Below are 56,808 nucleotides of genomic sequence, written 5' to 3' on the forward strand. Positions count from 1 at the left end.
GCGGGGGGCGGGTGGGGGGGGGGGGGGGGGCCCCCCCCGCGGGGCGGCCGCGGCCCCCCCCCCCGCCGCCCCCCGGGCCGTGGGTCAGCGGCCGTGTGCGTAGGGTGCCGTCATGCCTCCTCGGGCTTTCGTCGATTCCGCCGCCCGGGCGGCCGCGCTGGCGGCCAGGGCGAGAAGGAGGGCGATGACGCCGGTGATGACGTTGTTGACGATCGTCTTCGTGGTGCTGGCGTTGCCCGCCACCACCCACGGCGCGATGATCGTCCACACTCCCAGGGCGCAGGCTCCCCACGCCATGCTGTGCGTACGTTCGTAGGCTCGGCCGAAGCCCCCGCTCATCAGGAGGGCGTAGGCGAGGCCGACCAGGAGGTTGGTGACGGCGAGTGTGGACAGGCCGTTGAAACCGGTGATCCACGGTGACGCCGCCAGGTAGATGCCGGTCAGGAAGGCCAGCGTCCCGACGGCCTGCCCCTGCGGGGTGCTGGTCGCGCGCTCGGCCAGCTCTTGCCGCTGGCGCATTTCGAGGATGTCGGGGTGCGTCTCCATGGACGGCCGGGGAGAAGTGGTCATTGCCTTCACCTCGAGAACGAGTGATGGTTCCTCGGACCATTCCGGGTACCCATTCGGCGCAGTGGAATCGGGTCCGAAGGGACCGCGGCGACAGCCTCCCGCCGGCCGGGCCGTCTATTCTAGGTAGACCTACCTACCTACCTGGTTTGGACAGCGATGAGCGAGAGAGACGTGGGCACGCCGGGGAGCGGGAGGCGGCGTCCGGCGCGGGAGCGGTTGCTGGAGGCGGCTGCCCGCCGCTTCTACGCCGACGGGGTGGCGGCGACCGGCATCGACACGATCACCGCCGAGGCCGGGGTCGCGAAGATGAGCCTGTACAACAACTTCTCCTCCAAGGCCGACCTCGTCCGGGCCTACCTCGACGCCCGGCACCTGGAGTGGCTCGGCCTGTACCGGGCCCGGCTGGAGCACGCCCGGGGTCCGCGCGACCGGGCGCTGGCGGTCTTCGACGCGTACGCCGACCACGCGGCCTTCGCCTACGAGCACGGCTTCCGCGGCTGTGGCCTCCTCAACGCCGCCGCCGAACTGCCGGCCGGGGACGAGGGCCGGGCCGTGGTGCGCGCCCACAAGGAGGAGGTCGAGCGGCTGCTCGCCGGTCACCTGGAGGAACTGCTGCCCGGCCGCCCCGACGAGGCGCGTGCGACGGCCGAGCACCTCGCCTTCCTCCTGGAGGGCGCGACGGCCCGGGCCGGGCTGGAGGGTGACGGCGAACGCCTCCAGCACGCCCGCTCGCTCGCGGCGGCCCTGCTGGACCGGCTGTGAGGGGCGGTGACCGCGGCCGGTCCGCGGGCACGGGAGCCCTGTGCGTGCTGGCCGCCTCCCTGCTGTGGGGGACGACGGGCACGGCCGCCACCTTCGCCCCGGACGTGGGCCCGCTCGCCATCGGTGCCGTCGCCATGGGCCTGGGCGGGCTCCTCCAGGCCCTCGCCGCCGCACGGCAGATCAGCCGCCACGCCGCCCGGCTGCGTGACCGGCGCGGCACGGTACTGCTCGGCGCCGCCTCGGTGGCGGTGTATCCCCTGGCCTTCTACAGCTCCATGCGCCTGGCCGGCGTCGCGGTGGGCACTGTGGTGACGATCGGCGCCGCCCCGCTGGCCTCGGCCCTGATCGAGCGCGTCGTGGACGCCCGGCGGCTCACCCGCCGCTGGACGCTCGCGGCCGGCCTCGGCCTGCTCGGCACCGTCCTGCTGTGCACGGCCGAAGCCGCCCACGCCGCCGACGGCACGGGGCCGGGGTCCGTGGCCGGCACCCTGGCCGGCGTCGGTCTCGGACTCGTCGCCGCCGCGACCTACGCCCTGTACTCCTGGGCCGCACACCGTCTCATCACCGGTGGAACACCGTCCCGCGCGGCGATGGGCGGCGTCTTCGGACTGGGCGGCCTGCTCCTCCTGCCCGTCCTGGTGGTCACCGGCGCCCCGCTCATCGCTTCCTGGTCCGACGCGGCCGTCGGCGCCTACATGGCGCTGGTGCCCATGTTCGCCGGCTACGTGCTGTTCGGCCGGGGCCTCGCCCACGTGCCCGCCAGCACCGCCACCACCCTGTCCCTGCTCGAACCGGCCGTCGCCGCCGTACTCGCCGTCCTGGTCGTCGGCGAACGTCTTCCCGTCACCGGCTGGGCGGGCATCGCCCTCGTCATCGCCTGCCTCGCCGTCCTCACCATCCCCCGACGCCCGCGACGGCGGCTGCCGGACCCCGCGGTCCACAACGGCCGGACCGGCGTGACCGGACTGGCCGCCCGGACCGATTGAGGACGCCGGTCAGTCGCCCGGGACCGGCCCCGGCCGCGCCCGGTCCGGCGTCGGCGGAGGCGTGCTGAGCCGCTTCTCGAACCAGTGGTGGGCGTACGGCTCGTCGTTGAAGGCGGGGACCTCCTGGAAACCCTGGGAGTGGTACAGGCTGATCGCGGCGGTGAGCGCCTCGTTGGTGTCCAGGCGAAGCACGTCGCGGCCGTGCTGGACGGCCCGGGCCTCCAGTTCGGTCAGGAACCGGCGGCCGAGCCCGAGGCCGCGGGCGTGCGGAGCGACCCACATGCGTTTGATCTCGGCGGGTGCGCCGGACGGCAGCTTGAGACCGGCACAGCCGACCGGCTCGCCGCGCAGCCGGGCGATGAGGAACAGGCCGCGGGGCGGACGGAGTTCGCCGGCGTCGGGCAGCAGACTCCGCGCTGGGTCGAAGCCGGTCTCGAAGCGCTCCTGCAACTCGGTGAAGTAGGCACGAAGACAGCGCTCGGCGTCGGGGTGGTCCGGGGCGACGGTGTCAAGCGTGACCGTCGCGGCGGTCAGCAACCGGTCGACCTCGGCCATGGCCGCGACCAGCCGGGCGCGCTGGGCGTCGTTGAGCGGCTCCAGCAGGGAACCGGCCAGCTCGTCGCTGCGGCGGTCGAGCAGGGCGCGCTCGGCCCGGCCCGCTTCGGTGAGCCGGACCGTGCGCACCCGCCGGTCCTCCGGCTGCGGTTCCACGGTGACCAGACCGGCCGTCTCCAGGGAGCGCAGCAGCCGGCTGACGTAGCCGGAGTCGAGACCGAGACGCTCGCGCAGCCGGCGCACGTCCCGGCCCCGCTCACCGGTCTCCCACAGCAGCCGGGCCTCGCCGATCGGCCGGTCACGGCCCAGGTAGCGGTCGTGCAGTACCCCCACGCGTGCGGTCACGGTGCGGTTGAACCGCCGGACCTGCTCGATCTGCGTCTCCTCCATTCTCTGACTCTAGTCAGAGAATGGAGCGCGGCGCCAGCACGGAACCCCGGTCAGCGCGTGGCGAGGAGTTCCAGCGTGTCGATCACACGGTTGGAGAAGCCCCACTCGTTGTCGTACCAGGCGACCACCTTGACGTGGCGGCCGTCGACGCGGGTGAGGGCCGCGTCGAAGATCGACGAGGCGGGGTTGCCCGTGATGTCGGACGACACGAGCGGGTCCTCGGAGTACTCGAGGACACCGGCGAGCCGGCCCTGCGCGGCAGCACGGTACGCGTCCAGCACGTCCTCGCGGGTCACGTCACGGGCGACGGTGGTGTTGAGTTCGACGATCGAGCCGACCGGCACGGGCACGCGGATCGAGTCGCCCGACAGCTTGCCGTCCAGACCGGGCAGCACGAGGCCGATCGCCTTCGCGGCGCCCGTCGTGGTGGGCACGATGTTGACAGCGGCGGCACGGGCACGGCGGGCGTCGCGGTGCGGACCGTCCTGCAGATTCTGCTCCTGCGTGTAGGCGTGCACCGTGGTCATGAAGCCGTGCTCGATGCCGGCGAGCTCGTCCAGCACCGCGGCGAGCGGCGCCAGCGCGTTGGTCGTGCACGAGGCGTTCGAGACGACCGTGTGCGCGGCCGGGTCGTACGCCTCGGTGTTGACCCCGTACGCGAGCGTGACGTCGGCGCCGTCCGACGGCGCGCTGACGAGGACCTTCTTCGCTCCCGCCGCCAGGTGGGCGCGGGCGTCCCGGGCCGACGTGAAGCGGCCGGTCGCCTCCAGCACGAGGTCGACGCCGAGCTCGGCCCACGGCAGCCGCGCCGGCTCCCGCTCGGCGAGAACCGTGATGCGCCGGCCGTCGACGACAAGGGCGTTGCCGTCTACGGTCACCGGACGGCCGAGCCGTCCGGCCGTCGAGTCGTAGGCGAGGAGCCGGGCGAGGGTGACCGGCTCGGTGAGGTCGTTGACGGCGACGATCTCGAGGTCACTGCCGCGTTCCAGCATCGCGCGCAGCACATTGCGCCCGATGCGGCCGAATCCGTTGATGGCGATGCGAGTCATGTGAGGTGTCCCTTCGGTTCGTCACCAGCCTCGCGTGCCTGATCAGGCCGTGGCCCTGGCGTGAGCGCCATGGTTCGAAAGGATCGCGCCAGGGCGCCGGGCGGCGGGCTACTCGCCCCGGGTGAAGGTGCGCCGGTACTCGCTGGGAGTGGTGCCGAGGATGCGCTGGAAGTGCATCCGCAGATTCGCACCGGTGCCGAGACCGACGTCGCCCGCGATCTGCTCGACGCTGCGCTCCGAACGCTCGAGCAGCTCACGGGCCAGGTCGATACGGGCACGCATGACCCACTGCATCGGCGTGTACCCGGTGTCCTCGACGAAGCGCCGCGAGAACGTGCGCGGTGAGACCGCCGCGTGCTGGGCGAGGGCTTCGAGGCCGAGGGGCTCGCCGAGCCGGTGCAGGGCCCATTCGCGGGTCGCGGCGAACCGTTCACCCAGCGGTTCGGGCACACTGCGCGGCACGTACTGCGCCTGGCCGCCGCTGCGGTAGGGGGCGGCGACCAGGCGCCGGGCCGCGTGGTTCGACGCGGCCACCCCGAGGTCGCCGCGCAGGATGTGCAGGCACAGGTCGATGCCCGAGGCGGCGCCGGCCGACGTCAGCACACTGCCCTCGTCGACGAACAGGACGTTCTCGTCGACCCGGACGAGCGGATACCGCTGCGCGAGTGCCCGCGAGTAATGCCAGTGCGTCGTGGCGCGCCTGCCGTCGAGCAGGCCCGTGCGGGCGAGCGCGAAGGCGCCGGTCGAGATGGCGGCCAGCCGTGCGCCTCGGTCATGCGCGGCGATCAGCGCGTCGACGACGGCCTGCGGGGGGTCGTCGCGGTCCGGGAACCGGTAGCCGGGGACGAAGACGACGTCGGCCCATTCCAGTGTGTCGAGGCCGTGGGCGACGTGGTACGCCAGCCCGTCGCCCCCGGTGACCAGCCCGGACGCCGCGCCGCACACCCGCACCTCGTACGGCATGCTCGCCCGGGTCGTGAACACCTGCGCGGGAATGCCGACATCGAGCGGCTTCGCACCTTCGAGCACGAGGACGGCCACGCGACGCAGCGGGGAGGACGGCACGGGAGACAGGGTACGAGGGCCCGGCCGGTGTGCTGACCGGACGGGGGAAGAAGGCCGGGGCCGCGACCGTGGACCGGCTCATCCGCGGGGGCATCAGGTGCGCAGGGCCTCGGCTGCGTCCGGGGCGGCCGCCCTGGCGAGGAGTTCGGCCCGTCCGATGGCGTCGGCGCGCGTCGACGGCACCGTGCAGGCGTGGGCGCCGGCGACCGCGCCGTACCGCGCGCAGCGCTGCGGGTCCGCGCCGCCCAGCCAGCCGAGCAGGAAGCCGGAGGCGAAGGCGTCGCCCGCGCCGTTGGAGTCCACGACCGGAGCGGGGGGCGTGACGGCGGGTACGTGGGTGAGCTCGTCGTCGACGAGCAGGTGCGCGCCCTCGGCCCCGGCGGTGGCCACGACGATCCGGGCCCGTCCGCGCGCGGCGATGTCCCGCATGGTGCGCTCCGGGTCGGCCAGGGCGGTGGTGGACAGGAAGACCAGGTCCGCGGCGAGGGCGAAGGCCTCGTGGTAGGGGTTGACGCCGTCCCAGTTGTGCAGGTCCGTCGAGATGGTCACCTCGGACTCGCGCAGTACCGGCAGCGCGTACGCGCACGGGTGGGTGATCACCACGTGGGCGTGCCGGCTGGCGGCGGCCAGGGTGCGTACGGTGTCCTCGGGCAGCCGGTCGGATTCCTGGCTGCGGGTGTCGTCGTACAGGGACAGCCGCCGCCCGTCCGGGCCGACCAGGTTGACCGCGCGCTTGGTGCCCGCGGCGGAGGGCACCTCGGTGAGCGGGATGCCCCGGTCCCGGTGCAGCGCGCGCACCAGGTCGCCCTCGGGGTCGGCGCCGACCAGGTCGATGTGGTGGGTGCGCAGGCCCAGGGCGCTCACGCCGAGCGCGACGAAGTCCCCGCTCTGGCCGGCCCGGGTCACGATGCCCGGCCGGATCATGTAGCTGTCGGCGTAGGGGAGCGGCAGCTCCGGGACGTGGACGACGGTGTCCACCCCCGCGCCGCCCAGGACGAGGACATCGGTCTCGTGGGTCATGGCAGTCGGCCCGTTCCTCTCGCTTCGAGGTGGTGAGTCAAGCAGCCGTCCGCACGGCAGGCAAGAAGATGCTGAATCTTTCTGCAAATCTGCGCAAGCAGGTGTTCGGAGAGGAGCCGCCGGGGCGCGGTGGCCCACGACAGGGCGACGAGGAACGTCGTGCGGTGGCAGAGTGGCTGCATGTGCGGTCGATACGTGTCCACCCGTAGTCCGCAGGACCTGATCCGGCACTTCCACGTCAGCGACTGGCGTGCCGAGGAGCGGCTCGCGCCGAGCTGGAACGTCGCCCCGACCGATGACGTGTGGGCCGTTCTCGAGCGCGCACCGCGCGGTGGCGACGAGGCCGGTCCGGTGGGGCGGGAATTGCTGCCGCTGCGCTGGGGCCTGGTGCCGTCGTGGGCCGCGGACGCCGGGATCGGCGCGCGGCTGATCAACGCGCGGGTGGAGACCGTGCACGAGAAGCCGGCCTTCCGCCGCGCGTTCCTCAGGCACCGCTGTCTGCTGCCGGCGGACGGCTTCTACGAGTGGCAGCGGGCCAGGGACCCGGCCACGGGCCGGATCCGCAAGCAGCCGTACTTCATCCACCCCGAGGACGACCGGATCATGGCGCTCGCCGGGCTGTACGCGTACTGGCGCGACCCGGCGGTCGAGCGGGACGACGACCCCGCCGCCTGGCTGATGACGTGCACCATCATCACCACGGGGGCGACGGACGCGGCCGGGCGTGTCCACCCGCGCATGCCGCTCGCACTGGGCGAGGCCGACTACGACGCCTGGCTCGACTCCGGCAGCCAGGACCCCGACGAACTGCGCGCCCTGCTCACACAGCCCGCAGGGGGCCACCTTCACGCGCGCCCGGTATCCACGGCCGTCAACGACGTGCGCACCGACGGGCCCCAGCTCGTCGACGAGATCGACACGCCGCTGACGCTCGGGAGCTGAGGCGGCCGCTCAGTCCGTGCTGCGCAGCGCGACCCAGGTCGCGCGCCCCACGACGCCGTCCGCGTCCAGTCCCTTGTCGCTCTGGAATCCGCGCACCGCGGACTCGGTGCCGGCACCGAACTCGCCGTCGACGCCGTCCGTCACGTCATATCCCCGCTTCGTCAGCATGCACTGCACCTGCGACACGCGTTTCCCGCTGTCTCCCGCGCGGGTGCGTCCGTTGCCGTAGTAGAACGTGCAATCGGAGATCCAGGCCGGAGTCGAGGGTTCCGGACGGGGGCCGGCCGAGGAGGGGGCGGCCTCCGTGCCGGCCGGGGAACTCGGGTGGGCGGCGGAGGCGGAGGCGGAGGGACCGTTGGGCCTCGGTTCGCCGGCGGAGCCGGAGGCAGCGGGCCGCGGGGCACGTACGTCGCCGCCGGGCGCGCCGTCCGCGTCCTCGCCCGACGCCGCTGGGGAGGAGGTGGCGTCCGTGCCGTGGGAGGCCGGCCGGGAACCGCCCTGCCCGGGCAGGGCGCCGAACGCGGTGCTTGAACCGGTCCCGGGGGAGGAGCCGCTCGCGGCGGCGTCCTGGCGGGTGAGCAGGAATCCCCCCACCGCCACCGCCACCGCCACCGCGCAGAGCACCGCACCGACCGCGACGGCCAGCCGCGTCTTCCGCGCCCGCCCGTGGATTGCGACCGCGGCTGACCGCTCGCACGGAGCGACGGCCGACAGACCTTCGCCCGGCTCCTGCGGTTCTGCCGGACTCGGCGCAGCGGGCCGGAGCACCGGCGCCGCCGCGGCCGGTGGTGCCGCCGCCGGCCGCTCGTCCGTGGGCCGGGAACGGGCCGCTGCGCCGACAGGGAGGTCCCGCAGCGTCTCGTACGCCTCCTGCCGGGCCAGCAGCTCGCCCCGGAGCGGTTCGGGCCAGCCGTCCGTCGCTGCGTACGCTCCGGCCGCGTCGATCAGCTCCCGAGGGGTGGGCCGCCGCTCCGGTTCCTTGGCCAGACAACGGGACAGCAGGGAACCGAGCGCCGGATCCGCTCCCGCTATCGCGCTGAGCAGCTCCGGATCGGGCTCCTCGAACGCCACCCGGTGCATCACGTCCACGCCCGTGCCGTCACCGAACGGGGCGTGTCCCGTGGCCGCGTAGACCAGCGCCCCGGCCGTGGAGAACACGTCCGACGCCGTGTCGCACCGGCCCTCCCTCAGGTGTTCCGGCGACATGTAGGCCGGAGTTCCCACCCGGTTGCCCGTGCCGGTGATCGCGCTCGCGTCCGCGGCTTTGGAGATACCGAAGTCGATCACATGCACGCCCCGGAGGGACAGCAGCACGTTGGACGGTTTGAGGTCCCGGTGCACGATCCCGGCCGCGGAGAGATCGGCAAGCGCCTGTCCCAGCTGTGCCACCAGGCGCCACACCGCGGGCGTCTCCAGGGCACCGCCCCCACGCACGGCCTCCGCCAGGTCGAGGCCCGGGAGATATTCGGTCGCCATCCACAGCAGCTCGTCCTGGAAGCCCGTGCCGCATAACCTCGCGGTGTGCGGCGTACGGACCCGGGCGTGCACCGATGCCTCGCGCTCGAACCGGCGCCGGAACCTGGCGTCCTCGGCGTACTCCGGTCTGATCACCTTGACCGCGACCGGACCGGACCCGCCGGTCGCCGGGCGTGCCAGGTAGACCCGTCCCATGCCTCCGCTGCCGAGCAGGCCCAGCGGCGCATAGGGCCCGACGCGCCTCGGGTCGCCGGGCCCCAGGGGCGAGGCACCGGCCTGCCGCAGCGCGGCGGCCTGGTTCGCCGGCGATTCCGGTGGCACCGGCGGCTGTTCCGACAACGGACCCCCCGAAGTATTTTTCGACGTACGTCAGTTCGTTTCCAACAGGGGCGAGGTTAACGCAGCGGAGACGAACGTTCACGGCATCGGCGACTTCCGCCCGGGGGCCAGCTGACGGTACGGCGCTCCGGCCAGCGCCGTACCGGTGTTCGCACGGCCTCCTCGTCTTCGACGGCATGGGCGCCGGACGCGCCCGCGGCACCGAGGACCAGCTCACCGTCGGTGACCAGAACACCACCGGCCCACGGGACGAAGTCGCTGCCCCGGCGATCCGGCTGGTCATAGGCATGCCGCCATCGGCACGCCGCAGGACGATCACCTCTCTGCCTCGGAGGGCGGCGGCGCGGGCAGCGGCTGTTCGGCCCAGATGGTCTTGCCGGTGGAGGTCTGGCGGCTGCCCCAGCGCTCGCAGACATGGGCGACGAGCAGCAGACCGCGCCCGCCCTCGTCGAAGACGCGGGCGCGCCGCAGGTGCGGCGCGGTGCTGCTGCCGTCGGAGACCTCGCAGATCAGCGTCGAGTCGCGGATGAGCCGCAGGACGATGGGGCTGTCGCCGTACCGGACGGCGTTGGTGACCAGTTCGCTGACGACCAGTTCGGTGGTGAACGCCGTCTCCGTCAGCCCCCAGGCCGCCAGCTGTTCGCCCGCCATCTTGCGGGCACCGGCCACGGCCGCGGGATCCTGCGGCAGCTGCCAGGTGCGCACCTTCGTGGCGTCGAAGGCGGACGTCCGGGCCAGCATCAGGACGATGTCGTCGGCGGGACGGTCGGTCAGTACGGTGCCCAGCACCTCGTCACAGGTCTCGTCCAGCGGTCCCGGCGGGCCGCTCAGCGACCGGCGCAGCAGGCTGAGACCCACCTCGATGTCGTGGTCGGCGGCCTCGACCAGGCCGTCGGTGTACAAGGCCAGCAGGCTGCCCTCCTCCAGGTCCACCTCCGCGGCTTCGAACGGCAGGCCGCCGAGGCCGAGGGGCGGTCCGGCCGGCAGGTCCACGAATCCGACGCCGCCGCCGGGGGTGACCAGCGCGGGCGGCGGATGCCCGGCACGGGCCATGGTGCAGCGGTGGGAGACGGGGTCGTACACGGCGTACAGGCAGGTCGCCCCGACCTCCCCGGACGCGTCCTCCGCCCGGCCGCGTGCTTCCGGACCCTCCTCCCGGTCGAGCCTGATGACGAGGTCGTCGAGCTGGGTGAGCAGTTCGTCGGGGGCGAGGTCGACGTCCGCGAGGGTCCGTACGGCGGTCCTCAGGCGGCCCATCGTGGCCGAGGCGTGGATCCCGTGGCCCACCACGTCGCCCACGACCAGGGCGACCCGGGCGCCGGACAGCGGAATCACGTCGAACCAGTCACCGCCGACGTCCGCGCCGGAGCCGGCCGGCAGATAGCGGTAGGCCACTTCCATCGCCGTCAGACCCGGCGGTCGCTCGGGAAGGAGGCTGCGCTGGAGCGCCAGCGCCGTGCGGCGTTCCCGGGTGTACCGGCGGGCGTTGTCCACACTCACCGCGGCCCTGGCGGCGATCTCCTCCGCCAGCAGCAGGTCGTCCTCGCTGAAGGCCTCCGCCGTCCGGTGCCGCATGAGGTGCACCAGCCCCAGGGTCACCCCACGGGCGCGGAGCGGCACCATCATCAACGAGTGGATCTTGTACTTGGCCATCTTCTCGGCGCGAGGGGGAGAGGACCTGATCCACTCACGCAGTCCCGGATCCCCCGGCACGGGCCGGGTGCCCCGGCCGGCGACGAGTGCCCGCATCGGTGGCGTCCCCACCGGGTAGAACGTCGTGGCGCCCGAGGCCACCACCGACTCCGGGCAGCCCTCCAGGACGGACCGTTGCGCCGTGCGGCGTACGGTGACCGGCTCGTCCAGCGGCACCGGTTCCGGCTCGTCGCCGAGGGCGACGGACTCCAGCAGGTCCACGGTGACGAAGTCCGCGAACCCCGCCACGGCCACCTCGGCCAGTTCCTCCGCCGTCCGGATCACGTCGAGGGTGCTGCCGATGCGGAGGCTGGCGTCGTTGAGGACCGCCAGCCGGCGGCGGGCCCAGTACTGCTCCGTGGTGTCGAACACGGCCGCGGACATCCCCAGGACGGAGCCGCTCTCGTCCTTCAGCGGTGACAGAGAAATCGACCAGGCATGTCGTCGCGTCTCACCGGGAGCCGTGACGTGCGCCTCGTGGAAGATCATCTCCCCGGTGCGCAGGACGTCCCGCTGGAGGCGGTCGAACTCGTCGAACGGCGGCCTGGGCTCCAGCTCCCACAGGGTCAGCCCCCGCATGTCCTCCAGCGGCCTGCCCATCACCCGGTCCATGGCCTCGTTGGCGGACACCAACCGGGCCTCGCGGTCGTAGACGGCCACCGCTATGGGGAGCTGCGCCAGCGCCAGGTCCCACAGGGCCGCCGCCGGCCCGGCCGGGCCGGCCACTTCAACCGGCGCGCAACCGGTCACGAGCCAGAGCCGTTCGCGGCCCGCGTCCAGCATCGGGGTGCCCTGCAGCCGCACCACGACACGCCACCCGTCCCGGTGCCTGAGCGCGACCTCGCCGGCACACCGGCGCCCGTCGGCCACCTGACGCCGCGCGGCCTCGGGGAGGGCGGCGTCGAGCAGACCGGCGGCGGGTCGGCCCACGATCTCGCCGGGTTCGTATCCCAGCAGTCGCCGGGCTCCGGCGCTCCACACCATGACCGCCCCGTCGGCCTGGACCACGACCGCCAGGTCCTCTGGTACGTGCTCCTCCACCGTGCCTCCGGGTCCGCGGTCCCCGCACGGGGACGCCACGGACTTCCGGGTACCCCCTTTCGCCGTCCCGCCGCAGGGCCGGGTGGTACGCGGACTTCGCCGGGTACCCGGTGCCCGTCAGGCGGACAGGCGAAGGAGCGGTGCACATGGCGAGGACGACGGAGCCGCGAACGGAACACGAGGACCCGGCCGGACGTCTGCGCCGCGCGGCAGCGGACGTCTACGGCTGGGAGCGTCTTCTGCCGGAGCAGCTCACGGCCATGGAGTGGGTCCTGCGCGGCCACGACACCCTCGTCGTCATGCCGACCGGTTCCGGCAAGTCGGCCGTCTACCAGGTCCCGGCACTGCTGCTCTCCGGCCCCACCGTGGTCGTTTCTCCACTGATCGCCCTGCAGCGGGACCAGATCGCCGGCCTGCCCGAGGGCGACCGGGCACCCGGGGCCGTCGCGATCAACTCGGACCTGAGCGGTGCCGAGACCGAGGCCGCCTGGGACGCGGTACGCGAGGGCCGGGCCCGTTTCGTCTACCTGTCACCGGAGCAACTGGCCCGAGACGATGTCCTGGACCGGCTGGCCGAGGCGCGCCCGGACCTGTTCGTGGTGGACGAAGCCCAGTGCATTACCTCCTGGGGGCACGACTTCCGCCCCGACTACCTGCGCCTTGAGCAGGCCGCACAGCGGGTGGGCAGACCACCGGTCCTGGCCCTGACCGCGACCGCCGCCCCACCGGTGCGCCGGGAGATCACGGAGCGGCTCGGCATGCGCCGGCCCCGGCTGATGGTCACCGGTTTCGACCGGCCGAACATCAGGCTGGAGGTGCGCCGCTTCCTCGGGGAGAGCGAACGTCGGCGGGCTGTCGTCGAGCGGGCCGCCGCCGAACCCAAGCCGGGCATCGTCTACGCGGCGACCCGCAAGGACAGCGAGGACTACGCGGGCGAACTGGCCTCTCTCGGGCTGGCCGCCGAGGCCTACCACGCCGGACGGCGCGCCGCCGAACGCGCCCGCGTCCACGAGGCCTTCCTGGCCGGTGAGACCGACGTCATCGTGGCGACCTCGGCGTTCGGCATGGGCATCGACAAGGACGACGTGCGGTTCGTCGTCCACGCTTCGCTGCCCGGCTCCCTGGACGCCTACTACCAGGAGATAGGCCGCTGCGGCAGGGACGGGCGTCCCGCTCTCGCCGTGCTGCACTACCGGGCCGAGGACACCGGGATGCAGACGTACTTCGCGAGCCGGACCACGGGCGAAGAGGCCCTGTCCCAGGTGACCTGGGCCCTCCACGACCACCGCGCGGGCGCCGCCGGCCTGGACGAGCTGCACCACGACACGGGTCTGTCCAGGAAACGGGTCACCGCGGCGGTCAACCTCCTGGAGGAGGCCGGTGCCGTCGCCGCGGCGGAGAGCGGCGGGGTGCGCCCCACCGAAGGCGTGTCACCCGCCCGGGCGGTACAGCGGGCGGAGGGGGCGGCCGAGGCCCACCGCCGCACCGAACGATCACGGGTGGACATGGCACGGGCGTACGCCGAGACGACCGGCTGCCGACGGCACTTCCTGCTCGGTTACTTCGGAGAAGCCTACGAAGCCCCGTGCGGGAACTGTGACACCTGCGAGAAGGCGGCCGGCCGGCCGGACCACGACGCCGCAGACACCGAGCGGTTCGCGCACCCTCCCGCCCGCTACCCGACCGGAACCGAGGTCCGGCACGAGCAGTGGGGCGACGGCACGGTCCTGAGCGGGGAACCGGACCGCATCAGCGTACTGTTCGACCGGGTCGGGTACCGGACCCTCTCCCTTCAAGCCCTGGCTCAGCGCCATGACCTGCTCACGGTGCTGCGCCGCCCCGGTGAGGACCGGCCGGCCCCCTGACGGCCGTCAGCCGGCCCGCATCATCACCCACGAGGAGGACGCCGATGTGCCGCCTGTTCGGCCTGAGCAGCGCACCACAGCGTACGCACGCCACCTTCTGGCTACTGGACGCCCCCGACAGCCTCGACGACCAGAGCCACCGCGACCCCGACGGCACCGGCCTGGGCTACTTCACCGCCGACGGCTCCCCGCACGTCGACAAGGCCCCGATCGCCGCCTACCGCGACCGCGCCTTCGCCCAGGACGCCCGGCAGGTCGCGTCGGAGACCTTCCTCGCCCATCTGCGCTTCGCCTCCACCGGCAGCCTGGACGCCCGTAACACCCATCCCTTCGAGCAGGACGGGCGGCTGTTCGCGCACAACGGGGTCATCGAGGGCCTCGACGCCCTCGACGCCCACCTGGGAGAGGACCGGTCACTGGTCAGGGGCGACACGGACTCCGAGCGGTTCTTCGCCCTGATCACCCGGGAGACCCGTGAATCCGGCGGCGACGTCACCGCCGGCATCGAACGCGCTGCCCGCTGGGTCGCCCGCAACCTGCCCGTCTTCGCCCTCAACCTGATCCTCATCACCTCCGACCAGCTGTGGGCACTGCGCTACCCGGACACCCACGAGCTGTACGTTCTCGAGCGTGCGGCGGGCGGCCAGCACGGCGGCAGGCACCTGGACCACAGCGGCAGCCACGGCCGGATACGCGTCCACTCCGCCCACCTCGCCGGCCACCCCGCCGTCGTCGTGGCCAGCGAGCGCATGGACGACAACCCGCACTGGCGTCAGCTGGCACCCGGTGCGCTCCTCCACGTCGGCCCCGACCTGCGCACCACCCACCGGATCCTGCTCCCCGACCCTCCGGCACACCGGCTCACGCTCGACGACCTGCGCCCCGACGCCGCCGCCTCCCAGCAAGCCGCGTAGCCGTCGCCCCCTCACCGGCCGGGCCGGTTCCCGGCCGGGCCGGCGGGTACTCACGGCGCCATGGGATCTCCGGGCTCCGTAGTGCTGCTGTTGTTGTTCGTGGTCAGTGCGGCCGTCATCTGGTACGCGGGGATCAAACTCTCCGACACCACCGACGTACTCGCCCAACGGCTGCACCTGGGCAGTGCGCTGGGTGGGCTCATCCTGCTGGCGGCGTCATCGCGGTGGTCCTCTACCTCATCGGCGTCGCCGGACTGGCCACGATCGCCACCCGACCGCGAAACGGCTCACCGGCGCCGCCGCGGTCCGGCGCACCGGCCGGGAGCACGTGCCTCTCCCTTCTATCTCCAACCTGTGTTGTTCCTAGAATGGCCGGATGGAGGACATGGCAGACATCGACGCGATCGCGGCCTTGCAGGACCCGGTACGGCGCCGCTTGTACGAGTACGTGGCGGCGCAGGGCCGCGAGGTCGGCCGCAACGAGGCCGCCGAGGCGGCCGGGGTGGCGCGTACGCTCGCCGCGCACCACCTCGACAGGCTGACCGAGGCCGGGCTGCTGGAAAGCGGCAGCCGCCGCCTGACGGGCCGTTCGGGGCCGGGGGCCGGCCGGCCCGCCAAGGTGTACACCCGCGCGCGGGCCGAGCGGGCGGTGTCGCTCCCCGCCCGTGACTACCGCACCGCCGCCGAGCTGCTCGCCGAGGCGGCCGAACAGGCCGGCCTCGACGCCGGACTCTGCGCGGCCGCGCGCCGCCGGGGTGAGACCCTGCGCGGTCCGGCGGCGCCCTGCGGCGGTCTCGACGAGGCCGTGGAGATGCTGGCCGCCCGCGGCTACGAACCGTATGTGGCAGGCGCCGAGGGGGTGCCGGGAAAGCCCGAGGCGGCCGGCCGTGTCGTCCGGCTGCGCAACTGCCCCTTCCATGCCGTCGCCGAACGCTTCCCGCCGCTCGTCTGCGGCATGAACCTCGCGCTGCTGGAGGGGCTGATCGGCACGGACGGTCCCGTCCGCGCCCGTATGGACGCCCGGCCGGGGGAGTGCTGCGTCGTGGTCGAGAGTTCTAAAAACAATTTTGATTGACATAGAAAGACGGGCCGTGCTGGGATGAGGCCATGACCGCATCCGCGCCCGCCGCCCACCTCGCCCAGCTCAACGTCGCCGCGCTCCGTCACCCCCTCGACGACCCCCGCACGGCAGCGTTCGTCGAGATGCTCGACCCGGTCAACGCCGCCGCCGACGGTGCGCCCGGCTTCGTGTGGCGCCTGGTGGAGGAGGGGGCGGCCGACGCCACCGGTCTGCGCCCGGCGGGCGAGGACGTCATCGTCAACCTGTCGGTGTGGGAGAGCCAGGAGGCCCTGTGGGACTTCACCTACCGCAGCGGGCACCTGGAGGTGATGCGACGGCGCCGTGAATGGTTCGAGCGGCACGTCGAGGCGCATCTGGTGCTCTGGTGGGTCCCGGCGGGTCATCTCCCCACCGTCGGCGAGGCCTTGGAGCGGCTCGCGGACCTGCGGGCGCACGGGCCGTCCCCGCGCGCGTTCACCTTCGCCTCCTCGTACACCGCGGCCGAGGCCGCCCGGCACCTTCCGGCCGTACCTCCGGCGGTGTAGGGACGATCGCTCACCGGCCACCGGCGCGTGTGGCTCTGGCGGCTGGTGCCGGCGGTACTCGTGCCCTGTCCCTGTCCTGCCCGCACCGCCTCAGGGGGAGTTCGGCGCGGTGATGCCGGGCCGTGCGCCCGCGCCCGTCACGGCATTGCGGGCGTGTCCCCCCGGAGTGTCCTCTCCAGCCAGTCCGCCCAGCGCAGGAGGGAGCCGGCGCAGGCGTCCGTCGCGGGGACCAGCCGGGTGCGGGGGCCGACGACCTGGAGCGCGGCGACGACTTCGCCGCGGAAGTCCCGGACCGGTGCGGCCACCGAGTACAGGCCCGGCTCGGCCTCCTCGTCCACGATCGAGTACCCGCGCGCGCGGGTCGCGGCGAGCCTGCGCCGGAAATCGTCGAGGTCTACCGGCGTGTTGGGGCCGTGCCGCAGGAACTCGGTGCGGGCGAAGACCGCGGCGATCTCCTCGTCGTCGGCGTCGACCAGCAGGGCCTGCCCGCAGTCGCTGCAGTAGGCCGGGTACGGGCGGCCGATCCACGAACCGACCTGCTTGCTGTCCCGGGGCACCCGTTCGGCGATGGTCACGGTCGTGTCGCCCGCGAGCACCCCGAGATAGCAGCTCTCGCCGGTCTCGCCGACCATCCCCTCCAGCGCGGTGTGTCCGTCCGTGCGCAGCCGGTGCCCGGTGACGTCGAGCGCGTCGGCGTAGAGCCGCCAGTGCAGGGAGACCGCGCGCGGCTCGCGCACGGCGAATTCCTGCCGGGCCATGGCGTCGAGGCTGCGGGACAGCTGGCTGCGGTCACGGTCCATCTCCCGGGCCAGGTCGGTGACCGAGGTGCCGGGCAGTCCCTCCGCCGCCCGGCGCGCCAGCGTCTCCAGGATGTCCAGTCCTCTGCCCATGCTCGACGGTTCCATGGCTCCCTCGGACGCCCTGCGGGCCGCACGCACGGTGCGGCGTCTCCTCTGTTCGGCTGCCGCGAGCACTCTACTGGGCCACTCGGTCAGTTAAATCGTGCGCTATTTGCATCTTGTCATGCAGTTGATGCACTCCTAGCATCTGACGCACCCCCTCCGCCCGGTGTCTCTGGCATCGGCGGTCACCAAGAGCTGCCCCTTCCGGGGTGTCCGAGAAGGGATCACAGCACGCATGACCTCGACGATGACGACCACGCAGCGCACCGAAGTCCAGATCCGCCGCCGGTCGGTGCGGGCACTGAAGGTGTACTGGCCGGTCTCCCGCCAGACGCTGGCCCTCGCGGCGGCGGGGGACGTCGAGGTGCTGCGCAGGGAGGAATCCCTGGCCGGCCTGCTCCGCGTCGTGGAGACGTCACCGTGCCTCGGTGACTTCGGCATGTACACCGATGTCTTCGAAGTCGGCATCGGTGCCGAGGGCTTCACCACGGGGCGCGGAGCCGCTCCCACCCTCGGGGCGGTCGGCGAGCAGACCCTCTCCCCGACGCTGACCGTCACCACCTACATCGACGCCTCGGTCCCGGAGGACGAGCTGTCGCACGCCCTGTCCCGGATCGTGGCCGCCCACCCGTGGGAGGTCCCGGTCGTCGAACTCTCCGCCCCCGTCGAACTCGTCACCCGCGGCTGACCCCCGGCCGCACGACGCCAGTCGAACCGTGCCCGCCACCCCAGGGCACGCCCCCCACAGAAGAGTTGGCATCACCCCCCGCCATGCACCGCTCCCCACCCCAGCTCCCCGTGAGGACACGCCATGTCCATCTCCGCCACACCGGACAACTCTCCGAGCACCGAAAGACCGCCCCACCCCGTCCCCGACCCTCCGAACGGCGAGCTGCGCCGCTCGATGGGCACCCGTCACCTCGTCATGATCGCGATGGGAGGCGTCATCGGCTCCGGGCTGTTCCTCAGCTCCGGTTACACCATCTCGCAGGCCGGCCCGCTGGGCGCCGTCCTCTCCTACCTGGTCGGCGCGTTCGTCGTCTACCTGGTCATGACCTGCCTGGGTGAACTCGCCGTCGCCTATCCCGTCTCCGGCGCGTTCCACATCTACGCGGCCCGGTCCATCAACCCCGCCACCGGCTTCACCACCGCCTGGCTGTACTGGCTGACCTGGGCCGTCGCGCTGGGCTCGGAGTTCACCGCGTGCGGGCTGCTCATGCAGCGCTGGTTCCCCGGCGTGAGCGTCTGGATCTGGTGCGTGGTCTTCGCCGCGGTGGTCTTCACCGTCAACGCCATCTCCGCCCGGGTCTTCGGCGAGACCGAGTACTGGTTCTCCCTCATCAAGGTCATCGCCGTGCTCGCGCTCATCGTCCTCGGTGGCGCGGCCGTCGCCGGGTTCCGTCCGCTGGCGGACAGCCACCACGCGTTCCCGACCCTGTTCCAGAACTTCCACACCGCGGACGGCCTGTTCCCGCACGGCATGTCGGGAATCCTGGTCACCGTGCTCGCCGCGTTCTACGCGTTCTCCGGCTCCGAGCTCATCGGTGTCGCCGCCGGCGAGACGGACGATCCGACCAGTGCGGTCCCCAAGGCTCTGCGCGTGACGGTCTTCCGGCTGCTCGTCTTCTTCGTCGGCTCGATCACGGTCATCGCCGCGATGATTCCGTACCACAAGGTCGGCCTCGACGAGAGCCCGTTCGTCACCGTCTTCTCCGCCATCGGCATCCCCTATGCCGCGGACATCATGAACTTCGTGATCATCACGGCGCTGCTGTCCGCGGGGAACAGCGGCCTGTACTCCTGCGCCCGCATGCTGTTCTCCCTCGCCGACGAGGGGCACGCCCCCAAGGCCCTGCGCCGCCTGAACAAGCGGCAGATCCCGATGACCGCGCTCGTGGTGAGCATGCTCGGCGGGCTGGCCTCTCTGCTCAGCAGCGTGGTCGCGGCCCAGACGGTCTACCTGGTGCTGGTGTCGATCGCCGGCTTCGCCGCCGTGGCGGTGTGGATGTCCATCGCCGCCTCGCAGTTCTTCCACCGCCGGGCCTTCCTGCGCGACGGCGGGGACGTCGGCTCGCTCGCCTACCGGACGCCGTTCTACCCCGTGGTGCCCGTCGCGGCCTTCGCGCTCTGCCTGATCTCGCTGGTGGGGGTCGCCATGGACCCCACCCAGGTCGCCGCCCTGTACTTCGGCATCCCGTTCGTCGCGGCCTGCTACCTCTACTTCTTCCTGCGACGCCGTTTCCGGACGGAGACGACCCGATGAGGCCCACCTGCCTCCTGCTCGACCTGGACGGCACCCTGGTCGACTCCGCCCCGGGCGTCACCGCCGCCGCCACCGCCGCCCTGCGCGCCGTCGGCGCCGCCGTCCCCGACGAGCACACGCTGCGGTCCTTCGTCGGCCCGCCGATGTACGAGTCCTTCCGGCAGGTGGCCGGCCTGGACGAGGCGAGGGCCCTCCTGGCCCTGCGGGTCTACCGGACCCACTACGCCGAGCACGGGCTGCCGGACAGCGCACTGTTCCCCGGGATCCCCGAGACGCTCGACGCGCCGGCGGCGGCCGGCCTGCCGATGGCGGTCGCGACGTCCAAGGCCGAGGACCAGGCCCTGCGGCTCGTACGGCACTACGGCCTGGACACCCGCCTCGAGACGGTGCGCGGGGTGTGCGACCGGGACGGGCGCACCACCAAGCCACTGGTCATCCGCGCCTGCCTGGACCGGCTGCGGCAGCCGGGTGTCGACACCTCCCGGCCGCTCATGGCCGGTGACCGGTCCTACGACGTGACCAGCGCCGCCGCCGAAGGAGTGCCCGCCGTCCACGTGCTGTGGGGATACGGCGGTCCGTCGGAGTCGGAGGGCGCCGTCGCGGCGGTCACCGAGCCCGCCGGCCTCGTCGAACTGCTCTCCGCCGCCACTACCGCACGAGTCGACTGACAGGAGCAACGAATCCATGATTCACAGCAGCGAACCCGGCCTGTGGCCCGCGTTCCGGGAACTGACCGCGAAGACGGCCCACGTCGACCTCACCCACGCGTTCCACCCGGGACAGCCGCACTTCCCCGCGTTCCCCGACGAGCGGCGCGACATGGTCTTCGACATGACACGCGGCGACGGATTCAACGTCCACCAGTACACGATCGTCGGGCAGTGGGGAACGCACGTCGACCCGCCCGTGCACTTCGTGGCCGGGGCGCGGACCCTCGACCGGATCCCGGTCGAGGAGATGATCCTGCCGCTGGTGGTGCTCGACATCACCGCGCGCGTCGAGGCCGATCCGGACGCCACCCCCACGACGGCGGATGTGGCGGCCTGGGAGGAACGCAACGGGAGCATCCCGGCAGGGGCGTTCGTGGCCCTGCGGACCGGTTGGGGCCGGCACTGGCCCGACCGGGAGGCGATGGCCAACAAGGACGCGGCCGGCGTCAGCCATGCCCCGGGCTGGTCGGCCGAGGTGCTGCACCACCTGTTCGAGCAGGCACAGGTCACCGCGATAGGACACGAGCAGACCGACACCGACCCCGGTCTCGCCACCTCCGCGGGGGACTTCGGCCTCGAACGGTACGTCCTGGAGCGGGACCGCTGGCAGATCGAGCTGATGGCCAACCTCGACCAGGTCCCCGAGGCCGGCGCGCTGATCGTGGCGACCTGGCCCAAGCCCCAGGGCGGATCGGGCTTCCCCGCCCGGGTCTTCGCCCTGTGCCCCACCAGCTGAACCCCGCGAGAACCCCGACGGACGCGCCTTGCGCCGGGGTTCTCGCCATGCGAGGAACGGACACCGCCGATGGACTGGCCCGGTCATCTCGACGCGATCGACGAGAAGATCATCAATGAGCTCACCCGTAACGCCCGGCTCTCCCACGCCGAACTCGGGCACCGGGTGCTGCTGTCGCGCAACGCCGTGCGCCAGCGGATCGACCGGCTGGAACGCCAGGGACACATCCGCGGCTACACGATCGTCCGCGGCGGCGGGGAGGACGACGGCCGGCCCACCGCCTCCGCGTTCGTCCTGGTGTACCGCCAGGACCGGATGCGCGGCGGAGACGTCCTGGCCGCGCTCAAGGGCATCCCGGAAGTCGTCATCTGCGACGTGCTCAGCGGCGAGTTCGACCTCATGGTGCGCATCGAGGCGGCCTCGCTGGAACGCGTACGGGGCATCTGGGAACACATCGCCCGGATGCCGGGAGTACGCGACACGGTGACCGCGCTCACCCTGTCACAGGTGGTCAACCGGCCGCGCCCGCCCTCACCCTCAGGGACATGAGCCGCGCCGCGCGAGGCCTGTCCAGCAGTCCCTCCGCCACGGTGCCGGTCAGGGTCCAGCTGTGGGACCTCACCGTGTGCCGGTGGTTGTCCTGGGCCGTGACCGTGATCTTGAACCGGGTGCCGTCGGGAAGCGGTGCGGACAGGTGGACGGACGCCCGGTGGGTCGCCCGGTCGTAGGAGACGACGGCCGTGACGTGCAGCTTCCTCGCGGCTTTGGAACCCCGCAGGATGGTCACGGTCCCCTTGACGGACGACACGGCGGACTTCTTGGGCACGGCCATGACGAGGGCGTGCGCCTGGTCGGCGGTGTGCGCCACCGAGGACGCGGTCACCTCGGAGGCGGTGGCCGCCGCCAGGGACGCGCTGGGGTCGTCGGCGGTGAAGACGGGGCCGACCCAGTAGTTCGCGGATCCGTAGGAAGCGCTCGGGAAGGCCGAGCCGGTGCCGTACTTGTAGAGCCCGTTGTGGTGCGTGGTGGTGTCGGCCGTGGCCGTCAGCGGATAGGACTTGTGGGCCGCCGAGAAGTAGCCGCCGTCCACCGCGTAGTTGCCGTTCGGCGCGTGGTAGGAGACGACGTACGGGGTGTCGGCGGTGACCGCGACCGGCGTGGCGAAGGTCAGCGTCTGCCAGCCGGTCGCCGTCTCGCCCGTGAAGGTGCCGGTGGCGAGCAGCGTGCCGCCGTCGGTCCACAGGCTGCCGGTGTGGCTGCCCGTGTTGCCGGTGCCCTTGTAGAAGGTGACGCCCGTGACCCAGCCGGCCGCCGAGGACGTGAACCGGGCACCCAGCTCGACGGAGTTGGGGTCGGCGGTCATGTCGGTGGTGGCCGGCACGGCGGAGGAGTTCCACAGTGTGCAGGGGCAAGTGACCGCCGGCGGGGTGGAACTGGTGGTGAACGACCAGGTCACCGGGTCCGCCATGGTGTTGCCCCACACGTCGGAGGCCTGGACGGACGCGGTGTACCCGGTGTGCAGCTCCAGCTCCGTGGACGGTGTGAAGGTCGCCTTGTCCGACGCGGGGAAGGTGACGGCCCCCGGCACGGCGGTGCCGTCCGGGTCCTTCACGGTGAACGTCACGCTGTCGGTGTCGACGGCCGAGCTGAAGGTGGCCGACACCGGTGCCGTGATCGAGGCGGCGGTCGCCCCGGAGGTCGGAGTGGTCGAGGAGACGGTGGGCGGGGTCGTGGCGGCCGTCGAGGTGTCCAGCACCACGTCGACCCAGTAGTTGCTGCCCGAGGACTGCGAGGACGGGAAGGCGCTGGCCGAGCCGTAGTGGTAGACGCCGTTGCCGCCGTCGGTACCGGTCTTCAGGGCGGTCAGCGGGGCCAGTCCGGCGTCGCTGCCGGCGAACGAGGGGTCGTAGGAGTATCCGCCGTTGGGGGCGAAGTACGAGGCGATGTAGGTGGTGTTGGCCTTGACGGTCACCGGCGTGGAGAAGTTCAGCTGCTGCCAGCCGGAGGCCGTCTCGCCGGTGAAGGTGCCGGTGGCCAGGCGGGTGCCGGAGGCGGTCCACAGGCTGCCGATGTGGGTTCCGGTGTTGACGGGCGACTTGTAGAACCGCACACCGGTGACCGAACCGGGCACGGTCGTACGGAACTTAACGCCGAGTTCCACCGAGCCGCCGTCGCCGGCGTTGACGGTGCCGGGCACGGCCGAGGCCGGCCAGATGGTGCACGGGCAGGCCTGGGGGCCGACGGTCAGCGGCACGGTGGAGACGGAACCGATGTTGACGCTGTCGTCGACCGCGCGGACCTTGACGGACGCGGAGCCCGGGGTGGTGGGCGTCCATGTGTAGCTCCAGGACGCAAGGCCCTTGGCGGCCTTCCAGGTCGATCCGCCGTCGGTGGACACCTCCACCCGGGCCACCACTCCCCCGCCGGAGTCGGTGGCGGTGCCGGTGAGGGTGACCGGCTTCAGCGCCGGAACGGTGGCCCCGGAGGCCGGGCTGGTCACGGTGGCGGCCGGGACGGTGGTGTCGGTGGAGGCGGTGGCGGCGGCGAGGCTGCTCTGCAGGGTCTTCGGCTGGACCCCCATGTCGGCCAGGACGTTCACCGTCGCCTGCTGCATGCGGGAGTCCTCGGTGACCACCGTGTCATCGGGGTTGTAGGTCGGCACGTTGGTCAGTCCCCACGACCACTGGACGGTCCCGGTCCCGAACACCAGGGCCCCGGAGTCCTGGTCGCGGAACTCGACGAGATGGTGCGTCGCCGTGCCGTTGCCGTACAGGTTGCCCCAGTCCAGACGGTACGTGCCGTCGGTGATGTCGACCGTCGTGGACGACACGTCGATCTGCCCGGCGGGTCTGGTGCTGTTGTCGAGGTCGCTGTCCCACTCGTAACCGAGCGTGCCGGTCGGGAAGGTCGCGGTCTGGCTCGAGGTGAGGCCCGCGATGGAGGTGTTGCGCCAGATCCGGTTCCTGCCGTACGAGCCGGGTACGGTGATCGCGTCGGCGCGGTAGCCGTTCGCCTGGAACATGGAGCCGGTGAGGATGTTCGGCGGCTGGTAGGACTGGCCGTAGCCGGTGCTGGCCGGGTCCATCCAGGTGCCGGTCCAGGTGCCGCTGGGATCGGCGATACCGTTGTTGAACGCCATCTTGGTCATCTTGTAGCAGACCAGGGTGCGGTCGGCCGTGTTCGTGCCGTCGATGCTGGGGGCGAGCCGCGTCTTCCAGAAGACCTCGTTGCCGCTGAAGAAGCCCTCCCGCACGCCGGCCTTCCGCGCCGCCAGGACGTTGGAGTACTGGCTCTGTGTCCAGTACTCGTCATGGCCGGACGACATGTACACCTTGTGCTTCTCCAGCAAGGTGGCGCCGGCCGACGACGACACGTCCACGCCGGACAGATAGCTGACGTCGTAGCCGTTGCGCTCCAGCCAGGCCAGCATCATGTACTCGGAGCCGTAGATGCCGTTGTCGCCGCCGATGTCCAGCGGCCGGTTGTAGCTGACCTCGTAGGCGCGGCCGTCCGGCGCGGGCCCGGTGCCGCCGTACAGGTCCTGGCCGCCGTAGTCGTTGTACGCCTGCCAGGTCTGGTCGCTGGTCTGTACGACGATGTCGGAGGTGCTGGAGTCGTTGCGGACGACGAACGGGTACGGCATCAGGCCGTCGCCGTCGGTCTGCGTGAGGTTGGCGATGTAGAGGCCGGACACGGCGTCGCTGGGCACGGTCCAGGTCGCGGTCACCGGCCAGTTGCCGCAGTCGACCAGGCCGGTTCCGCTCTTGGTGGTACAACTGGCGGCTTTGGAGGTGTAGTTGGCCGGATAGGTCACGGCCGCCTGGGCCGCGGTCGACATCTGGCGCGCGCCGTCACCGCCGTACCAGCCCAGACGGTAGATCTGGATGTTGTACGAGACCGGTGACTGGACCTTGAACTGGACGGTGTCCCCGGCCTGGACGCTCTGCTTGGTGGTGAAGCCCTTGATGTCACCGTAGGCGTTGGCCGCGAACCAGTCGGACTTGGGGCTGCCCGTCTTGGAGTTCTCGCAGACGACGGGGTTGGAGCCCGAGCCGCACGGGTCGGAGGCCGCCTGGGCGGACCCGGCCAGCGGGAGCACCGCCCCTATCAATGCCGCTACGACGGCGAGGCGTCCGCCCCGGATCCGTCTGCTCCAGTTTTGCATGTGTACCTCTCAGCGGTGCTGTGCAGGACCGACCAGTGGGGTCGGAGGTGGAGCGTGAAGCTCTGGGGACCGGTCAGCTGCCGAGCGCGTCGGCGAACGCGTCCACGACGCGCTGCTGCTGGTCGGGGGTGATCTGCGGGTAGAGCGGCAGCGACAGGATCCGGTCCGCCGCGTGCTCGGCGTGCGGGAAGTCGCCCCTGGCGTATCCGAGATGACGGTACGCGGGTGTCAGGTGGACCGGGACGGGGTAGTGCACCCCGGCGCCGATGCCCTCGGCGTTGAGCTTGCCGACGATGTCGTCCCGGTCGGCGCCGGTGACCTGGACGACGTACAGGTGCCAGACGTGGAGGTTGCCGGGCGCCGTGACCGGGAGGACGACACGGCCGGCGTCCGCGAGGCCGGCGAGCAGGGTGTCGTAGCGGGCCGCGGCCGCACGCCGGGCCGCGTTGCCCTCCGCCAGCCGCGCCAGCTTCGCCCGCAGGACCACGGCCTGCAGGCCGTCCAGGCGGCTGTTGAAACCAGGGACGTCGTGGTGGTACTTGGCGACTGAGCCGTGGTTGGCGATCGCGCGGACCCGGCCGGCGAGTTCCTCGTCGTCGGTGAGCACCGCGCCCGCGTCGCCGTAGGCGCCCAGGTTCTTGCCCGGGTAGAAACTGGTGGCCGCGATACCGCCGCTGCCCGGAGCGCGTCGGTCCCGGGTCGCGCCCTGGCACTGGGCGGCGTCCTCGACGACCCGTACGCCCCCGGGCAGTCGGCCGGTCAGCGCCGTCACGTCGGCCATCTGCCCGTAGAGATGGACGGGGACGACCGCGCGGGTGGCGGGGCCGACCGCGTCCAGCGCGGCCTCGGGGTCGAGCAGGTGGCTGTCGGGCAGGCAGTCCGCGAGGACCGGGCGCGCTCCGGTCCTGGCCACCGCGCCGGCCGTGGCGATGAAGGTGTTGGCGGGCACCACGACCTCGTCGCCGGGGCCGATCCCGTACGCCCGCAGGGCGAGTTCGACGGCGTCGGTGCCGTTGGCGACGCCCACGCAGTGCGCGACGCCGCCGAAGTCCGCGTACTCACGCTCGAACCGGCGCACTTCGTCGCCGCCGACGAACGCGGTGTCGGCGAGGACCCGCGCGAATCCGGCCCGTACCTCGTCGGCGACCTCCCCGTGGGCCGCCTTGAGGTCCACAAGAGGAATCTGGTTCATGTCAGCGGTCCCCCCACTGTTCGCGTCACGCATCCTGTCCGCGACGCAAGTTCGTCGAGCGCGGGCTCGTCCGCCGCGCGCAGCCGTCGAGCCGGGCTCCCCGCCCAGACCTCGCCCGGCGGCACGTCGCCGAGCACGGCACTCCCCATCCCGATAAGCGACCAGGCACCGACCGTCGTGCCCTCCCTGACCAGGGCTCCGGCGCCCGCGTAGGCACCCTGTGCCAGCCGCGCGCCCCCGCCCAGGCGGACGCCGGACGCGATCGTGGCGTAGTCCTCGACCACGTCGTCATGGGTGAGGACGGCGTGCGGCATCACGGCGACATGCGCGCCCACCCGCACGGCCGCGGTCAGCACGCAGTGCGCGAGCAGCACCGAGCCGGGGCCGACCTCGGACGTCCGGGACACCGCGGCCGTCGGGTGGATCACGGTGGCGTAGCGGTCGGCGGGCAGGGCGAGCCGGCGGACGAGGCGGGCGCGGGCCGCGTAGTCCCTGGGGTTGCCCACACAGAGCACCACCCGGACCCCGGGCAGTTCGTGGACCAGGTCGCAGCCGCCGAGGACCGGCACGCCGTCCACCTCGGTGCCGTGCAGGACCGGGTTGTCGTCCAGGTGCCCGAGCACCCTGGCCTCGCCCGCGTCCGCCACGGCCTGCGCGGTCTCCCGGGCGAAGCCGCCCGCACCGACGATCACGAGTTCGCTCATCTTCGGGCCTGTTCGCGCAGTGCCGTCACGACGCGGTCCTGCTGCGCCCCGGTCATCGTGTGGAACAGGGGCAGGATCAGCGAGTCGCGGGTGATGCGCTCGGTGACCGGCAGCGGTGCGCGCGAGTGGTCGGCGTAGGCGGGTTCGAGGTGCGCGGCCATGATCCCGCGCCGGGCGGAGACGCCGGCCTCGGCGAGTGCGGCGAGCAGGCCGTCCCGGCCGACAGGGAAGTCCTCGTCCAGCAGCAGCCAGTAGGACTGGAAGTTGCTCTGCCCGTGTGCGGGATCGCGCACGGGAGTGAGGCCGGGGACGTCGTGCAGCAGCGCGTCGTACCGGGCCGCCAGCTCGCGGCGGCGGGCGATCATCGCGTCGAGTTTGCCCAGCTGGACCAGGCCGATGGCGGCCTGGACGTCCGTCATCCGGTAGTTGAAGCCGACTTCCAGGTAGCTTTCCAGGACCGGCTTGTCGCTCGCGTGGCGGTCCGCCGCCGAGGCGTTCATGCCGTGCTCGCGCAGCCGGCGCAGGCGGGCCGCCCATGCGGCGTCGTCGGTGGTGATCATGCCGCCCTCGCCGGTGGTGACGAGCTTGCGGGGGTGGAAGGACCAGGCGGCGAGCAGCGCGCCGTGTCCCACGGGCTTGCCGCCGACGGTCGAGCCGACGGCGCAGGCCGCGTCCTCGACCAGGGGCAGGTCCCAGTCGGCGCAGGCGGCGCGCAGAGCGGGTACGTCGGCCGGTACGCCGCCCTGGTGGACGGCGAGGACGGCCTTGGTGCGCGGGGTGCGGACCGCGTCCACGGTGGCGGCGGTCAGGTTGCCGGTGGCGGGGTCGACGTCGGCGAACACCGGCTCGGCACCGACGTACCGTACGGCGTTGGCGGTGGCGATGAACGACAGCGAGGGCACCACGACCTCGTCGCCGGGGCCGAGGCCGAGCGCGACCAGCGACAGGTGCAGGGCGGTGGTGCAGGAGCTGACGGCGATGCCGTGCTCGGCGCCCACCCGCTCGGCGAAGGCCTTCTCGAAGGCGGCGACCCTCGGGCCCTGGGCGACCCACCCGGACAGCACCGCGTCGGAGGCGGCCCGCGCCTCCTCCTCACCGAGCCAGGGGATCATCACCGGGATGCGGTCGGCGCTCACTTGGCCGCCTCCCGCTCCGCGCGCCACCACTGGACCAGGTCCCGCAGCCCGGTACGCAGGTCCGTCCGCGCCGTGAAGCCGAGCCGGCCGGCCGCGTGCGAGGTGTCCGCGAGCCGCCGGACCACCCCGTTCACCGCGCGTGCGGGCCCGTGCACCGGCTCCAGCCCTCGCGCTCCCATCGCCTCCAGCAGCCCCTCGGCGAGCTCGTTGAGTGAAGTCTCCGTACCGCTCGCGATGTTGAACACCTCGTCGGTGAGGTCCGACTCGGCGGCCAGCACGTTGGCCCTGGCGATGTCGCGGACGTCGACGAAGTCCATGGTCTGTGTGCCGTCGCCGAGGATCAGCGGCGGCTCGCCCGCCTCGATGCGTTCCATCCAGCGGATGAGCACCTCGGTGTAGAGGCCGTGGATGTCCATCCGGGGGCCGTAGACGTTGAAGTACCGCAGCGCCACGTAGTCCAGGCCGTACATGGCGTGGAAGCTGCGCAGCATGCCCTCGTTGAAGGCCTTCGCGGCGCCGTAGAAGGTGTCGTTGTTGTACGGGTGGTGGCGCTCGGTCGTCGGGAAGGTCTCGGCCATGCCGTAGACGGACGCCGAGGAGGACGCGATCACCTTGGCGACGTGCGCCTCGGCCGCCGCCTCCAGGACGTTGAAGGTGCCGTCGACCAGGACCTCGTTGGCGAGCCGGGGCTCCTCCGCGCACTGGGTGATGCGGATCGCGGCGAGGTGGAACACCAGGTCGGCGCCTTCGGTGACCTTCCGTACGGTCTCGGCGTCCCGGACGTCGCCCTCGACGATCTGCACGACACCGCTGGGCAGGGCCTGGGCGAGGTTGGCCCGCCGCCCGCGCACGAAGTTGTCGAGTACGACGACCTCGCGGGCACCGCCCTCGGCCAGGAGGTCGACGAGGTGGGAGCCGATGGTGCCCGCTCCTCCGGTGACCAGGATCTTCTTGCCTCGAACGCTGCTCAACTGCTGTGCCCTCTCCGTGAATGGAATGCGCTGGACCGGTCTCGTTCAATGGCCGGCGCGCAGGCCGACGACCGCGCCCTTGAACGCGAGGCTCCGGGACGCCGCCTCGAGGATGTCCAGCACCCTCAGGCCCGCCCGTCCGTCGGTCAGCGGCGCCCGGCCCTGTCTGATCGCCTCGCCGAACTCGTCGACCATGCTGCGCAGCGCTTCCTTCTCGCCGATCGCGGGCGCGACCATGTCCCCGGAGCGGTAGGAGACGAGCATGTCCCGGCGCTCGTCCGCGCCGATCTCCTGGGGCGAGGCCAGGTCCACGCCCCGGTCGAAGATCGCCACGCGCTGGGCGGGGTTGAGGTCGTCCCAGATCAGGGTGCGCTTGGAGCCGCCCACCATGGTGGTGCGCACCTTGGTCGGGGAGAGCCAGTTGACGTGCACGTGGGCGATGGCCCCGGTGTTGAGCTGGAGCGTCAGATAGGCGACACAGGCCTGGCCGGCGCCGATCGGGTCGGCACCGTGGGCGGCGACGGCGACCGGCTCGACGTGGTCCGGGAGGATGAAGTCCAGGATCGACAGGTCATGCGGGGCGAGGTCCCACAGCACGTCGATGTCCTTCTGGACGAGCCCGAGGTTGATACGGACCGAGTCGACGAAGTGGATCTCGCCGAGTTCGCCGGAGCGGACCAGTTCGCGGATACGGCCCACCGCGGGGGTGTAGCAGTAGGTGTGGTCGCACATCAGGGTGAGCCCGCGTTCCTCCGCCTCGGTCACCAGGCGCATCCCGTCGGCCCAGGTCGCCGCGAGCGGCTTCTCCACGAGGACGTGCTTGCCGGCGCGCAGGGCGGCCAGGGCGATGTCGAGGTGGGTGCCGGCGGGCGTGGCCACGGCGACGGCGGCCACCTCGGGGTCGGCGAGGACGGCCGCGTAGTCCGAGGTGGCCCCGACCGTCGAGTAGCCGCCGAGGACCCGCCGTGCCCGGTCCACGTCGAGGTCGCACAGCCAGCGCAGCCGGAAACCCTCGCCGGCCTGGAAGTTGCGTACGAGGTTGGGGCCCCAGTAACCGGCCCCGACGACCGCGACCCCCAACGGCTCCTGCGTCACTGTCTGCCTCTTCCTCTGAGTCCTCTGGGTCCTCTGGGTCCTCTGAGTCCTCTGGGTCCTCTGGGTTCTGTGGTCCATCAGTAGGCCCCCGTTCCGCGCACCACCACGGCTCCGGTGCGCGCCAGGATCGACAGGTCCAGGCCCATCGACCAGTTGTCCACGTATCCGAGGTCGAGCCGGACCGCCTCGTCCCAGGGCAGGTCGGAGCGTCCGCTGACCTGCCACAGTCCGGTGAGGCCGGGCTTCACGAGCAGTCGGCGCTTGAGGTCCGGCGTGTACGCCTCGACCTCCTCGGGCAGGGGCGGCCGGGGGCCGACGAGCGACATGTGGCCCTTGACGACGTTGACGAGCTGCGGGAGTTCGTCGAGCGAGCTGCGGCGGAGGAACGAGCCGACCCGGGTGATCCGCGGGTCGCCCTTCACCTTGAAGAGCAGACCGTCGCTGTTCTGGTTGAGGTGCTCCAGTTCCGCGCGGAGGGCCTCCGAGTCGGGCCGCATCGTGCGGAACTTCAGCATGGTGAAGTGGTCGCCGTACCGGCCCACCCGCTGCTGCCGGAACAGGGCGGGGCCGGAGCTGTCCAGCCGGACGACCAGGGCGATCAGCAGCATGGGCAGGGCGAGGAGGAGCAGCAGTGCCGCCGCGAAGGAACGATCCAGCAGTTCCTTGGGCAGCCGCGAGACCCGGGAGAGGTTCGGTGGCTTGATCCGCACCAGGGGCACCCCGTTGGTGGGCCGCACCGCCAGCCGGGAGGCCGACACGTCGGTCAGCACGGGGGCCAGCAGGAAGTCGACGCCCTGCACGGCGGCGGTCCAGGACATCCGGCGCAGGACGGAGGCGTCGAGCTCGGGCGCGGGCAGCACCACCACGGTGGTGATGCCCAGGGCCCGGACGACGTCGTTCATGCCGGCGACGCCACCGAGGGCGGGGAGCCCCAACTTACGTATCTCCGAGGCGTTCTCGGGATCGGTCAGGCACACTCCGGCGGCCTGGAGTCTCGGTGTGCCGCCGCGCCTGAGCACCGCGACCAGCTCCACGACGCCGCGCGACGGCCCGACCAGGAGCGTCGCGCTGCCGTCCCGGCTCCGGGCCCATCGCCGGTGCAGGCGGCGGCACAGCGTATACCGGACCGCGAGGGCGATCACGGCAGCCGGCAACGCCGCCATGATCATGTCATAGAGGAGGTCCGTGTCGTGGGTGAACAGCCGGCACACGACGGCGGCCAGCGCCAGAAGCGCGACGGCCCCGCGGAGCACCCGGCGGTATTCCTCGGTGCCCAGACCGAGGGTGCCGCGGTCATAGGAACGGTGGGCCAGCATGGCCACGATCCAGGTCGGGGGCAGCACCAGGGCCACCGCCCAGCGGCCGTAGGCCGCGTGGATCAAGAAGGCCGCCACGGCGGCCGCGAGGCCGTCGGCGACCAGCAGGACGACGCGGTACTTCCGTTCCCGACGTCTTCGGCGGCCATGCGGACTCCTGCGTTCCACGACCGATTGCTCATGCGTGACCTCAATGGTCATGCGCCCCCCACCACATGCGCGGCTACCCCTGACCGAAGTGCCCTCGACACGGCGGCACTGGAAAGCGAGGGAGCTTCAGCGGTTCCCCAACCGCCTCACGCTCCCAGCATGCTGGTACGTACTGAGTGTGCGGATCTGTTCAACTGCCGGACCTCTGACATGCGATCAAGATCCAGTTCCCACCCAAACCGGTCCGGCGGTCATCAATCTAGACCACGCGGCTCACTCTCGGGAACAGTTGGACGAAACGCATGTAGCAAGGGTGACACCGACGGCATACTGCCCACGTGACGAGCATCGTGATCCCGGCCCACAACGAGGCCAGAGTCATCGGCCGGCTCCTCGACTCGCTGTTGGCCGATTCCGGCCCCGGGGAATCCGCGGACGACACCGACATCGTGGTGGTGTGCAACGGCTGCACGGACGACACCGCGCGGATCGCGGCCTCCCGTGGCCCGCGCGTCCGGGTGGTGGAGATACCCGTGCCCTCCAAGCACGCCGCGCTGCGGGCCGGTGACGACCACGCGCGCGGCTTCCCGCGCCTCTACGTGGACGCCGACGTCGTCCTCACGAGCACCGACGTACGGGCACTGACCGGGCCCCTCGACGACGACACCTCGGGCATCCTCGCCACCGCCCCCGCACGGCGGATTCCGCTGACCTCCTGCGCCTGGCGGGTGCGCGCCTACTACCGGGTGTGGCAGCGGCTGCCCGCCGTACGCGAAGGGCTGTTCGGCCGGGGCGTCATCGCGGTCTCCAAGGCCGGGCACGCCCGGATCGCCGCGCTGCCGCCGCTGATGGCGGACGACCTCGCCGCGTCCCTCGCGTTCACGCCGGCGGAACGGCTCGTGGTCGACGCGGCCGGCGTGGTGATCCAACCGCCGCGCACCTGGCAGGACTTGATCAAACGGCGCATCCGGGCCGCGGTCTCCACCGCCCAGGCCGAGCAGTATCAGCGGCCGGACGGGGCCTCGGCGCGCACCAGCAAGGCCGACCTGAAAGCGCTGCTCCGCCGGGAGCCGAGGCTCCTCGTGGCCGTCGTGGTCTTCGTCGCGGCGGCCCTCTCCGCCCGGCGGGGCGCCCGGGAAGCCATCCGGGCACAGGACTTCGGCACCTGGCTGCGGGACGAGAGCAGCCGGCAGAACTGATCGCGCCGCACCTGGAGTTCATGTCTTGTATCTCACCGACCGTTCCCGGCCCGCCGGGGCAAGCACCGACCAGGACCGAAGACGCGGGCCGGGGCGCAGGGTCGCGCCGGTCGTGTTCGTGCTGGGCACGGTCAGCCTGATCACCGACATCTCCTCGGAGATGGTCACCGCCGTCCTGCCGCTCTACCTCGTCAGCACGCTCGGCTTCAGCCCGCTGGGATTCGGCACCCTCGACGGCGTCTACAACGGCGTCAGCGCACTGGTCCAGCTCACCGGCGGCCACCTCGCCGACCGCATCCGCAACCACAAGCTGCTGGCCGGGCTCGGCTACGGCCTGTCCGCGCTGTGCAAACCGCTGCTCCTGTTCGCCGGCAGCATCGGCACGCTCGGCACGGTCCTCGCCCTGGAACGTACCGGCAAGGGCCTGCGCACCGCGCCGCGCGACGCGATGATCTCCCTGTCCACACCGGCCGGGAACCAGGGCCGCGCCTTCGGCGTGCACCGTGCGATGGACACCACGGGCGCGATGATCGGCCCGCTGGCGGCCTTCCTCATCCTGCGCGCGGCCGCCGACGGCTACGACGCGGTGTTCGGGGTGAGCGCGTGCGTCGCCGCACTGGGCGTGCTCGTACTGGTGCTGTTCGTGCCGGGCAGGGGGAAGGACACCCGGGCCGAGGAGGAGAGCGGGCCGGACGCCCGGCCTCCCGTCCGCGTCCGCGAAGTGCTCGGGCTGCTGCGCCTGCCCGAACTCCGCGCGCTCGCCGGCTGTGCCGCCCTGCTGGGGCTGACCACCGTCAGCGACGCCTTCGTCTACCTGCTCCTCCAGCGGCGGGCCGGTGTCGGCGAGCAGTGGTTCACGCTGCTGCCGCTGGGCACCGCCGTCGTGTTCCTGCTGCTGGCCGTGCCCGTCGGAGCGCTCGCCGACCGCATCGGACGGCGCACGGTGTTCCTCGCCGGACACGCGGCCCTGCTCACCGCCTACGCCCTGCTGCTCCGGGCCCCGGCCACGCCGGGCACCCCGGTGCTCGTCCTGCTCGTCCTCGCCCTGCACGGCACGTTCTACGCGGCGACCGACGGGGTGCTCCCGGCCGCCCTCGCCGGCATCGTGCCCGAGCAGCTGCGCGCCAGCGGCCTCGCCGTCGTCGGCACCAGCCAGGCGCTGGCCCGGTTCTGCTGCTCGCTGGCCTTCGGGGCCGCCTGGACGATGTGGGGCGACGGCCCGGCACTGGCCGGCGCGGCGGCCGGCCTGCTCTGCTGCGCGGCGGTCGCGGGCGTGGTGCTGCGCCCGGCCGACGGAGACCGGTGATCACTACGCCACGACCACAGCGACACGAACCCCAGGGATCCAGATGACATCGAAACGCCGCCTGCTCATACTCGTCGCGGCGGTCCTGGTGCTCGCGGGCGTGGGAACCGGTGTGGTCCTGCACGCCGCCGTCCGCGCGGACCGGGCGAACCAGCCGCACCCGGGCGGTCCCGCGGTCAGCGCGGGCAAGCTGACGCTCGCCCAGAAGAGCCGCCTGATGTTCGTCAACGCGGCCGCCGGCCCGCACCGCACCGCCGTCGCCTCGGTCCCGTCGGCCGACCCCGGGGGCGGCCGGACCGCCTCCGGCCTGAAGTGCGCCCGCTTCTACGCGGCGGCCGGCACCGGCATCTGCCTCCAGTCCGACCCCGGCGTCCTCAAGCAGAGCAACCGCGTCCTGCTGCTGGACGCCGGCCTGCGCACCAAGCGCTCCTTCCCGCTCGCGGGCACGCCCAGCCGGGCCCGGGTCTCGCCCAGCGGCCGCTTCGCCGCCTGGACGGTCTTCGTCTCCGGCGAGTCCTACGCGTCCGCCTTCTTCTCCACCCGGACCTCGGTCCTGGACACCCGCACCATGCGGCTGACCCCCAGTCTGGAGACCTTCTCCGTCATCAAGGACGGCAGGCCCTACCACGCCTCGGACATCAACTTCTGGGGCGTCACCTTCGCCACCGACGACGACACCTTCTACGCCACCCTCAACACCGCCGGGAAGACCTACCTGGTGCGGGGTTCACTGTCCCGGCACGAGGTCACCACCCTGGTCGAGAACGTGGAGTGCCCCTCGCTCTCCCCCGACGGAACCCGGGTCGCCTTCAAGAAGCGGGTCCTGTCGCGTACCGACCTCTGGCACGAGTACGTGCTGGACCTGCGCACCCTGCGCGGGACGCCGCTCGCCGAACGCCACAGCGTCGACGACCAGGCCACCTGGCTCGACAACCGCACCGTCGCCTACGCCCTCCCCAGCGACGGCGACGTCAAGAGCACCGACCTGTGGAGGGTGCCCGCCGACGGCACCGGTAGGCCCCGCCTGCTGGTCCCGGCCGCGTCCTCCCCGGCGCCGCTGTAGGCCCCCGGTCTTCCGCTCAGGGCCGGCGGCGGCGCGCGAGGGAGGGCCCGTCAGCCCGCCGAGTCGGACAGCACCGCCAGTCCTGCGATCAGGCCCATGACCAGCACGTTGACCAGGACCGCGTACAGGATGCACAGCCAGCCGACGACGATGGCCGCCAGCGACAGCCAACGGCCTTCCAGTTGCTGCCTCTTCGCTCGGCGGCGCCCGATGTGCCCGGATACGACGGCGACCAGCGCGCAGAGGACCAGCAGGCCCAGGATCGGCGCCGAGTACGCCACCGTGAGCCAGCCGCCCATGACGGAACCGCTCGCGTAGACCACGCTGCCGGCAGCCGCGTAGGCGCTGACGAGGGCGGGCTTGTTCCTGGTCCGGCCGGCCGTCTGTGGTGAGGTGCTCATGACCGGCACGATATCCGTGGCGAGCGGGTGCCGGCGGGTGGCCCGTCGGCTCAGTCACCAGACCCCTCCGGTGGCCGGAACCCGCCGGCCGCCTCCCTGGGAGGCGGCACGGCCCGGGCGAGGTCGCGTTCCAGGGCGTCCAGGGCCTGGCGGGCGGTCACGATGCGCTCGGCCAGGAGCAGGTGCTGCCGCTCCTGTGCCGCCCGGTGCCCTCCCTCCACCGCCTCCTCCTCCCGCTCCATCTCGCGTGCTTCGTCGAGGGAGGTGATGACCACGCCGATGAGGACGTTGACGAGGACGAAGGAGGCGATCAGGACGTAGGACGCGTAGTAGGCCAGGCTCCATCGGGAGACCGCCAGGCCGGCGTGGACCGCGTCGCCGATGCCGTCGAGGGTCATCAGGAGGAAGAGGGTCAGTACGGCGCGGCCGATGGAGCCGTAGTGCTCGGGGTCGTGGCGGCCGAAGAAGACCCAGCCGACCATCGCGTAGACGTACAGCAGGAGTGCGCCGACGAGCAGGAAGCTCAGCGTGCCGGGCAGGCTGCGGGCGACCGCGACGAGGACGATCCGCAACTGGGGCAGGAAACGGGCCGTGCGCAGCACCCGCGCCAGCCGCAACAGCCGCAGCACCGTGGTGTTCTCCCGCACGACGGGCAGGAACGCGCACACCACCACGGCCAGGTCGAAGAGGTTCCAGGGGTCTTTGAAGAAGTCCCGCGGCCGGTCGGCGTGCGCGGCCAGGCGTACGGCGATCTCCGCGGTGAACACGACCAGACAGCCGTGTTCCGCCAGCCGCAGCCATCGGTGCCACTCCTCGACCAGCCCGGAGTAGGTCTCCAGACCCAGCAATGCCGCGTTCAGGAGGATCACCGCGAAGACGGTCAGGGCGAACCACCGCGACTCCGTGATGTCCCGGCACCGGCGGGCCAGTTCCGGTCGGCCCGCTCGTAACCTGATGGTGCTCGTCTGGCCTTGCTGCTCCGGCATTCTGCTGCCCTGACTCCTTGTCGCACGACGCGCCCTCCCGGCAGGCCCACCTGGTCGCCGGGCTTATGGGGCGATCACCCTTCAGGAGACACTTCTACAGTACTGTAGAAAAGCGAGTTGACGCGACCGGGAAGGCGGCAGGGCGAGCCCCGTGCCGGCCAGGGCGATCGCGGCGCGGGCGACCGGGCCGGGCCCGCGGCCCCGGCCGGCAGCGTGTTGTCGCCGAACCGGACCGGCCGTCGCCCGGCCTCCGTCTCGGTCAGGCCGCGCGGGCCGGCGTCCAGTTCGCGGAGCACACCGAGAACGCCGCGCGCGGGACGTCCCGGACGGAGGTCCTCCGCGCCTCCTCGGTCGTCGCCGGACGCGGTGGCGGCGCCGGAAGCCGGTGTCTCCGCGTCCCGTCCCGAGGCCGCGGCGGTCTCAGCCACCGATCCGGCGCAGCCGGTGCACCGGCGGGGAGCTGTGCCGGGAGCCCGCGGTCAGCTGACCGACCATCAGCCGCACCAGCGTCACGACGTCGGGGTCGTCGATGTAGTAGACCTGGCGCCGGCCCTCCCGCCTGGAGCGGACGAGCCCGGCGAGCTTCAGCTTGGCCAGGTGCTGGCTGACCGCGGGCAACGCGCCCCCCACCCGGTGGGCGAGATGCGTGACATCGCTCTCACCCTGGGACAAGGCCCACATCAGGTGCAGCCGGGCGGACGAGGCGAGCATCGCGAACGCGGCGGCGGCAGCGGCGAGCACCTCGGCGGGCGGGTCCTCGAAGCCACCGGCGTTCTCCGTCACAGCCCTCTCCCGTCCCGCCCTGTTCACTGCCCACGCACACGCGCCCACACATAGTAGGCGCTGGGTCACCGACCGCCGTGCGCCGCCGGGAGCGTCCGGGAACCGGGTACGCCGACCTCAGACGTTGACGCCGAAGCCGGCGGCGATGCCGGCCAGGCCGGAGGCACAGCCCTGGCCGACGGCCCGGAACTTCCACTCGGCGCCGTTGCGGTACAGCTCGCCGAAGACCATCGCGGTCTCGGTCGAGGCGTCCTCGGACAGGTCGTACCGGGCGAGTTCGGCACCGCCCGCCTGGTTGACGACGCGGATGAACGCGTTGCGCACCTGGCCGAAGCTCTGGCCCCGCGCTTCGGCGTCATGAATGGACACCGGGAAGACGATCTCGTCGACCTCGGCAGGCACGCCGGCGAGGTTCACCTTGATGGACTCGTCGTCGCCCTCGCCCTCGCCGGTGAGGTTGTCGCCGGTGTGTTCCACCGAACCGTCCGGGCCGGCGAAGTTGTTGTAGAAGACGAAGTGCTGGTCGGACACGACCTTGCCCGAAGCGTCCAACAGCGGGGCGGACGCGTCGAGGTCGCCGGCCTCTCCACCGTGATGGCGGTGTGCAGCACGGTGTGCCTGGAACTGCTGATGGTGGTCGGCACCGCCCAACTGCCCGGCGACCCGCTGCCGGACGGCTGGCCGGATCCCGAGGTCCGCGAGAGCGTGCCTCGGCACTCCGCCGGCACCCGCGCAGCGCCAGGGTGCCGGCCGCCCACGCCAACCCGTTCCATGGCCGCCGCGGGCGGCCGTGAGCTACACGACGGAGCGCTGGGCGGGCGAAGGAGCCGCCCAGGTTGTCGGAAGCCGCAGAACCGTCGCCCGTGCGGTCGGCGAGGCGGCGCTCGTCTCGCGCGGCACCCCCGCGCCCGCACCCGCGCTCGCCGCCCTCGCCGCCCCGGGCCCGCTTCCCCGCCGGGTCGCGGCCCTCCTCGAGCCGGCCCCCGCCGTGCGCTCCCGGCTTCCGGTGTTCACCACGGTGGGCCTGGCCCTGTGGACCACTGCCACCAAAGTCCTGCTCTCGGCGATGTTCTCGGCCAACTCGGCGTTCACGCTGCTGCTTCCGCTGCGCGCGGCGACGCCGCTCCGACGCCGAAGCAGCCTCGACGCGGAGGATTCAGCGGTCCGGCCGCATCCTTCACACCAGTTCGGGTTGCGGTTCGGGGTGTCCCGCGAGTGCGGCCGTCGGTTCCCACAGCCTCGTGGTCCGTACGTAGGCGTGGATCACCGAGGCCATCGCCAGGACGATCAGCGGCCCGAAGACCAGCGGATGCCCGGCCATCTCCACCGGCAGGTAGCGGTACGACACCAGGAGCGCGGCGAAGACCGTCGCGCCGTGGGCGACCAGCAGGCCTGCCGACCGGTCCCAGCCACGTTCCTGCGCGCGCAGGGCCGCCTCGATCGTGAGCGTGAACACGACGCCGGCCACGAGGTCCGCGCCGTAGTGGAGGCCGAAGCCCAGCGTCGCGCCGAGCGTGGCGATCAGCCAGAACGCGCCCGCGAAGCGCAGGGCGCGCGGGCCCTTGCGGGAGTGGATGAAGATCGCGGTGGCCCACGCCGTGTGCAGGCTGGGCATGCAGTTGCGCGGGGTCACCCCGTCGAACGGCACCGGGTGCGGGGCACTGACCGGCGGCGGCGTGTTCGGCCACAGGTCGGCCACCGCCCAGTGCCCGCCGTCGGCGCCGTAGGCGAAGACCGGTCCGACCACCGGGAAGATCATGTAGACGGCCGGTCCGAGGAGGCCGATCACCAGGAAGGTGCGCACCAGGTGGTGGCGCGGGAACCGCCGTTCGACCGCCACGTGGCGCAGCTGGTACATGGCGACGACGACCGCGGCCGCCGGCAGTTGTGTGTAGACGTAGTCGAGGACGTGGGCGCCGATCGAACCGGTGGCCCTGACCAGTCGGCCCACCACCCAGGAGGGGTTGCCCAGCGCGTGATCGGCGGCCGCCACGTACGGGTCGAGCACCGTCAGGCGGGTCTTGGAGGTGATGAGCAGCCAGGTGTCGCCGGTCTTCCGGCCGGCCACCAGCAGCAGGGCCAGTCCGACACCCTTCAGCAGCAGAACGCGGTCCTGACCGGTGCGGCGCGTGACGGCGACGACCGCACAGCCCAGAATCACCCACAGCGCGCCGTTGCCGAAGGGATGGCCGCCGGTCATGTCGGCGCCGACCGCCCACCGCACCAGCAAGAAGACGACGTCGATGCCGATCGCGGTGCCGGCCGCGACGAACCGTTCCCGCCGGGGGAGCACCACCATCATCAACGCCAGGCTGGCGTACAACAGGAAACCCGATTTGGGGAGGAATATCACCTCTCGTGCCTGACTGGCAATCGGTCCCGGCAGTCCGTAGTGACGTGCGGCGATCTCCAGCGCGACGAGGAACGCGAGGGTGACCACACCCGCCGCGGCCCAGAGTATGGTCCTGAAGTTTTCTCGCGAAAACACCTGAGATGCTATGGGTCTCAATTGTTTGACCGTTTTGTTAGACATGGTGGGATGGGTTGTCGGTCGTGCTGGATGGCGCCGTTTTCTGGTGAGAAGGGGAGAACGGGGGCGGTCGTCATGAGTTCGAACATGCTAGCGGAGCGATGCGGGCGGGTTTCGCTCGTTCCGGGTGGTGCGCGTACGGCTCGAAGGGCGGGCGGCCGATGCCGAGATGACACACCGCCGGGAGGAAGTGGCGCACACGGCCTCCGGAACCACCGCTCCCCCACCCCGCCGGCCTCCCCGTGTCGTCGTCGTCAGTCTCATCGGCATCAGCGTCGAGTGGCACGACAACTCGTCGGATCACTGCCGCGACCTGCTCTTCCCCCAGCATCGACCCTACCGAGTCAGCACCGCGCCGGCACCGGACAATTCCGTGCCGCATGAACGGGCACCGCGCCGGGGCCTGGTGGACGAGGCGACGGCGGCCCCCTGGCGCCGGGCCGTGTCGGCCGGCCTCCGGGGGCCGCACGCGCACCGGTCCGCTCCGGCGGCCGACGACCACCGGCTGCGCGCGATCCCGGGCCTGCGGTTCGGGCAGGGAACGCCGGAGGCCGCTGTGGACGCTGACGGGGACCGGGGAAGAGTTCGCCGACGGTCTCATCGTAATGAGCGCGGCGGCATGGCCGTGGCAGGGAGGGCGCCCTGATGGCCGGGACGGAGGCAGCCCTGCGCGCACTCGCACGCAACGTGAGGGCGGCCCGCAACCGCGCCGGCCTCTCCCTGGACGGGCTCGGTCAGCGCGCCAAGGTCAGCAAGGGTGCCCTGGTCGGCCTGGAGAAGGCTCAGGGCAACCCGAACTTCGCCACCCTGGTCAGACTCGCCGACACCCTCGGCGTCTCCGTCTCGGCCCTGACGGAAGGCCCGAGCGAGGCCCGTGTCCGCGTCGTGACCGCGGACGCGGTGACGCCGCTGTGGAGGGGAGCGCGCGGCAGCGAGGCACGGCTCCTGCTGACGACTTCGGGCCCCGCCCCGGTCGAGGTGTGGCGTTGGCGGTCGGAGCCGGGCGAGGAACACCCGAGCCACCCGCACCGGGCCGGGGTCGTGGAAGCCGCCAGCGTCACCTCCGGCCGCATGGTCCTCGTCGTCGACGGCACCGAGCACCCCGTCGAAGCAGGACAGACCGCCACCTTTGCCGCCGACGCCGCTCACACCTACCGCGGCACCGGCACCGGAACATGCCATCTGATCATGACGGTCCACCTGCCGCCCGGCCCGCCGGCGCGGCCTGGGCCGCCTGCCACGAGGACGTGACGACCTGGTCCGGATGCCCGGTGCGCGTGACGCGGTCACGGTGCTGCTCACCGGTCCGGAGCGTCAACCGGCCGCGACGTAGCAGGGGTTGCGCGACGCGGGCTTGAGCAGTTCGGCCGCCTGCTCCCGGTCGAGCAGCCCGGCTCGGACCACGAGGTCGGTCACGTCCGCCCCGGTCTCCAGCGCCTGCTGCGCGATCCGGGCGGCCGCCGTGTAGCCGATGTAGGGGGTCAACGCCGTCACCGAGCCGACTGACCGGGCGGCTTGTCCGGCCAGCCGCTCCTCGTCGGCGGTGATACCGGATACGCAGTGGGTGCGCAGCGCGGAGCAGCCTCGCGTGAGCCACTGGATCGAGGTCAGCAGAAGGTGCCCGATCAGCGGCTCGAAGGCGTTGAGCTGAAGCTGCCCGTTCTCCGCGGCCATCGTGATGGAGACGTCGGCGCCGGCGACCGCGTAGCAGATCTGGTTGACCATCTCCGGGATCACGGGGTTGACCTTGCCCGGCATGATGGATGAGCCCGCCTGGCGCGGGGGCAGCGCGATCTCGGCAAGGCCGCTCTGCGGACCGCTGGACAGCAGGCGAAGGTCGTTGCAGATCTTCGACAGCTTGACCGCCAGTCGCTTCAGGACACCGGACACCAGCAGGAAGACGCCGGTGTCGGAGGTCGCTTCGACCAGGTCGAAGGCATGCTTCAGTTCGAGACCGGTGAGGGCGCCCAGATGGCGTATCGCCGCCTCGGCGTACCCGGGTTCCGCGGTGATGCCGGTACCGATGGCGGTGGCGCCGAGGCTGATCTCGTGCAGCAGCGGCACGGTGTCGCGGATACGGGTCATGTCCTCGGCCAGGGTCACACCGAACGCGGTGAACTCCTGGCCGAGGGTCATCAGAACGGCGTCCTGGAGCTGGGTCCGGCCCACCTTCACCACATGGGCGAACTCCCTCCCCTTGTCCCTGAAGGCGCCCACGAGCGGATCCAGTTCGGCCAGCAGCCCGCCCAGGACGCTGCCGACGGCGAGCCGCAGCGCGGTGGGATAGACGTCGTTGGTGGACTGGCAGCGGTTGACGTGATCGAGCGGGGACACCACGTCGTAGCGGCCACGCTCGAAGCCCAGGTGTTCCAGGGCGAGGTTGGCGATGACCTCGTTCGCGTTCATGTTGGTGCTGGTACCTGCGCCGCCCTGGACGACGTCGACAGGGAACTGCTCGTGATGGCGGCCGGCCTCGATGGCCAGGCAGGCCGCCTCCACGGCCTCGGCGATGTCCGGTTCCAGGACGCCGATCTCCCGATTGGCCCGGGCGGCGGCGCGCTTGACGGTGGCGAGCGCGCGGAGCAGGGCGGGGTGGGCGGCCAGCGGGATGCCGCTGGCCTGGAAGTTCTCCACCGCACGGGCGGTGTGAACACCCCAGTAGACGTCGGCCGGTACCGGCAGGGCGCCCAGGGAATCGCGCTCCGTACGGAAGGCGGTCACCGTGCTTCGTCCAGGTGGTTGATGCAGACGACCTTGGGCTGGGTCATCTCCTCGAAGGCGAAGCGCACGCCCTCGCGGCCCATGCTGCCGTACTTGTAGCCGCCGAACGGCATCGCGTCGAACCGGTAGTCGGACGAGTCGTTGATCATCACACCGCCGGCTTCGAGGAGCCGGGCCGCGGACAGCGCCCGGTTCAGGCGCGAGGTGAAGATGCCCGCGTGGAGGCTGTAGTCGATGGCGTTGGCCTGCTCGACGGCTTCCTCGAAGGAATCGAACGGCTGCAGCACGACGACCGGGGCGAACGCCTCCTCCTGCCAGAGCGTGCAGGTGGCCGGGACGTTCTCCAGGACCGTCGGCGCGTACAGGGAACCGTTGAGCTCGTTGCCGCACAGCAGCACGGCTCCCTGGTCCACCGCGGCGTCGACCTTCATCCGGATGACGCGCCCGGCCTCCTCGGTGATCATGGGGCCGACGTCGGTGCGCTCGTCGAGCGGGTCGCCGACGCGCAGCTGCTTCGTGCGGGCGACGAAGGCGTCGCGGAAGGACTCGTACACCTCGGCCGCGATCAGGATCCGCTGCGTGCCGATGCAGTTCTGGCCCGCGGCCCAGAACGCGCCGGAGACGCACGACTCCACCGCGGCGTCCAGGTCCGCGTCGTCCATGACGATGACCGGCGCGTTGCCGCCGAGATCCATGGCCAGCTTCTTGAGGCCGGCCGAGCGGGAGATGGCCTCACCGGTGGCGAAGCCGCCGGTGAACGACACCATCCGCACGTCGGGGGCGCTGACGATCGCGGCGCCGAGGTCCGCACCGCCGTTGACGACCGTGACGATCTCCTCGGGCAGCCCGGCCTCGACGAGGGTGTCGGCCAGACGCAAGGCGGAGAGCGGCGTGAGGGCGGACGGTTTCAGGATGACGGCGTTGCCGCCGGCGATGGCCGGGCCGAGCTTGTGAGCGACCAGGTTGAGGGGATCGTTGAACGGGGTGATGGCGGCGATGACGCCGAGGGGTTCGCGGGTGAACCAGCCCTGGCGCTTCTCGGAGCCCTCATAGGAGTCGAAGGGGACGACCTCGCCGGCGTTGCGCCGCACCTCGGCCGCGGACAGGGCGAGGGTGTTGACCGCGCGGGCGACCTCCTTGCGGGCCTGGGTGATGGTCTTGCCCGCCTCGGTGACGATCAGTTCGGCGAAGGACTCGGCCCTGCGCTCGACCAGGTGGGCGGCGCGCTCCAGGATGGAGGCCCGGGTGACGCGCGCCAGGGCGGCCGCGATGCGGCGGCCCTGGCGGGCCCGCCGCAGGACGGTGTCGACAGCGGCGGCGTCGACGGTGCAGACCGAGGCGACGGCCTCGCCGGTGTAGGGGTTGCGCACCGGCTCCATGCCGGTGCCGAGTTCGATGCGGGGGGTCACGGCGGTGTCAGCCACGGTGGGTCTCCTGAAGAAGGCGGGCCAGGGGGGCGGCGGCGTCGTGCGCGTGGTGGCGCTGGTGGATGGCGATGATGTCCGACAGCAGGGCGTAGGCGGTCTCGACGCGGCCGGCGCCGGGGCCGGACACGGCGACGGTGCCGAGGAGGTCGGTGCGGAATGCGACCGCGTTGACCGGTCCGGAGATCCCGGCGAGAGGGTGGTGGCCGGGCAGCGCGACGGGGGCCACGCGGGCGTCGACGGTGCCGTCCGCCCGGCGGGTGGCCGAGCCGACCAGCTTCCAGCGCAGTCCCTTTGACACGGCGTCCCGCGCGTCCTGAGGGGTGATCCCGGAGATGCCCTCGCAGAAGACGTCCTCGCGGCACAGGTCGGCGCCCAGGACCTCGTTGGCCAGGATCATGACCTTGAGCTGGACGTCGTGTCCCTCGATGTCGGCGGTGGGATCGGCTTCGGCGTAGCCCAGCTCCTGGGCTTCCGCGATGGCCGCCCGCAGCGGGACGCCTTCCTCGAGCCTGCCGAGGATGTAGTTCGAGGTGCCGTTCATGATGCCCTGGACGCCGGTGATCTCCAGCCCGCCGAACATGCGCTCGGCGGTGCGCAGGATGGGGGTCCCGCTGAGCACCGAACCCTCGAACTCGAAGCTGACGCCGTGCTCGGAGGCCAGCCGCTTCAGCGTCCGCCCGGCCAGGGCGACGGGACCCTTGTTGGTGGTGCACACGTGCTTGCCGGCCTCCAGAGCCCATCGCACGTGGGAGAGCGCGGGCTCGCCGTCGGTGGGGTTGGTGAAGGTGGCCTCGACGACGACGTCCGCCGGGACCTCGCGGATCACCCACTCGTTGCGCGGGTCGGCGCTGCCGCCGGGCAGGCCGGCGAAGTCCAGTTCGCCGGGTTCGGTCGCCAGCAGCGGAACCAGATCGATGCCGTCGGTGTCGACCAGGGAGCCGGCCCGCAGGTCGGTGATCGCAACGACGCGCAGGGCGAAGCCCAGCTCCTCGGCAAGACGGTCCCCGCGCTGGGATATGAGCTCGGCGAGCGCGCGGTTGACGCCGCCGAATCCGATGAGGGCGAGGTCGTATCGGCTCATGTGATGACTCCTTCGCGATGTACCGCAGCCACCCGGTGCGGCTGATCAGAGCCTCGCGTCCGGCGGTGTCAGTGCGGCCATGTCAGAGCGACCACAGGCCATGGCGAACCGCGCTGTCGTGGCGACGATCCGCCTGGCGGCCGTCCGGCGTCGGTCGGCCTCCCGGGCCACCCTTCCCCAGGCCGACATGGTGGCCACACGCATAGGCACGCCTCGAACTATGTTGCCCCGCCATATGTGCGCCTGATGTGCGTGTTTCTACGGTGTGCCGACACGTACCCGTCCCCACCGCACACGAGGAAGTGGCGCACATGGCCTCCGGAACCACCGCTCCCCCACCCCCGGCGAACCTCCCCCGCATCGTCGCCGCGTCCCTCATCGGCACCACGATCGAGTGGTACGACTTCTTCCTGTACGGCTCGGCCGCCGCGCTGGTGTTCAACAAGCTGTTCTTTCCGGACTCCGATCCGCTGGTCGGGACGCTGCTGTCGTTCCTGACGTACGCGGTGGGGTTCGCGGCCCGGCCGCTGGGCGCCCTGGTGTTCGGGCACTACGGTGACCGGCTGGGCCGCAAGAGGCTGCTGGTGCTGAGCCTGCTGTTGATGGGCGGGGCGACGTTCGCGATCGGGCTGCTGCCGACGCACGCGAGCGTGGGGGCCGCCGCGCCCGTGCTGCTGACGGCGCTGCGGCTGGTGCAGGGGTTCGCGCTCGGCGGTGAGTGGGGCGGGGCCGTACTGCTGGTGTCCGAGCACGGGGACGCCCGGCGACGCGGGTTCTGGGCGTCGTGGCCGCAGACCGGCGCACCGGCCGGGCAGTTGCTGGCGACCGGTGTCCTGTCGCTGCTCACGGCCGTCCTGTCGGACGACGCCTTCGGCAGCTGGGGCTGGCGGATCCCGTTCCTGCTGTCCGGGGTACTGGTCGTCGTCGGGTTGTGGATCCGGCTGTCCGTCGACGAATCGCCCGTCTTCCGGCAGGCGCTGGAGCGGGCCGAGACCCGCAGGGCCGCCCGCGGGGATGATGCCGAGAAGCCGCCGCTGGTGTCCGTGCTGCGGCACCACTGGCGGGACATTCTCGTGGCGATGGGCGCGCGCATGGCGGAGAACATCAGCTACTACGTCATCACGGCGTTCATCCTCGTCTACGCCACCTCGTCGGCCGGCGTCTCCAAGCAGACCGCGCTGAACGCCGTGCTCATCGGCTCCGCGGTGCACTTCGCCGTCATCCCGGCCTGGGGCGCGCTGTCCGACCGCGTCGGTCGCCGGCCCGTCTATCTGCTGGGCGCGGCCGGGGTCGGCCTGTGGATGTTCCCGTTCTTCTGGCTGGTGGACACGGCAGCGTTCGGCGACCTCGTCCTCGCCGTGACGGTCGGGCTGGTGCTGCACGGCGCGATGTACGCGCCGCAGGCCGCGTTCTTCTCCGAGATGTTCGCGACACGGATGCGCTACTCCGGCGCCTCCATCGGCGCCCAGTTCGCCTCCGTCGCCGCCGGCGCGCCCGCGCCGCTCATCGCGACGGCCCTGCTGGCGGACTACGGCAGTTCGACGCCGATCGCGCTGTACGTGATCGCGGCGGCACTGGTGACGCTGGTCGCCGTGGGCGCGAGCGGGGAGACGCGGCACCGGGACCTCGCGGAGGTCGGGGAGGCCGGGGACACCGCGGAGGCGGACGCCGCGACCGGCCGGCCGGCCGGCGCGCGGACCGTCTGATCCGGCCCACCGCCCGGCCCACCGCCCGGGCCACCGTCCGGCCCGGCGGACCGTACGGTCCGTTGCCGGCGTTCCCCGGCCGGCCCCCGTACGGTTCTCCGTACGGGGGTCAGTGCCGTGCCGGTACCGCGAACCGGTGCAGGCGCAGGGCCAGTTGTATCTCCAGGGCGCGAGCAGGGTCCTGCCAGTCCTCGCCGAGGAGGCGGCCCACGCGCTCCAGTCGCTGGGCGACCGTGTTCACGTGGACGTGGAGTTCGTCCTTGGTGCGCGCCGGGCTCATGCCGCAGGTGAAGTACGCGTCGAGGGTACGCAGCAGCTCCGTGCCGCGCCGCTCGTCGTAGGCGACCAGCGGGCCGATGGTGCGTTCGACGAAGCCGGTGACGTCCCGCTCGCCCCCGAGGAGCAGTCCGAGGAAGCCGAAGTCCTCGGCAGCGGCACCGTCCCCCGAGCGGCCGAGGAGACGCAGCGTGTCGAGGCAGCGGCGGCTCTCTGCGTAGGCGGCGGTCACCTGGTCGGGGTGGGTGGCCAGGCCGGCGACGGGGGCGGAGGCGCCGACGGTGACCGCTTCGTGGACGGCCGTGCCGAGCTGGCGCGCGGTGCGGCGGGCGAGGTCCGTGGCGGTGTGGCCGGGGGCGAGGGGCAGCAGCAGGACGGTACCGCCGTCGCGGGCCGCGGCGAGGCCCTGCCGGGTCGCGGCGAGATGGGACGCGGCGGCCCACAGGCGGCGGCGGGCATCGGCCTCCTGGCCGGCGTCGGCGGCCGGGCCGTCGAGGCGGGCGGCCAGGACGACGTGGGTGGCGTCGAGGTCGGCGTGCAACCGGGACGCGCGGTCGCGCAGCAGGCGGGGATCACGGTCGCGGGCGTCGAGGAGGTCGTCGAGGAGTTCACCGCGGACGCGCTGTTCGGCCTCGGCCGCGGAGCGGCGGGCGAGCAGCAGCAGCGAGGTGACCATGGCGGCGCGTTCCAGGGTGCGCTGGTCGACCGGGTCGAGAGCCGGGTGGCCGTACAGGACGAGCGCGCCCAGGAGTTCGCCGCCGGCGGTGACCGCGGCGATCCAGTCGTCGCCGTGCCGGACGGCGTGTCCTTCGGCGCGGGAGGCCTCCAGGGCTTTGGGCGGTGCCTCCGAGGCCTCGGCGAATTCGACCCGGCCGTTCAGGACCTGGGAGACCGCGGCGGCCACGTCATGGACCCCGCCGCCGCGCAGGACGAGTTCGGCGAGCCGGTCGTGGACGTCGGAGGCCCGTTCGATGACCGCGCTGCGGTCCCGGATGATCTCGTTGGCCCGTTCCAGTCCGGCGAGGGCCGCGCGGGTCTCGGTGAGCAGGTTGGCGGTGTCGATCGCGGCGGCGGCCAGGGCGGCGAAGGAGCCGAGCAGCGCGATCTGCTCGCGCTCGAAGACCCGCGCCCGCCGGTCGGCGGCGAACAGCACGCCGATGACGTGCGGGCCGAGCGTCAGCGGCACCCCGAGGATGGCGACCAGGCCCTCGTCGCGCACGCCGGTGTCGATGGTGTGCGTGTGCTGGAAGCGCTCGTCGTCGAAGTAGTCCTCGGTGACGTACGGCCGGGCGGTCTGGGCGACGAGTCCGCCGAGGCCCTCTCCCATGCCCAGCCGCAGCTGCTGGAAGCGGGCCGCGACCGAACCCTCGGTCACACGCATGTAGGTGTCGCCCCTGACGGGGTCGTTGAGGCTGAGGTAGGCGACGTCCGTGCCGAGCAGTGAACGGGCGCGCTGCACGATCGCCTGGAGGACGGCGTCCAGGTCCCTGAGGCCCGCCAGGTCGTGCGCGGTCTCGAAGAGCGCGGACAGCTCCGCCTCGCGCCTGCGCCGTCCTTCGAGCTCGGCCCGGACCCGCAGGGCGAGGACCTTGGCCTCCTCCAGCGCGGCGATCCGGTCGGCCGGACGGCCTTCGGCGCGGGCCAGCAGCACGGGCTGCTCGTACGCGTTAGCCGAGGCGCCGCGGGCCAGCAGTTCGAGGAAGGGCGCTTGCGTGCCGTCGTCGGGCGGGGCGGCGGCACCGGCCGGCGCCCCGGCGGCGGTGGCGGGGCGCTCGGCGGACTGCACGTGATCGCGGGACATGCTCACAGGATTCCGTATCGTCCGGCCGTCCCGTCAGGCCTGTGGAAAACTTCCCGGGCCCGGGACGCCGGACCGTTCAGTGGGCCGTCCAGCCGCCGTCGAGCACCAGCGAGGTGCCGGTCACGAAGGACGCCTGCGGGCTGCACAGGTACGCCACGGCCCCGGCGACCTCGTCCGGTTCGATCAGCCGCTTGACGGCGCTGTCCTGGAGGAGGACCTCGGACAGCACGCGCTCCTCGGGGATGCCGTGCGCCCGTGCCTGGTCGGCGAGCTGCTTCTCGACCAGCGGGGTGCGCACATAGGCGGGGTTCACGCAGTTCGAGGTGACGCCGTGGGGCGCGCCTTCCAGGGCAGCCGTCTTGGACAGTCCTTCCAGTCCGTGTTTGGCGGCCACGTAGGCAGACTTGTAGGCGGAGGCGCGCAGTCCGTGGACGGAGGACACGTTGACGATCCGGCCCCATCCCTGCCCGTACATGTGCGGCAGGGCGCCGCGGATGAGGCGGAACGGCGCCTCCAGCATCACGGTCAGCACGGTGTGGAAGACGTCGGGCGGGAAGTCCTCGATCGGCCGTACCAGTTGCAGCCCGGCGTTGTTGACCAGCACGTCGGTGCCGGCGGCGGCGTGTTCGGCGGCGTCCAGGTCGGTGAGGTCCAGTACCTGCGCTTCGACGGTGCCCGCCAGGTCACGCGCCCGGTCGGTCAGCTCGTCCAGGCCCGACGCGTCCCGGTCGACGGCTCTCACCTTGGCCCCGGCGGCCGCCAGCCGCAGCGCGCAGGCGCGGCCGATGCCGCCGGCGGCGCCGGTGACGAGGGCGGTGCGGCCGCCGAGGTCGAGGGAGAGGGCGTGGGGGCCGGACGGGACGCTGGGCGAGGTCATGCTCACCACCCTAGGCAGCGTCCAGCCCCCTCCACATATGGGCCGGACACATACTTCAGTGCGGAGTGGTGGACTGGCAGCCCATGGGATCGAACCAGGTGGGTGCGTCGGACATGGCCTGCTTGATGCGGAACACCGCGAACTCGTTGAGCTCCGGCAGGGCGTCCACCTCGAACCAGCCCACCTCGAGGGACTCGTCGTCGTTCACCCGCGCCCGGCCGCCGACGGCCCGGCAGCGGAAGGTGATGTCCATGAACTGGCAGACGTCACCGTTGTCGTAGGTGATGGGGTCCAGCGCCTGCACGAGGACCACCCGCTCGACGACGCAGTGCACCGCGGTCTCCTCGTGGACCTCCCGTACGGCGCAGACCGCCGGCTGCTCACCGGGCTCCGGGATACCGCCGATCACCGACCACTTGCGGGTATCGGACCGGCGGCCCAGCAGCACTCTGCCCTCGTCGTCGAAGACGATGGCGGTGACTCCGGGGAGCCACAGCAGCTGGTGTCCAGCAGAGGCGCGGAGCGTACGGATGAACTCAGGAGTTGCCATGGGCCGACCCTAACGGGCCGGTTCCCCGGCTCCGGCGGACACGGCAGGGCGCACGACGGGCGTACCGCTACACGTCGGCAGCGCGCCGGCCCCGCAGGCCGGACCCGGTCGCCCAGCCGAGCCCGCCCGCGGCGACGAGCACCAGGGCGATCTCGGGCAGGACGCCCAGCCGGGTGGCGGGCGTCTCGGAGGTGCGCAGCGGCACCTTCTGGACCAGGTAGGCGGGCACGAACATGCCGGTCTTCTGGGTGATCCTGCCGTCGGGCATGATGACCGCGCTGACGCCGCTGGTGACCGGCACGGTCACGGTCCGGCTGTGCTCGACGGCGCGGATGCGGGACATCGCGAGCTGCTGGTAGGTCATCTCGCTGCGGTCGAAGGTCGCGTTGTTGCTCGGCACGGAGATCAGCTGCGCGCCGTCGGTGACCTCGGACCGCACGGCCCAGTCGAAGGCGGCCTCGTAGCAGGTGACGAGACCGACCTTGGCGCCGTCGAGGTCGAACACGCCGGGCTCGGTGCCCCGGCTGAAGTCCTGGCGGACCATGCTGGTCCAGTTCTCGTTGATGGCCCCGAGCACGGACCGCAGCGGGAGGTACTCGCCGAACGGCTGGATCTGCCGCTTGTCGTACGTCTGCGTGGGACCCTTGGCCGGGTCCCACAGGATCTGCTCGTTGAACAGCTTGCCGTCGCGCTCGACGACACCGCCGACGGAGATGGGGACGCCGACCGCCCTGGCCGCCCGGTCGATGACGATGGCCGCGTCGGCGTTGGCGAAGGGGTCGATGTCGGAGGAGTTCTCGGGCCACAGGACGAAGTCCGGCTTGGGCACCTTGCCGGCCTTGATGTCGGCGGCCAGTTTCCCGGTCTCCCGCGCGTGGTAGTCGAGCACGGCGCGCCGCTGGGCGTTGAACTCCAGACCGGAGCGCGGCACGTTGCCCTGGATGACCGCGACGGTCGCGGTGCCGTTCTCGGCCGCGTCGCTCACCAGCGGCCGGGCGGCGACGGCTCCCGCCACGGGAAGGGCCACGCTCAGCAGCGCGGCGGCAGCGGCCCCGCGCCGCACCGCCCGGGTGCGGCGCCCCTCGGCGACCAGGCGCCCCGCCTCGTACAGGCCGAAGCCGCACAGCACGACCGCGAAACCGAGCACCGGCGTGCCACCCACGGCGGCGAGCGGCAGGAAGACGCCGTCGGCCTGCCCGAACGCGATCTTGCCCCAGGGGAACCCGCGGAAGGGCACGCGCGCGCGTACCGCCTCGCCCGCTGTCCATATGGCGGCCGCCCAGAGCGGCCAGGCGGGCAGCCTGGAGACGGCGGCCACGCCGACGCCGGCCAGCGCGACGAAGACCGCCTCGACGGCGACCAGCGCGAGCCAGGGCCCGGGGCCGACCTCCACGCCGGTCCACACCAGCAGCGGCAGCAGGAAGCCCAGCCCGAAGAGGTAGCCCAGGCCGAGGGCGGCCTTCCAGCTGCGGCCGCGCAGGACCCAGGCGAAGCCGGCGAAGGCGGGCAGCGCCAGCCACCACACGGTGCGCGGCGGGAAGCTGAAGTAGAGCACAGCGCCGCAGAGCGCGGCGGTGGCGGCCGGGATCAGCCGGGCCAGCCGGTTGCCGAGCCCGGTGGGCGGGGTCCGCGGCTGCAGCTGGTCGGGCTGGTCCACGGAAGTTGCGGTGACGGTCACTCCGGGAGTGTACGGCGGGCGGCGTCGGCCGCGGCAGGACGGTCCGGAGGGCGGCGCGGGGCGTGAGCTGCGGGGGCCTGCCACAGGTCCGGGGACCGGGCCCGCCACGGTGGGCCATGCGCTGAACTTCACCAGGGTGTCGGCGGGCGCCGGCCTGCCGGCCCGGGTCGGCCGCGGCCCGGGCGCTCACGTCCGGTGGTCCGGGGGCGCCGGGGACGTGCCCGTGAGCCGGGGCGGCCCCTCAGTGGGCCGTGCCCCGAGTGATCGTGCGCAGCCTCTCGCGGATGACGCGCACCGCCGACTCGGCGTTGTCCACCGTGATCGTGAACGTGTGGCCGTCCCACAGCCGCAGCACGATGCCCTCGCCCCGGCGCACGACGACCGCGGTGCCCTTCTCGGGCCGCCAGCGGTAACCCCAGCCTCCCCATTGGCGCGGGGTGACGTGCGGGTCGAACTCGGCGCCCGCCACATGGGAGAGGGGGATGCGGCGGCGCGGCACGCCGACGTGGCCGCAGCGCACCTCGAGGCACTCCTTGTCCACCTTCAGGGCGACGTGCACGAACGCGAGCGTGCCGAAGAGGACCAGCAGCCCCGCGGCGATGCACCCGACGACGGACATCACCAGCGGGGCGATGCCGGACGTCCAGGCGGAGTCGACGGCCAGTTCGATGCCGAGCGCCACACACGCCGCTCCGGCGAGCGCCAGGAGCCACTGGACGCGGTTGGTGGCGCGTCCGGTCCACACGTCGGCGTGGGGCGCGCTCTCGTCGTCGGTGTGGTGCCTCATGTCTATGAGACTACTCAGGTTTCGCTGCGCGGGTACCGCGTCGCGCAGGGTGACGGCGTCGCCGGGCCGGGCCCGGCGGGCTCAGCGGGCCGGAGCGGCGGCCGCGAGCAGCCGGCCCTCCTCGTAGCTCAGCGCGGTGTCGGGAAGCTCCGCCTCCCGGCCGCTGAGCAGGACCGTGAGGGACCCGCCGGCGGGCGCGTCGGCGACGGGCTGCTGACCGATCCGGCGCAGCGCCTGCGCCACGACCGCCCCGGCGGTGCCGTGCAGCATGAGCGGGGCGCGGCCCGGCTTCTGCACGGCCGCACGGATGCGGTCGGCGACGAGCTCGTAGTTGGTGCAGCCCAGAACCAGGGTCGTGATGTCGTCGGGGGTGCGGGCCGCGGCCGCGGCGACCGCGGCGTCGATCGCCGCGTCGTCGGCATGGTGCACCGCGTCGGCGAGACCCGGGCAGGGCACCTCGGCGACCTCCACGCCCGCCGCGAACTCCTCGATCAGCCCGCGCTGATAGGGGCTGCCGGTGGTGGCGGGCGTCGCCCAGATCGCGACGGGCCCACCGCCCGCGGCGGCGGGCTTGATCGCCGGGACCGTGCCGATGACGGGCAGGCCGGGCTCCAGGCGCGACCTCAGCTGGGGCAGGGAGTGCACGGACGCGGTGTTGCAGGCGACGATCAGGACGTCGGGGCGGTGCGCGGCGGCGGCCGTGGCGACGGCCAGGGCGCGTTCGGTGATGTCCCCCGGGGTGCGCGGCCCCCAGGGCATCCCGTCAGGGTCCCAGGAGAGCACGAGATCCGCGTCCGGCCGCAGTCGGCGTACCGCGGCCGCGGCGGGAAGCAGCCCGATTCCGGAGTCCATGAGCGCGATCTTCACCCGGCCACGATAGACGATGCGCCCCCGACGGCCGCCCCGGTGGGGCAGACTGCGCGCGTGAGCGCCATCGTGTGGACCGCCTCCGCATCCCTCGCCGCATGGCTGTGGCTGCTGCTCTGCCAGGGCTTCTTCTGGCGCACGGACGTCCGGCTGCCGCCTCGCCGGGATCCGGAGGTGTGGCCCTCGGTCTGTGTCGTCGTTCCGGCCCGGGACGAGGCCGCCGTGCTGCCCGCGAGCCTGCCGTCGCTGCTGGCGCAGGACTACCCGGGGCGGGCGGAGGTCTTCCTCGTCGACGACGGCAGCGCGGACGGCACCGGTGAGCTGGCCCGCGAGCTGTCCCGGCGCCACGGCGGACTGCCGCTCACCGTGGACCGCCCCGGTGAACCGCCCGCGGGCTGGACGGGCAAGCTCTGGGCCGTCCGCCACGGCATCGCCCTGGCCCGCGCGCGTGACCCCGCATACCTGCTGCTGACGGACGCGGACATCGCGCATGCGCCGGACAGTCTGCGGGAGCTGGTCGCGGCGGCGCGCACCGGCGGCTTCGACCTCGTCTCGCAGATGGCCCGGCTGCGGGTGGAGAGCCTGTGGGAGCGGCTGGTGGTGCCGGCGTTCGTCTACTTCTTCGCGCAGCTGTATCCGTTCCGCCGGGTCGGTGCGCGGGGAGCGCGCACGGCGGCCGCGGCGGGCGGCTGTGTCCTGCTGCGCGCGGAGACGGCCGCGCGGGCCCGGATCCCGGACGCCATCCGGCAGGCGGTCATCGACGACGTGGCACTCGCGCGCGTGGTGAAGGCGGGCGGCGGTCACGTCTGGCTCGGACTGGCCGACCGGGTGGACAGCGTGCGCCCCTACCCGCGGCTGCACGACCTGTGGCGGATGGTCTCGCGCAGCGCCTACGCGCAACTGCGGCACAACCCGCTGCTGCTGCTCGGTACGGTCGCCGGGCTCGTCCTGGTCTACCTGGTGCCGCCCGCAGCCGTGGTGGCGGGCGCGGCGGCGGGCAGCGCGGCGGCCGCGGTCACCGGCGCCGCGGCGTGGCTGGTGATGGCGGTGACGTACGTCCCGATGCTCCGCTACCACCGGCAGCCGCTGTGGCTCGCTCCCCTGCTCCCGTGCACCGCTTTCCTGTACCTCCTCATGACGGTCGATTCAGCGGTGCAGCACTACCGGGGGCGCGGGGCGGCCTGGAAGGGCCGTACGTATGCCCGGCCGGACGCCGTGCCGGACGAGGGCTGACCCCGGACGGCCGCTACTTCCGGCCGGGGGTCCAGTTCATGCCCCACCCGTAGGCGCGGTCGACCGTCCGCTGCGGGCTCACCCCGTGCTCCGGGACGAGGTAGCGCGCCTCGCGCCGGACGATGAGGTCGCCGCCGGTGTTGGTGATCAGGGCGAGCGCGCACACGGTCGAGGGGACCGTGCACTCGTCGAGCGAGAAGTCGACCGGGGCACCGTGCTCGGGCCGGAGGGTGACCGTGGCGTGCAGGTCGGCGAAGGAGTCGGCGCCGGCGTAGACGGTGACGAAGACCAGGATGCGCCGGAAGTCGCGCTGGTGGTCGAGGTTGATGGTGAGGTTCTCGCCGCTGGTGACGGCGCCGGTGCGGTCGTCGCCGTCGAGGTGGATGTACGGCGGGCGGTGCAGCGCGCCGAAGGCGTTACCGAGGGCCTGGACGACCCCCTTGCGGCCGTCGGCGAGTTCGTACAGGGCGCACAGGTCCAGGTCGAGGTCGGCCGCGCCGCGCCGTGCGCCCCGGCCGGGGAACTGCTTGCGCGTCCGCCAGTTGAGGTTGACCCGCATGGTGCCGGAGGTGCCGCCCTGTTTGGCCAGGGACACGGTGGGGGCGGCCTTGGTGAGCGTCACCTTGCTGAGGCGCACGGGTGCGGAGGCGGGGACCGGAGGCGGTGGCGTGCTGCTTGACGGGGTGAGCGGGGTGCGGGGCGGGGTGACGGGCGGGCCGGAGGGCATCGGCGGGGCGGGAGGGGGCGTCAGGTGGCGGGGCGGCGCCGGGGTGGCGGCGGGCGGGGCCGCGGGCGCGGCCGGCGCCGGGGGGCGTGCGGTCGCGGGTGGCACCGGACGCTGCGGCTCGTCCACCGTGATGCCGAAGTCGGTGGCGAGGCCCTCCAGTCCGGTGCTGTAGCCCTGGCCCACGGCGCGGAACTTCCAGGCGCCCTGGCGCCGGTAGAACTCCCCGAGGACGAAGGCCGTCTCGACGGTCGCGCCCGGGCTGTCGAAACGTGCGACCACGGTGTCCCGGGCCGCGTCCCGGACCTCGATGTACAGGCCCGGCACCTGGCCGAACGTACCGCCGTCCGCGGAGGCGGCGAGGACCACCCGCTCGATCGCGCCCTCCACGCGCGCGAGGTCCACGAAGAGGGTGTCGGTCACCCGGCCCCCGGCGTTCCGCTTGCCCTCGTGCCGGACCGCGCCGGAGGAATGGGCGGGCTGGTTGTAGAAGACGAAGTCTCCGTCGGAGCGGACCTTTCCGGCCGCCAGAAGGAGCGCCGAGGCGTCCGCGTCGGGGACGCCGGGTCCAGGGCGCCAGCCCAATTCGACACGCAGGGCCGTCGTGGGCACCGGCGTATTCGATCCTTTCGCCATGGTCATGGCCGCCCCCATCACGGGTCACCGCCGGGTCACGCCCGGTCCGTCCTCGTCATCCCTGACTCGTCCCTGAGTCATCCCTACCCGGACAACCTATTCGCGGGGCCGGCGAACGCTTGCGAAGGGCACAGGAAGAGCGCGGTCAACTCTCGGTGACCTGCCCGGAACTCGGCCTTTACAAGATCTAGGCCTTGAGTGACGTCCACTTTTGCCGAGTTCGCTCGGATTGGGGATGCCCGGTCACCGCCGACACGGAAAACAACCCTCTTATCGGTCTCCCCAACCAGCACACTGTGGGCTTAACTTATGTGCCATGACCTCCCCCCGCTCCACTTATGGCGGCGGCTACCACTCCGCCTCCTTCCCGGACACTCCGATCTACGACTCGCTCGTGGCCGAGCGGGGCACCCCGCAGATCGCCCCGATCCGGGTCCCCGCCGCGTACGACGCGGGCAGCAACCTGCCCGCGCTGCCGTCGGCGCTGCCCGCGCTCCCGTCGGGCCCGTCGCCGCAGGCCCCCTCCTACGGCTACCCGCAGGCGCAGCAGCCGGCCCCGCTGCAG

At 72.4% G+C, this 56,808-nt stretch carries 48 protein-coding genes and 2 pseudogenes (1 of these 50 only partly in view); 20 read left to right on the forward strand and 30 right to left on the reverse strand.

Annotated features, from left to right (window positions below; translation table 11 throughout):
- Window positions 1-84: 84 nt before the first annotated feature.
- Window positions 85-570 (reverse strand): SPW repeat protein, encoded by a 486-nt coding sequence (locus ABZX30_RS16295; RefSeq protein WP_355933972.1) that lies wholly within the window; start codon window positions 568-570, stop codon window positions 85-87.
- 156 nt (window positions 571-726) lie between these two features.
- Here ABZX30_RS16295 and ABZX30_RS16300 point away from each other — a divergent pair, with 156 nt between their 5' ends.
- Together ABZX30_RS16300 and ABZX30_RS16305 are read left to right on the forward strand one after the other, a co-directional pair.
- Entirely contained in the window at window positions 727-1,332 is a 606-nt protein-coding gene (locus tag ABZX30_RS16300) for a TetR/AcrR family transcriptional regulator (protein WP_355933974.1), read from the forward strand.
- A 44-nt stretch (window positions 1,333-1,376) separates the two neighbouring features.
- The gene (locus tag ABZX30_RS16305) at window positions 1,377-2,318 is read left to right on the forward strand and encodes a DMT family transporter (RefSeq protein WP_355933976.1); all 942 of its coding nucleotides are present in this window, start codon (window positions 1,377-1,379) and stop codon (window positions 2,316-2,318) included.
- Between the two features lie 9 nt (window positions 2,319-2,327).
- On the opposite strand, the gene ABZX30_RS16310 is transcribed toward ABZX30_RS16305, so the two are convergent.
- The 4 genes from ABZX30_RS16310 to ABZX30_RS16325 all read right to left on the reverse strand — a co-directional run bounded on the left by ABZX30_RS16310 (window position 2,328) and on the right by ABZX30_RS16325 (window position 6,397).
- Window positions 2,328-3,263, reverse strand: coding sequence for a helix-turn-helix domain-containing GNAT family N-acetyltransferase (locus ABZX30_RS16310; protein ID WP_355933978.1), 936 nt, complete (start codon window positions 3,261-3,263; stop codon window positions 2,328-2,330).
- A gap of 50 nt (window positions 3,264-3,313) precedes the next feature.
- The gene (gene gap, locus ABZX30_RS16315; RefSeq protein WP_355933979.1) at window positions 3,314-4,312 is read right to left on the reverse strand and encodes a type I glyceraldehyde-3-phosphate dehydrogenase; all 999 of its coding nucleotides are present in this window, start codon (window positions 4,310-4,312) and stop codon (window positions 3,314-3,316) included.
- Window positions 4,313-4,420: 108 nt separating this feature from the next.
- Window positions 4,421-5,377, reverse strand: a complete 957-nt coding sequence (locus tag ABZX30_RS16320) for a helix-turn-helix domain-containing protein (RefSeq protein WP_355933981.1) — start codon at window positions 5,375-5,377, stop codon at window positions 4,421-4,423.
- A 93-nt stretch (window positions 5,378-5,470) separates the two neighbouring features.
- Window positions 5,471-6,397 (reverse strand): adenosine kinase, encoded by a 927-nt coding sequence (locus ABZX30_RS16325; RefSeq protein ID WP_355933983.1) that lies wholly within the window; start codon window positions 6,395-6,397, stop codon window positions 5,471-5,473.
- A gap of 180 nt (window positions 6,398-6,577) precedes the next feature.
- Here ABZX30_RS16325 and ABZX30_RS16330 point away from each other — a divergent pair, with 180 nt between their 5' ends.
- A complete protein-coding gene (locus tag ABZX30_RS16330) occupies window positions 6,578-7,339 on the forward strand; it encodes an SOS response-associated peptidase (protein ID WP_355933984.1) in 762 nt (253 codons plus the stop codon).
- 9 nt (window positions 7,340-7,348) lie between these two features.
- On the opposite strand, the gene ABZX30_RS16335 is transcribed toward ABZX30_RS16330, so the two are convergent.
- Window positions 7,349-9,136, reverse strand: coding sequence for a serine/threonine-protein kinase (locus tag ABZX30_RS16335; RefSeq protein WP_355933985.1), 1,788 nt, complete (start codon window positions 9,134-9,136; stop codon window positions 7,349-7,351).
- A gap of 333 nt (window positions 9,137-9,469) precedes the next feature.
- A complete protein-coding gene (locus ABZX30_RS16340) occupies window positions 9,470-11,887 on the reverse strand; it encodes a SpoIIE family protein phosphatase (RefSeq protein WP_355933987.1) in 2,418 nt (805 codons plus the stop codon).
- Window positions 11,888-12,033: 146 nt separating this feature from the next.
- Here ABZX30_RS16340 and ABZX30_RS16345 point away from each other — a divergent pair, with 146 nt between their 5' ends.
- From ABZX30_RS16345 to ABZX30_RS16360, 4 genes are all read left to right on the forward strand, one after another.
- Window positions 12,034-13,752, forward strand: a complete 1,719-nt coding sequence (locus tag ABZX30_RS16345) for a RecQ family ATP-dependent DNA helicase (RefSeq protein ID WP_355933988.1) — start codon at window positions 12,034-12,036, stop codon at window positions 13,750-13,752.
- A 44-nt stretch (window positions 13,753-13,796) separates the two neighbouring features.
- On the forward strand, window positions 13,797-14,666 hold the full coding sequence (locus tag ABZX30_RS16350) for a class II glutamine amidotransferase (protein ID WP_355933990.1): 870 nt from the start codon (window positions 13,797-13,799) through the stop codon (window positions 14,664-14,666).
- A 385-nt stretch (window positions 14,667-15,051) separates the two neighbouring features.
- On the forward strand, window positions 15,052-15,741 hold the full coding sequence (locus ABZX30_RS16355; protein WP_355934089.1) for a helix-turn-helix domain-containing protein: 690 nt from the start codon (window positions 15,052-15,054) through the stop codon (window positions 15,739-15,741).
- Between the two features lie 32 nt (window positions 15,742-15,773).
- Window positions 15,774-16,271 (forward strand): DUF3291 domain-containing protein, encoded by a 498-nt coding sequence (locus ABZX30_RS16360; RefSeq protein WP_355933991.1) that lies wholly within the window; start codon window positions 15,774-15,776, stop codon window positions 16,269-16,271.
- A gap of 137 nt (window positions 16,272-16,408) precedes the next feature.
- Here the strand turns inward: ABZX30_RS16360 and ABZX30_RS16365 are convergent, their stop codons facing one another.
- Complete coding sequence (locus ABZX30_RS16365; protein WP_355933993.1) at window positions 16,409-17,176, reverse strand: IclR family transcriptional regulator; 768 nt, start codon at window positions 17,174-17,176, stop codon at window positions 16,409-16,411.
- Window positions 17,177-17,408: 232 nt separating this feature from the next.
- On the opposite strand from ABZX30_RS16365, the gene ABZX30_RS16370 reads away from it, so the two are divergent.
- The 5 genes from ABZX30_RS16370 to ABZX30_RS16390 all read left to right on the forward strand — a co-directional run bounded on the left by ABZX30_RS16370 (window position 17,409) and on the right by ABZX30_RS16390 (window position 21,431).
- Window positions 17,409-17,861 (forward strand): hypothetical protein, encoded by a 453-nt coding sequence (locus ABZX30_RS16370; RefSeq protein ID WP_355933994.1) that lies wholly within the window; start codon window positions 17,409-17,411, stop codon window positions 17,859-17,861.
- A 123-nt stretch (window positions 17,862-17,984) separates the two neighbouring features.
- On the forward strand, window positions 17,985-19,436 hold the full coding sequence (locus ABZX30_RS16375; protein ID WP_355933996.1) for an amino acid permease: 1,452 nt from the start codon (window positions 17,985-17,987) through the stop codon (window positions 19,434-19,436).
- Window positions 19,433-20,104, forward strand: coding sequence for an HAD hydrolase-like protein (locus tag ABZX30_RS16380; protein ID WP_355933997.1), 672 nt, complete (start codon window positions 19,433-19,435; stop codon window positions 20,102-20,104). The genes ABZX30_RS16375 and ABZX30_RS16380 overlap by 4 nt, the downstream gene beginning before the upstream one ends.
- Before the next feature lie 16 nt (window positions 20,105-20,120).
- On the forward strand, window positions 20,121-20,882 hold the full coding sequence (locus tag ABZX30_RS16385; protein WP_355933998.1) for a cyclase family protein: 762 nt from the start codon (window positions 20,121-20,123) through the stop codon (window positions 20,880-20,882).
- 69 nt (window positions 20,883-20,951) lie between these two features.
- Window positions 20,952-21,431 (forward strand): Lrp/AsnC family transcriptional regulator, encoded by a 480-nt coding sequence (locus ABZX30_RS16390; RefSeq protein WP_355934000.1) that lies wholly within the window; start codon window positions 20,952-20,954, stop codon window positions 21,429-21,431.
- Here ABZX30_RS16390 and ABZX30_RS16395 read toward each other — a convergent pair.
- The 7 genes from ABZX30_RS16395 to ABZX30_RS16425 form a co-directional block, all read right to left on the reverse strand.
- Window positions 21,394-25,047: a DUF4082 domain-containing protein gene (locus ABZX30_RS16395; RefSeq protein WP_355934001.1), complete on the reverse strand. Its 3,654-nt coding sequence runs from the start codon at window positions 25,045-25,047 to the stop codon at window positions 21,394-21,396. The two genes, ABZX30_RS16390 and ABZX30_RS16395, sit on opposite strands and share 38 nt — an antisense overlap.
- A 73-nt stretch (window positions 25,048-25,120) precedes the next feature.
- Entirely contained in the window at window positions 25,121-26,239 is a 1,119-nt protein-coding gene (locus ABZX30_RS16400; protein ID WP_355934003.1) for a DegT/DnrJ/EryC1/StrS family aminotransferase, read from the reverse strand.
- Window positions 26,236-26,943: a NeuD/PglB/VioB family sugar acetyltransferase gene (locus ABZX30_RS16405; RefSeq protein WP_355934004.1), complete on the reverse strand. Its 708-nt coding sequence runs from the start codon at window positions 26,941-26,943 to the stop codon at window positions 26,236-26,238. The genes ABZX30_RS16400 and ABZX30_RS16405 overlap by 4 nt, the downstream gene beginning before the upstream one ends.
- Entirely contained in the window at window positions 26,940-28,079 is a 1,140-nt protein-coding gene (locus tag ABZX30_RS16410; protein WP_355934006.1) for a DegT/DnrJ/EryC1/StrS family aminotransferase, read from the reverse strand. Before ABZX30_RS16410 ends, ABZX30_RS16405 begins: the two co-directional genes overlap by 4 nt.
- Window positions 28,076-29,050: an SDR family NAD(P)-dependent oxidoreductase gene (locus ABZX30_RS16415; RefSeq protein WP_355934008.1), complete on the reverse strand. Its 975-nt coding sequence runs from the start codon at window positions 29,048-29,050 to the stop codon at window positions 28,076-28,078. Before ABZX30_RS16415 ends, ABZX30_RS16410 begins: the two co-directional genes overlap by 4 nt.
- A gap of 45 nt (window positions 29,051-29,095) precedes the next feature.
- On the reverse strand, window positions 29,096-30,145 hold the full coding sequence (locus ABZX30_RS16420) for a Gfo/Idh/MocA family oxidoreductase (RefSeq protein WP_355934009.1): 1,050 nt from the start codon (window positions 30,143-30,145) through the stop codon (window positions 29,096-29,098).
- A 77-nt stretch (window positions 30,146-30,222) separates the two neighbouring features.
- A complete protein-coding gene (locus ABZX30_RS16425) occupies window positions 30,223-31,662 on the reverse strand; it encodes a sugar transferase (RefSeq protein ID WP_355934010.1) in 1,440 nt (479 codons plus the stop codon).
- A 287-nt stretch (window positions 31,663-31,949) separates the two neighbouring features.
- On the opposite strand from ABZX30_RS16425, the gene ABZX30_RS16430 reads away from it, so the two are divergent.
- The 3 genes from ABZX30_RS16430 to ABZX30_RS16440 are packed head-to-tail and all read left to right on the forward strand — an operon-like array spanning window position 31,950 to window position 35,179.
- Window positions 31,950-32,810: a glycosyltransferase family A protein gene (locus ABZX30_RS16430; RefSeq protein ID WP_355934012.1), complete on the forward strand. Its 861-nt coding sequence runs from the start codon at window positions 31,950-31,952 to the stop codon at window positions 32,808-32,810.
- Window positions 32,811-32,835: 25 nt separating this feature from the next.
- Complete coding sequence (locus tag ABZX30_RS16435; RefSeq protein WP_355934013.1) at window positions 32,836-34,116, forward strand: MFS transporter; 1,281 nt, start codon at window positions 32,836-32,838, stop codon at window positions 34,114-34,116.
- A 43-nt stretch (window positions 34,117-34,159) separates the two neighbouring features.
- Window positions 34,160-35,179 (forward strand): TolB-like translocation protein, encoded by a 1,020-nt coding sequence (locus tag ABZX30_RS16440; protein WP_355934014.1) that lies wholly within the window; start codon window positions 34,160-34,162, stop codon window positions 35,177-35,179.
- Between the two features lie 50 nt (window positions 35,180-35,229).
- Here the strand turns inward: ABZX30_RS16440 and ABZX30_RS16445 are convergent, their stop codons facing one another.
- The 4 genes and pseudogenes from ABZX30_RS16445 to ABZX30_RS16460 all read right to left on the reverse strand — a co-directional run.
- Entirely contained in the window at window positions 35,230-35,580 is a 351-nt protein-coding gene (locus ABZX30_RS16445; RefSeq protein WP_355934016.1) for a DUF4190 domain-containing protein, read from the reverse strand.
- 50 nt (window positions 35,581-35,630) lie between these two features.
- Entirely contained in the window at window positions 35,631-36,566 is a 936-nt protein-coding gene (locus ABZX30_RS16450; protein ID WP_355934017.1) for an ion transporter, read from the reverse strand.
- Window positions 36,567-36,986: 420 nt separating this feature from the next.
- Window positions 36,987-37,349: a metalloregulator ArsR/SmtB family transcription factor gene (locus ABZX30_RS16455; RefSeq protein ID WP_355934019.1), complete on the reverse strand. Its 363-nt coding sequence runs from the start codon at window positions 37,347-37,349 to the stop codon at window positions 36,987-36,989.
- A 117-nt stretch (window positions 37,350-37,466) separates the two neighbouring features.
- Window positions 37,467-37,925, reverse strand: a pseudogene (locus tag ABZX30_RS16460) (TerD family protein); the annotation flags it as partial.
- Here ABZX30_RS16460 and ABZX30_RS16465 point away from each other — a divergent pair.
- Window positions 37,917-38,475, forward strand: a pseudogene (locus tag ABZX30_RS16465) (hypothetical protein); the annotation flags it as partial. The pseudogenes ABZX30_RS16460 and ABZX30_RS16465 overlap by 9 nt on opposite strands.
- A gap of 51 nt (window positions 38,476-38,526) precedes the next feature.
- Here the strand turns inward: ABZX30_RS16465 and ABZX30_RS16470 are convergent.
- Window positions 38,527-39,810 carry a phosphatase PAP2 family protein gene (locus ABZX30_RS16470; protein ID WP_355934091.1) on the reverse strand — a complete coding sequence of 428 codons (1,284 nt, stop codon included), beginning with the start codon at window positions 39,808-39,810 and terminating at the stop codon, window positions 38,527-38,529.
- 714 nt (window positions 39,811-40,524) lie between these two features.
- Between ABZX30_RS16470 and ABZX30_RS16475 the strand changes: the two genes are divergently transcribed.
- Window positions 40,525-41,130, forward strand: coding sequence for an XRE family transcriptional regulator (locus ABZX30_RS16475; RefSeq protein WP_355934020.1), 606 nt, complete (start codon window positions 40,525-40,527; stop codon window positions 41,128-41,130).
- Window positions 41,131-41,193: 63 nt separating this feature from the next.
- Here ABZX30_RS16475 and ABZX30_RS16480 read toward each other — a convergent pair whose 3' ends face one another.
- From ABZX30_RS16480 to ABZX30_RS16490, 3 genes are read right to left on the reverse strand one after another with little or no spacing between them, the layout of a single operon-like run.
- Window positions 41,194-42,600: an aspartate ammonia-lyase gene (locus tag ABZX30_RS16480; RefSeq protein ID WP_355934021.1), complete on the reverse strand. Its 1,407-nt coding sequence runs from the start codon at window positions 42,598-42,600 to the stop codon at window positions 41,194-41,196.
- Complete coding sequence (locus tag ABZX30_RS16485) at window positions 42,597-44,024, reverse strand: aldehyde dehydrogenase family protein (RefSeq protein WP_355934022.1); 1,428 nt, start codon at window positions 44,022-44,024, stop codon at window positions 42,597-42,599. Before ABZX30_RS16485 ends, ABZX30_RS16480 begins: the two co-directional genes overlap by 4 nt.
- A complete protein-coding gene (locus tag ABZX30_RS16490) occupies window positions 44,017-45,108 on the reverse strand; it encodes a homoserine dehydrogenase (RefSeq protein ID WP_355934023.1) in 1,092 nt (363 codons plus the stop codon). The genes ABZX30_RS16485 and ABZX30_RS16490 overlap by 8 nt, the downstream gene beginning before the upstream one ends.
- 311 nt (window positions 45,109-45,419) lie before the next feature.
- On the opposite strand from ABZX30_RS16490, the gene ABZX30_RS16495 reads away from it, so the two are divergent.
- Window positions 45,420-46,814, forward strand: coding sequence for an MFS transporter (locus ABZX30_RS16495; protein ID WP_355934025.1), 1,395 nt, complete (start codon window positions 45,420-45,422; stop codon window positions 46,812-46,814).
- Between the two features lie 109 nt (window positions 46,815-46,923).
- Here ABZX30_RS16495 and ABZX30_RS16500 read toward each other — a convergent pair whose 3' ends face one another.
- From ABZX30_RS16500 to ABZX30_RS16525, 6 genes are all read right to left on the reverse strand, one after another.
- Window positions 46,924-48,891: a GAF domain-containing protein gene (locus ABZX30_RS16500; RefSeq protein ID WP_355934027.1), complete on the reverse strand. Its 1,968-nt coding sequence runs from the start codon at window positions 48,889-48,891 to the stop codon at window positions 46,924-46,926.
- A gap of 76 nt (window positions 48,892-48,967) precedes the next feature.
- Window positions 48,968-49,768 carry a 3-hydroxybutyrate dehydrogenase gene (locus ABZX30_RS16505; protein ID WP_355934029.1) on the reverse strand — a complete coding sequence of 267 codons (801 nt, stop codon included), beginning with the start codon at window positions 49,766-49,768 and terminating at the stop codon, window positions 48,968-48,970.
- A 55-nt stretch (window positions 49,769-49,823) separates the two neighbouring features.
- Window positions 49,824-50,318, reverse strand: a complete 495-nt coding sequence (locus ABZX30_RS16510; protein WP_355934031.1) for an NUDIX domain-containing protein — start codon at window positions 50,316-50,318, stop codon at window positions 49,824-49,826.
- Window positions 50,319-50,385: 67 nt separating this feature from the next.
- Window positions 50,386-51,996, reverse strand: coding sequence for an apolipoprotein N-acyltransferase (lnt, locus tag ABZX30_RS16515; protein WP_355934033.1), 1,611 nt, complete (start codon window positions 51,994-51,996; stop codon window positions 50,386-50,388).
- Between the two features lie 241 nt (window positions 51,997-52,237).
- Window positions 52,238-52,783, reverse strand: a complete 546-nt coding sequence (locus ABZX30_RS16520; RefSeq protein WP_355934035.1) for a hypothetical protein — start codon at window positions 52,781-52,783, stop codon at window positions 52,238-52,240.
- 81 nt (window positions 52,784-52,864) lie between these two features.
- Window positions 52,865-53,650, reverse strand: coding sequence for an aspartate/glutamate racemase family protein (locus ABZX30_RS16525; protein ID WP_355934037.1), 786 nt, complete (start codon window positions 53,648-53,650; stop codon window positions 52,865-52,867).
- A 57-nt stretch (window positions 53,651-53,707) separates the two neighbouring features.
- On the opposite strand from ABZX30_RS16525, the gene ABZX30_RS16530 reads away from it, so the two are divergent.
- Window positions 53,708-54,883 (forward strand): glycosyltransferase, encoded by a 1,176-nt coding sequence (locus tag ABZX30_RS16530; RefSeq protein ID WP_355934039.1) that lies wholly within the window; start codon window positions 53,708-53,710, stop codon window positions 54,881-54,883.
- Window positions 54,884-54,896: 13 nt separating this feature from the next.
- Here ABZX30_RS16530 and ABZX30_RS16535 read toward each other — a convergent pair whose 3' ends face one another.
- A complete protein-coding gene (locus tag ABZX30_RS16535) occupies window positions 54,897-56,243 on the reverse strand; it encodes a TerD family protein (protein ID WP_355934093.1) in 1,347 nt (448 codons plus the stop codon).
- A gap of 316 nt (window positions 56,244-56,559) precedes the next feature.
- Between ABZX30_RS16535 and ABZX30_RS16540 the strand changes: the two genes are divergently transcribed.
- Window positions 56,560-56,808 carry the 5' portion of a DUF6643 family protein gene (locus tag ABZX30_RS16540; protein ID WP_355934041.1) on the forward strand. It continues 183 nt past the right edge of the window, so 249 of the gene's 432 nt are visible here — the first part of the coding sequence; it begins with the start codon at window positions 56,560-56,562; its stop codon lies beyond the right edge, outside the window.

It is taken from the genome of Streptomyces sp. NPDC004542 (assembly GCF_040610035.1).
In the GTDB taxonomy this organism is placed as follows: Bacteria; Actinomycetota; Actinomycetes; order Streptomycetales; family Streptomycetaceae; genus Streptomyces.

Coding starts and splice junctions, on each gene's coding strand:
- ABZX30_RS16295 (WP_355933972.1), bottom strand. CDS start 570: ATGACCACTTCTCCCCGGCCGTCCATGGAGACGCACCCCGACATCCTC.
- ABZX30_RS16300 (WP_355933974.1), top strand. CDS start 727: ATGAGCGAGAGAGACGTGGGCACGCCGGGGAGCGGGAGGCGGCGTCCG.
- ABZX30_RS16310 (WP_355933978.1), bottom strand. CDS start 3,263: ATGGAGGAGACGCAGATCGAGCAGGTCCGGCGGTTCAACCGCACCGTG.
- gap (WP_355933979.1), bottom strand. CDS start 4,312: ATGACTCGCATCGCCATCAACGGATTCGGCCGCATCGGGCGCAATGTG.
- ABZX30_RS16325 (WP_355933983.1), bottom strand. CDS start 6,397: ATGACCCACGAGACCGATGTCCTCGTCCTGGGCGGCGCGGGGGTGGAC.
- ABZX30_RS16330 (WP_355933984.1), top strand. CDS start 6,578: ATGTGCGGTCGATACGTGTCCACCCGTAGTCCGCAGGACCTGATCCGG.
- ABZX30_RS16345 (WP_355933988.1), top strand. CDS start 12,034: ATGGCGAGGACGACGGAGCCGCGAACGGAACACGAGGACCCGGCCGGA.
- ABZX30_RS16350 (WP_355933990.1), top strand. CDS start 13,797: ATGTGCCGCCTGTTCGGCCTGAGCAGCGCACCACAGCGTACGCACGCC.
- ABZX30_RS16355 (WP_355934089.1), top strand. CDS start 15,052: ATGGCAGACATCGACGCGATCGCGGCCTTGCAGGACCCGGTACGGCGC.
- ABZX30_RS16360 (WP_355933991.1), top strand. CDS start 15,774: ATGACCGCATCCGCGCCCGCCGCCCACCTCGCCCAGCTCAACGTCGCC.
- ABZX30_RS16365 (WP_355933993.1), bottom strand. CDS start 17,176: ATGGAACCGTCGAGCATGGGCAGAGGACTGGACATCCTGGAGACGCTG.
- ABZX30_RS16370 (WP_355933994.1), top strand. CDS start 17,409: ATGACCTCGACGATGACGACCACGCAGCGCACCGAAGTCCAGATCCGC.
- ABZX30_RS16375 (WP_355933996.1), top strand. CDS start 17,985: ATGTCCATCTCCGCCACACCGGACAACTCTCCGAGCACCGAAAGACCG.
- ABZX30_RS16380 (WP_355933997.1), top strand. CDS start 19,433: ATGAGGCCCACCTGCCTCCTGCTCGACCTGGACGGCACCCTGGTCGAC.
- ABZX30_RS16385 (WP_355933998.1), top strand. CDS start 20,121: ATGATTCACAGCAGCGAACCCGGCCTGTGGCCCGCGTTCCGGGAACTG.
- ABZX30_RS16390 (WP_355934000.1), top strand. CDS start 20,952: ATGGACTGGCCCGGTCATCTCGACGCGATCGACGAGAAGATCATCAAT.
- ABZX30_RS16395 (WP_355934001.1), bottom strand. CDS start 25,047: ATGCAAAACTGGAGCAGACGGATCCGGGGCGGACGCCTCGCCGTCGTA.
- ABZX30_RS16400 (WP_355934003.1), bottom strand. CDS start 26,239: ATGAACCAGATTCCTCTTGTGGACCTCAAGGCGGCCCACGGGGAGGTC.
- ABZX30_RS16405 (WP_355934004.1), bottom strand. CDS start 26,943: ATGAGCGAACTCGTGATCGTCGGTGCGGGCGGCTTCGCCCGGGAGACC.
- ABZX30_RS16425 (WP_355934010.1), bottom strand. CDS start 31,662: ATGACCATTGAGGTCACGCATGAGCAATCGGTCGTGGAACGCAGGAGT.
- ABZX30_RS16440 (WP_355934014.1), top strand. CDS start 34,160: ATGACATCGAAACGCCGCCTGCTCATACTCGTCGCGGCGGTCCTGGTG.
- ABZX30_RS16445 (WP_355934016.1), bottom strand. CDS start 35,580: ATGAGCACCTCACCACAGACGGCCGGCCGGACCAGGAACAAGCCCGCC.
- ABZX30_RS16450 (WP_355934017.1), bottom strand. CDS start 36,566: ATGCCGGAGCAGCAAGGCCAGACGAGCACCATCAGGTTACGAGCGGGC.
- ABZX30_RS16475 (WP_355934020.1), top strand. CDS start 40,525: ATGGCCGGGACGGAGGCAGCCCTGCGCGCACTCGCACGCAACGTGAGG.
- ABZX30_RS16490 (WP_355934023.1), bottom strand. CDS start 45,108: ATGAGCCGATACGACCTCGCCCTCATCGGATTCGGCGGCGTCAACCGC.
- ABZX30_RS16495 (WP_355934025.1), top strand. CDS start 45,420: ATGGCCTCCGGAACCACCGCTCCCCCACCCCCGGCGAACCTCCCCCGC.
- ABZX30_RS16500 (WP_355934027.1), bottom strand. CDS start 48,891: ATGTCCCGCGATCACGTGCAGTCCGCCGAGCGCCCCGCCACCGCCGCC.
- ABZX30_RS16505 (WP_355934029.1), bottom strand. CDS start 49,768: ATGACCTCGCCCAGCGTCCCGTCCGGCCCCCACGCCCTCTCCCTCGAC.
- ABZX30_RS16510 (WP_355934031.1), bottom strand. CDS start 50,318: ATGGCAACTCCTGAGTTCATCCGTACGCTCCGCGCCTCTGCTGGACAC.
- ABZX30_RS16520 (WP_355934035.1), bottom strand. CDS start 52,783: ATGAGGCACCACACCGACGACGAGAGCGCGCCCCACGCCGACGTGTGG.
- ABZX30_RS16535 (WP_355934093.1), bottom strand. CDS start 56,243: ATGGCGAAAGGATCGAATACGCCGGTGCCCACGACGGCCCTGCGTGTC.